Source organism: Sphingomonas horti (assembly GCF_009753715.1).
Taxonomy (GTDB): Bacteria; Pseudomonadota; Alphaproteobacteria; order Sphingomonadales; family Sphingomonadaceae; genus Sphingomonas_B; species Sphingomonas_B horti.
Genome location: NZ_WQMS01000006.1, coordinates 56,831 through 111,629 on the forward strand (window position 1 = coordinate 56,831; position 54,799 = coordinate 111,629).

Annotated in this window: 60 protein-coding genes and 1 tRNA gene (2 of these 61 cut by a window edge); 31 read left to right on the top strand and 30 right to left on the bottom strand. The window is 67.5% G+C overall.

All coding sequences use genetic code 11. The features are described 5' to 3' along the window. On the top strand, positions 1-1,412 hold the 3' portion of the coding sequence (locus GON01_RS03835; RefSeq protein WP_157026058.1) for a hypothetical protein. 73 nt of this gene lie to the left of the window's left edge; only the last 1,412 of its 1,485 coding nucleotides appear in the window; the start codon falls outside the window, past its left edge; its stop codon occupies positions 1,410-1,412. On the opposite strand, the gene GON01_RS03840 is transcribed toward GON01_RS03835, so the two are convergent. From GON01_RS03840 to GON01_RS03850, 3 genes are read right to left on the bottom strand one after another with little or no spacing between them, the layout of a single operon-like run. Continuing rightward, on the bottom strand, positions 1,394-2,380 hold the full coding sequence (locus tag GON01_RS03840; RefSeq protein WP_157026059.1) for a glycosyltransferase family 2 protein: 987 nt from the start codon (positions 2,378-2,380) through the stop codon (positions 1,394-1,396). The genes GON01_RS03835 and GON01_RS03840 overlap by 19 nt on opposite strands. After that, positions 2,365-2,781, bottom strand: a complete 417-nt coding sequence (locus GON01_RS03845) for a GtrA family protein (RefSeq protein WP_157026060.1) — start codon at positions 2,779-2,781, stop codon at positions 2,365-2,367. Before GON01_RS03845 ends, GON01_RS03840 begins: the two co-directional genes overlap by 16 nt. Positions 2,782-2,789: 8 nt before the next feature. After that, positions 2,790-3,515: a class I SAM-dependent methyltransferase gene (locus tag GON01_RS03850; RefSeq protein ID WP_181599876.1), complete on the bottom strand. Its 726-nt coding sequence runs from the start codon at positions 3,513-3,515 to the stop codon at positions 2,790-2,792. Between the two features lie 55 nt (positions 3,516-3,570). Here GON01_RS03850 and GON01_RS03855 point away from each other — a divergent pair, with 55 nt between their 5' ends. Next, positions 3,571-5,373 (top strand): AcrB/AcrD/AcrF family protein, encoded by a 1,803-nt coding sequence (locus tag GON01_RS03855; protein ID WP_157026061.1) that lies wholly within the window; start codon positions 3,571-3,573, stop codon positions 5,371-5,373. Here the strand turns inward: GON01_RS03855 and GON01_RS03860 are convergent. From GON01_RS03860 to GON01_RS03895, 8 genes are all read right to left on the bottom strand, one after another. After that, positions 5,366-5,986 carry a MarC family protein gene (locus GON01_RS03860; RefSeq protein WP_157026062.1) on the bottom strand — a complete coding sequence of 207 codons (621 nt, stop codon included), beginning with the start codon at positions 5,984-5,986 and terminating at the stop codon, positions 5,366-5,368. The genes GON01_RS03855 and GON01_RS03860 overlap by 8 nt on opposite strands. Continuing rightward, a complete protein-coding gene (gene folD / locus GON01_RS03865; RefSeq protein ID WP_157026063.1) occupies positions 5,983-6,885 on the bottom strand; it encodes a bifunctional methylenetetrahydrofolate dehydrogenase/methenyltetrahydrofolate cyclohydrolase FolD in 903 nt (300 codons plus the stop codon). The genes GON01_RS03860 and folD overlap by 4 nt, the downstream gene beginning before the upstream one ends. Continuing rightward, on the bottom strand, positions 6,873-7,169 hold the full coding sequence (locus tag GON01_RS03870; RefSeq protein ID WP_157026064.1) for a YggT family protein: 297 nt from the start codon (positions 7,167-7,169) through the stop codon (positions 6,873-6,875). The genes folD and GON01_RS03870 overlap by 13 nt, the downstream gene beginning before the upstream one ends. A gap of 57 nt (positions 7,170-7,226) precedes the next feature. Beyond that, a complete protein-coding gene (argB, locus tag GON01_RS03875) occupies positions 7,227-8,117 on the bottom strand; it encodes an acetylglutamate kinase (protein ID WP_232328649.1) in 891 nt (296 codons plus the stop codon). A 21-nt stretch (positions 8,118-8,138) separates the two neighbouring features. Next, positions 8,139-8,783: a queuosine precursor transporter gene (locus GON01_RS03880; RefSeq protein ID WP_157026066.1), complete on the bottom strand. Its 645-nt coding sequence runs from the start codon at positions 8,781-8,783 to the stop codon at positions 8,139-8,141. A gap of 137 nt (positions 8,784-8,920) precedes the next feature. After that, complete coding sequence (locus tag GON01_RS03885; RefSeq protein ID WP_157026067.1) at positions 8,921-9,334, bottom strand: holin family protein; 414 nt, start codon at positions 9,332-9,334, stop codon at positions 8,921-8,923. Between the two features lie 47 nt (positions 9,335-9,381). Continuing rightward, the gene (locus GON01_RS03890) at positions 9,382-9,921 is read right to left on the bottom strand and encodes a glycoside hydrolase family 108 protein (protein WP_157026068.1); all 540 of its coding nucleotides are present in this window, start codon (positions 9,919-9,921) and stop codon (positions 9,382-9,384) included. Positions 9,922-10,168: 247 nt separating this feature from the next. Next, positions 10,169-10,245: transfer RNA gene (locus GON01_RS03895), tRNA-Pro, on the bottom strand. Between the two features lie 106 nt (positions 10,246-10,351). Here GON01_RS03895 and GON01_RS16560 point away from each other — a divergent pair. From GON01_RS16560 to dnaE, 6 genes are all read left to right on the top strand, one after another. After that, complete coding sequence (locus tag GON01_RS16560) at positions 10,352-10,651, top strand: hypothetical protein (RefSeq protein ID WP_181599877.1); 300 nt, start codon at positions 10,352-10,354, stop codon at positions 10,649-10,651. 156 nt (positions 10,652-10,807) lie between these two features. Further along, positions 10,808-12,058: a lipoprotein-releasing ABC transporter permease subunit gene (locus GON01_RS03900; protein ID WP_157026069.1), complete on the top strand. Its 1,251-nt coding sequence runs from the start codon at positions 10,808-10,810 to the stop codon at positions 12,056-12,058. Further along, positions 12,051-12,725, top strand: a complete 675-nt coding sequence (locus tag GON01_RS03905; protein ID WP_157026070.1) for an ABC transporter ATP-binding protein — start codon at positions 12,051-12,053, stop codon at positions 12,723-12,725. Before GON01_RS03900 ends, GON01_RS03905 begins: the two co-directional genes overlap by 8 nt. 11 nt (positions 12,726-12,736) lie before the next feature. Continuing rightward, the gene (locus GON01_RS03910) at positions 12,737-13,216 is read left to right on the top strand and encodes a glutathione peroxidase (protein ID WP_157026071.1); all 480 of its coding nucleotides are present in this window, start codon (positions 12,737-12,739) and stop codon (positions 13,214-13,216) included. An 81-nt stretch (positions 13,217-13,297) separates the two neighbouring features. Further along, on the top strand, positions 13,298-15,460 hold the full coding sequence (locus GON01_RS03915) for a family 1 glycosylhydrolase (protein WP_157026072.1): 2,163 nt from the start codon (positions 13,298-13,300) through the stop codon (positions 15,458-15,460). 90 nt (positions 15,461-15,550) lie between these two features. After that, complete coding sequence (gene dnaE / locus GON01_RS03920) at positions 15,551-19,060, top strand: DNA polymerase III subunit alpha (protein WP_157026073.1); 3,510 nt, start codon at positions 15,551-15,553, stop codon at positions 19,058-19,060. Here dnaE and GON01_RS03925 read toward each other — a convergent pair. The 3 genes from GON01_RS03925 to lipB form a co-directional block, all read right to left on the bottom strand. After that, positions 19,053-19,718, bottom strand: coding sequence for a hypothetical protein (locus GON01_RS03925; protein ID WP_157026074.1), 666 nt, complete (start codon positions 19,716-19,718; stop codon positions 19,053-19,055). The two genes, dnaE and GON01_RS03925, sit on opposite strands and share 8 nt — an antisense overlap. Before the next feature lie 161 nt (positions 19,719-19,879). Further along, the gene (locus tag GON01_RS03930; RefSeq protein ID WP_181599878.1) at positions 19,880-20,170 is read right to left on the bottom strand and encodes a hypothetical protein; all 291 of its coding nucleotides are present in this window, start codon (positions 20,168-20,170) and stop codon (positions 19,880-19,882) included. Between the two features lie 90 nt (positions 20,171-20,260). Further along, positions 20,261-20,923, bottom strand: a complete 663-nt coding sequence (lipB, locus tag GON01_RS03935) for a lipoyl(octanoyl) transferase LipB (protein WP_408640895.1) — start codon at positions 20,921-20,923, stop codon at positions 20,261-20,263. A gap of 62 nt (positions 20,924-20,985) precedes the next feature. On the opposite strand from lipB, the gene GON01_RS03940 reads away from it, so the two are divergent. After that, positions 20,986-21,744 (top strand): hypothetical protein, encoded by a 759-nt coding sequence (locus GON01_RS03940; protein ID WP_157026075.1) that lies wholly within the window; start codon positions 20,986-20,988, stop codon positions 21,742-21,744. Here GON01_RS03940 and GON01_RS03945 read toward each other — a convergent pair. Then, entirely contained in the window at positions 21,703-22,287 is a 585-nt protein-coding gene (locus tag GON01_RS03945; RefSeq protein ID WP_181599879.1) for a GNAT family N-acetyltransferase, read from the bottom strand. The genes GON01_RS03940 and GON01_RS03945 overlap by 42 nt on opposite strands. 154 nt (positions 22,288-22,441) lie before the next feature. Between GON01_RS03945 and GON01_RS03950 the strand changes: the two genes are divergently transcribed. After that, complete coding sequence (locus GON01_RS03950; protein WP_157026077.1) at positions 22,442-22,606, top strand: Flp family type IVb pilin; 165 nt, start codon at positions 22,442-22,444, stop codon at positions 22,604-22,606. A gap of 67 nt (positions 22,607-22,673) precedes the next feature. Here GON01_RS03950 and GON01_RS03955 read toward each other — a convergent pair whose 3' ends face one another. The 4 genes from GON01_RS03955 to GON01_RS03970 form a co-directional block, all read right to left on the bottom strand. After that, on the bottom strand, positions 22,674-23,870 hold the full coding sequence (locus GON01_RS03955; RefSeq protein ID WP_181599880.1) for a PEPxxWA-CTERM sorting domain-containing protein: 1,197 nt from the start codon (positions 23,868-23,870) through the stop codon (positions 22,674-22,676). Between the two features lie 110 nt (positions 23,871-23,980). Then, positions 23,981-26,158: a winged helix-turn-helix domain-containing tetratricopeptide repeat protein gene (locus GON01_RS03960; RefSeq protein WP_157026079.1), complete on the bottom strand. Its 2,178-nt coding sequence runs from the start codon at positions 26,156-26,158 to the stop codon at positions 23,981-23,983. 38 nt (positions 26,159-26,196) lie between these two features. Next, positions 26,197-27,036 carry an oxygen-dependent coproporphyrinogen oxidase gene (hemF, locus tag GON01_RS03965; RefSeq protein WP_157026080.1) on the bottom strand — a complete coding sequence of 280 codons (840 nt, stop codon included), beginning with the start codon at positions 27,034-27,036 and terminating at the stop codon, positions 26,197-26,199. A 78-nt stretch (positions 27,037-27,114) separates the two neighbouring features. Then, positions 27,115-27,579, bottom strand: coding sequence for a tRNA (cytidine(34)-2'-O)-methyltransferase (locus GON01_RS03970; RefSeq protein WP_157026081.1), 465 nt, complete (start codon positions 27,577-27,579; stop codon positions 27,115-27,117). A 181-nt stretch (positions 27,580-27,760) separates the two neighbouring features. Between GON01_RS03970 and petA the strand changes: the two genes are divergently transcribed. The 5 genes from petA (at position 27,761) to GON01_RS03995 (ending at position 32,948) form a co-directional block, all read left to right on the top strand. Further along, positions 27,761-28,339, top strand: a complete 579-nt coding sequence (gene petA, locus GON01_RS03975) for a ubiquinol-cytochrome c reductase iron-sulfur subunit (protein WP_157026453.1) — start codon at positions 27,761-27,763, stop codon at positions 28,337-28,339. Continuing rightward, positions 28,336-29,652, top strand: coding sequence for a cytochrome b (locus GON01_RS03980; protein ID WP_157026082.1), 1,317 nt, complete (start codon positions 28,336-28,338; stop codon positions 29,650-29,652). Before petA ends, GON01_RS03980 begins: the two co-directional genes overlap by 4 nt. Positions 29,653-29,664: 12 nt before the next feature. Beyond that, complete coding sequence (locus tag GON01_RS03985) at positions 29,665-30,522, top strand: cytochrome c1 (RefSeq protein ID WP_157026083.1); 858 nt, start codon at positions 29,665-29,667, stop codon at positions 30,520-30,522. Positions 30,523-30,608: 86 nt separating this feature from the next. Beyond that, complete coding sequence (locus GON01_RS03990; protein ID WP_157026084.1) at positions 30,609-31,154, top strand: adenine phosphoribosyltransferase; 546 nt, start codon at positions 30,609-30,611, stop codon at positions 31,152-31,154. Positions 31,155-31,283: 129 nt separating this feature from the next. After that, positions 31,284-32,948, top strand: a complete 1,665-nt coding sequence (locus GON01_RS03995) for a GGDEF domain-containing protein (protein WP_157026085.1) — start codon at positions 31,284-31,286, stop codon at positions 32,946-32,948. Here the strand turns inward: GON01_RS03995 and GON01_RS04000 are convergent. The 4 genes from GON01_RS04000 to GON01_RS04015 form a co-directional block, all read right to left on the bottom strand. Next, a complete protein-coding gene (locus GON01_RS04000; RefSeq protein ID WP_157026086.1) occupies positions 32,945-33,157 on the bottom strand; it encodes a hypothetical protein in 213 nt (70 codons plus the stop codon). The two genes, GON01_RS03995 and GON01_RS04000, sit on opposite strands and share 4 nt — an antisense overlap. Positions 33,158-33,231: 74 nt before the next feature. Next, positions 33,232-33,639, bottom strand: a complete 408-nt coding sequence (locus GON01_RS04005; protein WP_157026087.1) for an acyl-CoA thioesterase — start codon at positions 33,637-33,639, stop codon at positions 33,232-33,234. Next, positions 33,636-35,690, bottom strand: a complete 2,055-nt coding sequence (locus tag GON01_RS04010) for a S9 family peptidase (protein WP_181599882.1) — start codon at positions 35,688-35,690, stop codon at positions 33,636-33,638. Before GON01_RS04010 ends, GON01_RS04005 begins: the two co-directional genes overlap by 4 nt. A 44-nt stretch (positions 35,691-35,734) precedes the next feature. Then, positions 35,735-36,085 (bottom strand): glycine zipper 2TM domain-containing protein, encoded by a 351-nt coding sequence (locus tag GON01_RS04015; protein ID WP_157026089.1) that lies wholly within the window; start codon positions 36,083-36,085, stop codon positions 35,735-35,737. A gap of 116 nt (positions 36,086-36,201) precedes the next feature. On the opposite strand from GON01_RS04015, the gene GON01_RS04020 reads away from it, so the two are divergent. Continuing rightward, positions 36,202-36,561 carry a hypothetical protein gene (locus tag GON01_RS04020; protein ID WP_157026090.1) on the top strand — a complete coding sequence of 120 codons (360 nt, stop codon included), beginning with the start codon at positions 36,202-36,204 and terminating at the stop codon, positions 36,559-36,561. Positions 36,562-36,737: 176 nt separating this feature from the next. On the opposite strand, the gene GON01_RS04025 is transcribed toward GON01_RS04020, so the two are convergent. Then, positions 36,738-37,595: a LytR/AlgR family response regulator transcription factor gene (locus GON01_RS04025; RefSeq protein ID WP_157026091.1), complete on the bottom strand. Its 858-nt coding sequence runs from the start codon at positions 37,593-37,595 to the stop codon at positions 36,738-36,740. Between the two features lie 37 nt (positions 37,596-37,632). Further along, the gene (locus GON01_RS04030) at positions 37,633-37,782 is read right to left on the bottom strand and encodes a hypothetical protein (RefSeq protein WP_157026092.1); all 150 of its coding nucleotides are present in this window, start codon (positions 37,780-37,782) and stop codon (positions 37,633-37,635) included. Positions 37,783-37,939: 157 nt separating this feature from the next. On the opposite strand from GON01_RS04030, the gene GON01_RS04035 reads away from it, so the two are divergent. Next, the gene (locus tag GON01_RS04035; protein ID WP_157026093.1) at positions 37,940-38,620 is read left to right on the top strand and encodes a Crp/Fnr family transcriptional regulator; all 681 of its coding nucleotides are present in this window, start codon (positions 37,940-37,942) and stop codon (positions 38,618-38,620) included. Between the two features lie 112 nt (positions 38,621-38,732). On the opposite strand, the gene GON01_RS04040 is transcribed toward GON01_RS04035, so the two are convergent. After that, positions 38,733-39,212, bottom strand: a complete 480-nt coding sequence (locus tag GON01_RS04040) for an Hsp20 family protein (protein WP_157026094.1) — start codon at positions 39,210-39,212, stop codon at positions 38,733-38,735. Positions 39,213-39,389: 177 nt separating this feature from the next. Between GON01_RS04040 and tatB the strand changes: the two genes are divergently transcribed. Beyond that, positions 39,390-39,725, top strand: a complete 336-nt coding sequence (tatB, locus tag GON01_RS04045) for a Sec-independent protein translocase protein TatB (protein WP_157026095.1) — start codon at positions 39,390-39,392, stop codon at positions 39,723-39,725. Next, positions 39,722-40,492 carry a twin-arginine translocase subunit TatC gene (tatC, locus tag GON01_RS04050; RefSeq protein WP_181599883.1) on the top strand — a complete coding sequence of 257 codons (771 nt, stop codon included), beginning with the start codon at positions 39,722-39,724 and terminating at the stop codon, positions 40,490-40,492. The genes tatB and tatC overlap by 4 nt, the downstream gene beginning before the upstream one ends. 12 nt (positions 40,493-40,504) lie before the next feature. Here tatC and GON01_RS04055 read toward each other — a convergent pair whose 3' ends face one another. From GON01_RS04055 to GON01_RS04065, 3 genes are all read right to left on the bottom strand, one after another. Beyond that, positions 40,505-40,639 carry an entericidin A/B family lipoprotein gene (locus GON01_RS04055; RefSeq protein WP_157026096.1) on the bottom strand — a complete coding sequence of 45 codons (135 nt, stop codon included), beginning with the start codon at positions 40,637-40,639 and terminating at the stop codon, positions 40,505-40,507. Positions 40,640-40,901: 262 nt separating this feature from the next. Continuing rightward, positions 40,902-42,497, bottom strand: coding sequence for a sensor histidine kinase (locus GON01_RS04060; protein ID WP_157026097.1), 1,596 nt, complete (start codon positions 42,495-42,497; stop codon positions 40,902-40,904). Between the two features lie 9 nt (positions 42,498-42,506). Further along, positions 42,507-42,671: a NepR family anti-sigma factor gene (locus GON01_RS04065; RefSeq protein ID WP_157026098.1), complete on the bottom strand. Its 165-nt coding sequence runs from the start codon at positions 42,669-42,671 to the stop codon at positions 42,507-42,509. Positions 42,672-42,901: 230 nt separating this feature from the next. Between GON01_RS04065 and GON01_RS04070 the strand changes: the two genes are divergently transcribed. From GON01_RS04070 to GON01_RS04075, 3 genes are read left to right on the top strand one after another with little or no spacing between them, the layout of a single operon-like run. Beyond that, entirely contained in the window at positions 42,902-43,705 is an 804-nt protein-coding gene (locus tag GON01_RS04070) for a response regulator (RefSeq protein WP_157026099.1), read from the top strand. A gap of 60 nt (positions 43,706-43,765) precedes the next feature. Continuing rightward, on the top strand, positions 43,766-43,903 hold the full coding sequence (locus GON01_RS16565; protein WP_181599884.1) for a hypothetical protein: 138 nt from the start codon (positions 43,766-43,768) through the stop codon (positions 43,901-43,903). Positions 43,904-43,952: 49 nt separating this feature from the next. Beyond that, entirely contained in the window at positions 43,953-44,642 is a 690-nt protein-coding gene (locus GON01_RS04075) for a sigma-70 family RNA polymerase sigma factor (RefSeq protein WP_157026100.1), read from the top strand. Positions 44,643-44,651: 9 nt separating this feature from the next. Here GON01_RS04075 and GON01_RS04080 read toward each other — a convergent pair whose 3' ends face one another. Beyond that, positions 44,652-44,798, bottom strand: coding sequence for a hypothetical protein (locus GON01_RS04080; RefSeq protein ID WP_157026101.1), 147 nt, complete (start codon positions 44,796-44,798; stop codon positions 44,652-44,654). 107 nt (positions 44,799-44,905) lie between these two features. On the opposite strand from GON01_RS04080, the gene GON01_RS04085 reads away from it, so the two are divergent. The 9 genes from GON01_RS04085 to prfB form a co-directional block, all read left to right on the top strand. Continuing rightward, positions 44,906-47,593: a bifunctional [glutamine synthetase] adenylyltransferase/[glutamine synthetase]-adenylyl-L-tyrosine phosphorylase gene (locus GON01_RS04085; RefSeq protein ID WP_157026102.1), complete on the top strand. Its 2,688-nt coding sequence runs from the start codon at positions 44,906-44,908 to the stop codon at positions 47,591-47,593. Beyond that, a complete protein-coding gene (locus tag GON01_RS04090) occupies positions 47,590-48,054 on the top strand; it encodes a peroxiredoxin (protein ID WP_157026103.1) in 465 nt (154 codons plus the stop codon). The genes GON01_RS04085 and GON01_RS04090 overlap by 4 nt, the downstream gene beginning before the upstream one ends. Before the next feature lie 120 nt (positions 48,055-48,174). After that, on the top strand, positions 48,175-48,966 hold the full coding sequence (locus GON01_RS04095) for a ferritin-like domain-containing protein (RefSeq protein WP_181599885.1): 792 nt from the start codon (positions 48,175-48,177) through the stop codon (positions 48,964-48,966). Positions 48,967-49,139: 173 nt separating this feature from the next. Continuing rightward, a complete protein-coding gene (locus GON01_RS04100; protein WP_157026456.1) occupies positions 49,140-49,784 on the top strand; it encodes a M23 family metallopeptidase in 645 nt (214 codons plus the stop codon). A gap of 73 nt (positions 49,785-49,857) precedes the next feature. Next, the gene (gene erpA, locus GON01_RS04105) at positions 49,858-50,187 is read left to right on the top strand and encodes an iron-sulfur cluster insertion protein ErpA (RefSeq protein WP_181599886.1); all 330 of its coding nucleotides are present in this window, start codon (positions 49,858-49,860) and stop codon (positions 50,185-50,187) included. Between the two features lie 23 nt (positions 50,188-50,210). Beyond that, positions 50,211-50,984 (top strand): exodeoxyribonuclease III, encoded by a 774-nt coding sequence (xth, locus tag GON01_RS04110; protein ID WP_157026105.1) that lies wholly within the window; start codon positions 50,211-50,213, stop codon positions 50,982-50,984. 55 nt (positions 50,985-51,039) lie between these two features. Continuing rightward, the gene (locus GON01_RS04115) at positions 51,040-51,909 is read left to right on the top strand and encodes an N-acetylmuramoyl-L-alanine amidase family protein (RefSeq protein ID WP_232328650.1); all 870 of its coding nucleotides are present in this window, start codon (positions 51,040-51,042) and stop codon (positions 51,907-51,909) included. 44 nt (positions 51,910-51,953) lie between these two features. Next, positions 51,954-54,467: a penicillin-binding protein 1A gene (locus tag GON01_RS04120; RefSeq protein WP_157026106.1), complete on the top strand. Its 2,514-nt coding sequence runs from the start codon at positions 51,954-51,956 to the stop codon at positions 54,465-54,467. Positions 54,468-54,576: 109 nt separating this feature from the next. Beyond that, a protein-coding gene (gene prfB, locus GON01_RS04125) for a peptide chain release factor 2 (RefSeq protein WP_157026107.1) crosses the window boundary here: on the top strand, positions 54,577-54,799 show its 5' end (the start). It continues 905 nt past the right edge of the window; only the first 223 of its 1,128 coding nucleotides appear in the window; it begins with the start codon at positions 54,577-54,579; its stop codon lies beyond the right edge, outside the window.

Consider the following 54,799-nt stretch of genomic DNA (forward strand, 5'->3'; position numbering starts at 1 on the left):
TGGTCTGGCCGCCGATCCCGCCGCTTGTCGACCTGCTCGGCCATATGGGCCGGTTCCGGGTGCAGACGGCGATCGACGACGTGCCTTCGCTCGCCGCCGCCTACAGCTTTCATTGGACGCTGCTGGGCAATCTGGGCGTCGACCTGCTGATCGTGCCGATGGCGAAGCTGTTCGGCGTGGAACTCGGCACCAAGCTGATCGTGCTGGCGATCCCGCCGCTGATGGTTGCCGGCATGTTGTGGGTTGCGCGGGAAGGCCATGGCCGCGTGCCGCCGACCGCCCTGTTCGCGCTGCCGCTCGCCTACGGCTACCCGTTCCAGTTCGGCTTCATCAATTTCGCGCTGTCGGCCGCGCTCGCCTTTCCGCTGCTCGCGCTCTGGATGCGGCTCGGGCGGCAAGGGCGTACGCGCTTGCGCGCCGCGATGTTCGTGCCGCTGTCATGCCTGTTGTGGCTGACCCACATGGTCGGCTGGGGTTTGCTGGGCCTGGCGGCGTTCGGGACCGAGTTGGTGCGCAGGCACCGCGGCGGCGAGCCGATCCTGGGCGCCGCATTTCGCGCTGCGCTCGCCTGCCTGGCGCTCGCCTTGCCTGCATTGCCGACGGTGCTGCTCCGCAGCGATGCGCCGCAGGCGATCAGCTTCGATTGGTTCCACTGGGAAGCGAAGTGGTTCTGGATCGAATCGCTGCTGCGCGACCGCTGGCGGACGTTCGATGTCTTCTCCGCTCACCTGATCCTGCTGGTCATCGCCATCGCCGCGATCCGCCGGAAGATGGATGCGCTGCTTGCGGTTCCGGCGCTGCTTTGCCTCGGTGCCTTCATCGTGATGCCGCGGGTGGCGATGGGCTCTGCCTATGCCGACATGCGGCTGCTGCCCTTCACCTGCGCGCTGGCGCTGCTCGCGATCCGCAGCGAGGCGCGGTGGATCGCGGCCGCCGGCCTGACCTTCTTCGTCGTAAGGCTGGCGGCGACCACGACGAGTTTCCTGGCCTATGACCGCAGCTATGGCGACGAGCTTCGCGCGCTCGATCATCTGCCGCGCGGCGCGTCGGTGCTGTCGATGGTGATCCGGCCCTGCGGCAATGTGTGGTCGACTGCGCGGCTCGATCATCTGCCCGCGATGGCGATCGTGCGACGGGACGCCTTTTCGAACGACCAATGGGTGATGGAAGGCGCGCAGGCGCTGAAGGTGATCAAGCCCGGCGTGGGCCGATACGGCAGCGATCCGTCGCAGTTGGTCTATCCGAAGGGCTGCAACGAAGGCTCCGATCTCAACCGGGCGATGAGAGAGTTCAACCGCGCCGCCTTCGACCATGTCTGGATCATCGACCAGCCCGCCGGTTTTGTTGCGCCGCCGGACCTGCATCCGATATGGACCAACGGCAACTCCGTGCTCTACCGCGTCGGCGGCTGATCCTCGAAGGCGCCGAGCCGGTCGCGAACGACATAGAGCGGCCGTCCCTTCACCTCGGTGAAAATGCGCCCGACATATTCGCCGAGCACGCCCAGCGACAGCAACTGCACGCCGCCCAGCAACAGCACGAACACCAGCAGCGATGCATAGCCCGGCACCTCGATGCCGAAGATCAGGGTGCGGGCGACGATGATCGCGGCGTAGATCATCGAAAGGGCGGCGATCGCCCCGCCGACATAGCTCCAGACCCGAAGCGGCACGGTCGAGGACGACGCGATACCGTCGAGTGCCAGCGTCCACAGCTTCCAGAAGCGGAACTTCGTCTCGCCCACGTCGCGCGGGCTGCGGTCATACTCGACGGCGGTCTGGCGGAAGCCGGCCCAGGAAAACAGGCCCTTCATGAAGCGGTTGCGCTCCGGCATCCGCCGGATCACGTCGACCACGACGCGGTCGAGCAGACGGAAGTCGCCGGCGTGCGGCGGGATCTTGTCCTCCGACATGAAATTGTGCGTGAGATAGTAAAGATGCGCGGTCGCGCGCTTCGAGAAGGTGTCCGTCGCCCGGCTGCGGCGGATGCCGTAGACGACCTGATAGCCCTCCCGCCACCGCGCCAGCATCTCGGGAATCGCTTCGGGCGAGTCCTGCAGGTCCACGTCGATCGGGATGATCGCGCGCCCGCGGGCATAATCGAGCCCGGCCGACAGCGCGGCCTCCTTGCCGAAATTGCGGGAGAGCGAGAGCGCCTGGATGCGGGACTCCGATGCGCGCATCGCCTGGATGGCCGCCCATGTATGGTCGGTGCTGCCGTCGTCGACGAACAGGATTTCCCAGCCTGTGCCCGCGGCCGCGCCGAAATATTCGGTCTCGAGGATCGGCACGACCCGCTTCAGGAATGGCTCGATCCCATCCTGCTCGTCCTTGACGGGAACGAGGATGGTCAGCTCCGGCGCGGTCACGAGAAGACCCATTGGCGGTTGAGCGAGAAGGTCAGAAGCGGGGTCACGAACACGATCGGGATCACCGGCCACCATTCGGGCCCGCCCAGATATTCGACCAGCAGCCAGACGAAGGCCTGGTTCGCGAGGAAGCCGATCGTGTTCACGGTCAGGAACCTGAGCGTGCGCGTCACCTGCCCGTCGCGCGAGCCATGGTCCTTGAAGCTCCAGTGGCTGTGCAGGAGATAGCCGATGCCGCTGATCACGATGAAGCTGATCGTCATCGCCAGGTTGGGCTGAATCTGTCCCCAGGTCGCGAGCGCCAGATAGCCGCCCGCGCAGCCGATCGTCAGCACAATGCCGCTGATCGCGAACCGGACCAGCTGGCCGAGCAGGCGGCGATGATGGTCCTCGACGGGAAGCCGTGAAAGCATGAAGAACCTTAGCGCCTGGCGATGGCGAGCAGCGATACCCCGGTCGGCAGCGGCAGGCGGCCGACCAGGTGGCGCTCTAGGCCGAAAATCGTTTCGAACAGCTTGTTGACCGGCGCCGGCGGCAATGCGTCGTCGCTGCTCTGCTTGCCGGTGGCTTTGCCGACCAGCCGCGCAGCCGCCGCGAGAGGAAAGAGCAGGCTGTTGAACGGGCTGAGCAGATCGACGCGCAGGCCGGCACCTTCGATCGCCTGGCGCAGGCCGCGCGCGGTATAGCGCCGCTTATGGTGATGGACCACGTCATGGGCAGTCCACATCCAGGGATGCATCGGCACGGTGACGAGGATGCGCCCGTCAGGCTTCAGCTTGTCCGCCATTCCCTTCAGCGACGCCCGGTCCTCGTCGACATGCTCGACGACGTCCAGCGCGGCGACGAGGTCGTAGGCCCCGTCTTCAATGCCGGCCAGCTCGGGCAACCGGGAATCGAGGATCGGCCGGCCGGATCGCCGCTCAGCCAATGCGCGGGCCGGGGCGTCCAGCTCGACGCCGTCCACTTGGCCGAACCGGCCGAGCATCGCGAGATTGTGGCCGGTGCCGCAACCCACTTCCAGGATGCGAGCCGGCGCCGGCAACGGGATTTCGCGGCGGATCACATCGGCCAGAATGTCGCGCCGGGCGCGGTACCACCAATGGCGCTCGTCGAGTTCAGCCATCCGGTCGAAGACCGCTCGTTCCACGCGCTTCTCGCTCTCACACCTTGTTCGCGAGCGGTCCTAATGCCAACGGGGGCAAATGGAAACAGGCGCGGGCGGGGCGGAGCGGGCGAACGCGGCGGGAGACTTGCTCGCGCGGCACTGGCGATCGGTCACGGTCGCCATCTGGCTCGCGGCCTGCGTGTGGCTGCTGTGGCAGCGCTGGGGCGGCATCCACTGGTTCTCGCTCGGCGACACCGACGACAATATGCGGATCAGCCAGGTTCGCGCCTGGCTGAACGGGCAGGGCTGGTACGATCTTCGCCAGTACAAGCTGAACCCGCCCCAGGGCTTCGACATCCACTGGTCGCGACTGGTCGACCTGCCGATCGCCGGCATCATCCTGCTGGTGCGGCCATTCTTCGGCGGCAGGATCGCCGAGCAGGCCGCGGTCGCGATCGCGCCCCTGATTCCGCTGCTGCTGGCCCTGGTGGCGGCGGCGCTCACCGCGCGGCGGCTGATCCATCCGCGCGCCTATCTGGTCGCGTGCGGCATGGTGCTGTGCTGCCAGGTCGCGCTCGACATGTTCCGGCCGCTCCGGATCGACCATCACGGCTGGCAGCTTGCTTTCCTGATGCTGACGATCGCGGGTCTGGCCGATCCCGAGCGCGTGCGTGGCGGCATCACGGTCGGCATTGCCAGCGCGCTGTCGCTGGCGATCGGGCTCGAGCTGTTGCCGTACATCGCCGTCGCCGGCAGCTCGATCGCGCTGCGCTGGATCTGGCGCCAGGAAGCGAAGCCGCGCCTGGTCTCCTATGCCGTCTCGTTCGCGGCAGCCTCCGCGCTCGCGTTCGCGGTCTTCGCTTCCTATGCGAACCGTGCGCCGGTCTGCGACGCGTTGTCCCCGGTGTGGCTGTCGACGATCCTGGTGGGCTGCGCCGGGCTGATGCTGCTGAGCCAGATCGACCCCGCGCGGTGGCCGGCGCGGCTGCTCTGGGCGCTGGGCGCGGGCGCGGTCGCCACGGGCTTCTACTGGTTCACCTGGCCGCATTGCCGCGGCCGGCTGGAGGGCGTCTCGCCGGAGCTCTACAAGCTGTGGCTGTCGAACGTGCGCGAGGCGCGCCCGATCTACATGCAGAATGCGGAGACGATCATCGCCGCGCTGACAGTGCCGACGATCGGCCTGATCGGCGCCGGCTGGGCGATCTGGCGCGCGCGCCGCGACGAGGCGGTCTATTGCTGGTCCTCGATCGTCGTGCTGTCGCTGTTCTCGGTCGGCATGCTGTTCTGGCAGGTGCGCGCGGGCCCGGCGGCACAGCTGATCGGCGTCACCGGCGCTGCGTTCCTCGGCTGGCACCTGATCGCCTGGTTCGCGGCGTCGAAGCGGATGCCGGTGCGGGTATTCGGCATCGTCGGCGCGTTCCTGCTCGTATCCGGCATCGCCAGCTATGGCGTGTTCCCGCTGCTGCCCAAGGAGCAGAAGAAGGACAAGGCGTTCTGGGACAAGGTGGAGCGCGCGAACCGCACCTGCCCGACCCTGCCTTCGCTGCACCCGATCGCGCTGCTGCCGCCGGCGACGGTGATGACGTTCGTCGACCTCGGGCCGCGGCTGATCACCGTCACCCACCACAAGGCGATCGCCGGCCCGTATCACCGCAACCAGCAGGCGATCCTGGACATCCACCACGCGTTCGACGGGCCACCGGAGCAGGCGCGGGCGATCGCCAAGCGGCACGGAGCGACCTTGCTGCTGGTCTGCCCCTATATGTCCGAATCCACGCTCTACCGCTCGCGCAGCCCCAAGGGATTCTATGCCCAGCTGGAGCGCGGCAAGCGCTTCCCATGGCTGGAGCCGGTGCCGCTGCCCAAGGGCTCGCCCTATTGGTTGTGGCGCATCAAGTGAGGCTGGCGCGAATGCCGTCGATGACGAACTGCACGGCGAGCGCCGCCAGGATCACGCCCAGCACGCGCGTGATCATCGCCTCCAGCCGGTAGCCGAGCAGCCGCATCAGCGGCCCGGCGAGCAGCAGCGCCAGCAGGGTCAGCAGCAGCACCAGCGCCAGCGCGGCGAGCACCACCAGGTCTTCGGCGATGCCATGGCCGCGCGACATCAGCAGCATCGCCGAGGCAATCGAGCCGGGCCCGGCGATCATCGGGATGCCCATCGGAAAAATCGAGATGTCCTCGTGCGAGGGCCTGGCCTTCACGTCCTCGGCCCGGTGCTCGCGCCGCTCCTGCCGCTTCTCGAACACCATCTCCAGCGCGATCAGGAACAGCATGATGCCGCCGGCGATGCGGAACGCGTCGAGGCTGATGCCCAGGGCGTGCAGGAACGCTTCGCCGAAGATCGCGAAGGCGAGCAGGATCAGGCCGGCGACGACGCTGGAGCGGATCGCCATCGCGCGGCGATGCTGCGGCGTCGCGCCCGCGGTCAGGCTGGCGAAGATCGGCGCGCAGCCGGGCGGGTCGATCACCACGAACAAGGTCGCGAACGCGGCGATGAAGAGATCGATCATAGCCCTTCGGGCACCGGCACCCGCTCCCGCCGGCAGGCGGAGACCAGGGTGTTCCTGAGCAGCACCGCGATCGTCATCGGGCCGACGCCCTTGGGCACCGGCGTAATCGCGGCGGCGACGGGGAGCGCTTCATCGAAGGCGACGTCGCCGACCAGGCGGGTCTTGCCCGGCTCGTCGGCGGGCACGCGGTTGATGCCGACGTCGATCACGGTCGCGCCCGGCTTCAACCAGTCGCCGCGGATCATGCGCGGGCGGCCGACCGCGGCGACGACGATGTCGGCGCGGCCGACGATCGCGGGCAGGTCGCGGGTGCGGCTATGGGCGATAGTGACGGTGCAATTCTCCTTGAGCAGCAGCTGCGCCATCGGCTTGCCGACGATGTTCGAACGGCCGACCACCACCGCGTCGAGGCCTGACAGGTCGCCCAGCCGGTCCTTCAGCAGCATGATGCAGCCGAGCGGCGTGCAGGGAACGAAGCCGTGCAGCCCGCTCGCCAGCCGCCCCACATTGACCGGGTTGAAGCCGTCGACGTCCTTGTCCGGGTCGATTGTCGCGATCACCGCATTCTCGTTGATCTGGGCCGGCAGCGGCAGCTGCACGAGAATGCCGTCGACCGAAGGATCGGCATTGAGCTCACGCACCAACGCCAGCAGGTCGGCCTGCGACGTCTCGGCCGGCAATTTGTGCTCGATCGAGACCATGCCGGCCTCCGCGGTCGCGCGCCCCTTGTTGCGGACATAGACCTGGCTGGCTGGGTCCTCGCCGACCAGCACCACGGCGAGCCCGGGCGCGCGGCCGGTGCGTTCGCGAAAGGCCGCGACGCCCTCCGCCACGCGGGCGCGCAATCCGGCGGCGAAGCCGGCGCCGTCGATGATCGCGGCCGTGCTCACACCAGGCATGCGCTGACCAGCAGCCGCGGCATGAAGACGCGATCGATGATGGTCAGGGCCAGCAGAACGACCAGCGGCGACAGGTCGAGCGCGCCCAGGTCGGGCATGATCCGGCGGATCGGCCGGTAGAGCGGCGCCGTCATCCGGTCGAGCGCGACCCAGACCGAGCGGACGAAGTCATTGTAGGTGTTGATGACGTTGAAGGCGATCAGCCAGGACATGATCGCCTGGATGATGATGATCCACCAGATCGCGGTCAGGAGAATTTGGATGATCTGAGCGATCGCGCACATGGGGTCCTCGAAGTGATTTGCCGCCGGGATAGCCGAAGCCGGGGTGTGTTGCCAGCATCAGACTCTGACGAGAGTGCCGACGCCGGCGCGCGTGAAGATTTCCAGCAGCACGGCATGCTGCACCCGCCCGTCGAGAATCACCGCCGCGTCGACGCCATTCTCGACTGCGTTGAGGCAGGTTTCGAGCTTCGGGATCATGCCGCCGCTGATCGTGCCGTCGGCGCGCAGCCGGGTGATGTCGGCCGGCGTGAGGTCGGTCAGCAGGTCGCCCTGCTTGTCCAGCACGCCCGCCACGTCGGTCAGCAGGAACAGGCGCGCGGCGCCCAGCGCGGCGGCGATCGCGCCGGCCATAGTGTCGGCGTTGATATTGTAGGTCTCCCCGTCGGCGCCGATGCCGATCGGGGCGATCACCGGGATCATGCCGGCGATCTCCAGATGATCGATCAGCGTGCGGTCGACCGCCACCGGCTCGCCGACGAAGCCCAGGTCGACCTCGGTTTCCTCGTCGCGCTCCGCGTCGTAAACCCGGTGCTCGAGCTTGCGGGCCTGGACCAGCCGGCCGTCCTTGCCCGAGATGCCGACCGCCTTGCCGCCCGCCTGGCCGATATGGGCCACGATTTCCTTGTTGATCGCGCCCGACAGGACCATTTCGGCCACATCGGCAGTCTGTTCGTCGGTGACGCGCAGGCCGGACACGAACTCCGACTTCACGCCCAGCTTGCTGAGCATCGATCCGATCTGCGGGCCGCCGCCGTGGACGACGACCGGATTGATGCCGACCGCCTTCAGCAGCACCACGTCCTCGGCAAAGCTGGCCGCCGCGGCCGGGTCGCTCATCGCATGCCCGCCATATTTCACGACGAAGGTCTGGCCGGCATAGCGCTGCATATAGGGCAGCGCCTCGATCAATATGTCGGCACGGGCGATCAGGTTGGTAGGATCGTACATCGGTCGAACTCGCATCCGGCCCTAACGGTCGAGCCGCCGGCCAAGGCCCACGAACAGGTAGATCAGCGCCGGCACCAGCACCGCCGAGAGCACAACCTTCGCCAGCATCTGGCCGAGCAGCAGCTCGCCGATCGGGAACACGCCGAGGAACGCGATCGTGACGAACAGCAAGGTGTCGACGATCTGGCTGAGGATCGAGGCGATACCGGCGCGGAGCCAGAGGAGGTGCGCGCCCTCGCGCCCCTTCAGCCACGAAAAGAGCGTGACGTTCAGCGTCTGCGACACGCCATAGGCGACGATGCCGCCGACCCAGATCCGCCAGGTTCCGCCCATCATCAGCTGGAACGCGTCGCGCCGCGCCGGGTCCATGTCGGGGGCGGGCGGCAGCGCGTACACGATCATCGACAGCAGCAGCGAGACGATCAGCGGAATGAAGCCGATCTGCACCAGCCGGTTGGCGCGGGTGCGTCCGTGCAGCTCCGCGACCGCGCTGGACGTGACGACCAGCAGCAGGAAGGCGAAGATGCCCGCCTCCACCGCCAGCGGCCCCAATGCGACCTGCTTGTTGCCGAGCACGCCCGCGATGCAGACCATGCCGCCGTAGAAGATCGAGAAGGCGAAGAGGGACGGCGGGATGGCGCCGGTTCGCGCGGAGGGTTCGAGCATGTGCGGCGGTTAGCGGCTTTGGGGGAAGCGCGAAAGAGTTTAGCCCCGCGCCGTCACCCCGGCGCTGAGCCGGGGCCCATCTTCTCCTCCCGAGCGCGAGAAGGAAGGTGGGGCCCGGGTCAAGCCCGGGATGACGATCAACGATCCACGCCCTTCGTCTTTCCCCATTGCCGGGCCGCGGTGTAGCCGAGATAGCCGGTGCCGAAGAGCATGTAGAGCGGCTCGGGGATGCCGTTCAGATAGGCAGTCATGCCGGCGGCGATGTGGCCGGCCGCCTCGGGCGCGGCGGCGGCGATCAGCCCCATCGGGATGGACCACAGCAGCAGCGCGTACATCACATAGAGGAAGCTCGGGCGCGCGCGGCTGGTCCAGGGATCGGCCGACTGAGCTTCGGCGACGATCGCGGACAGCTGGGTCTGCAGCGTCTGCAGGTCCTGCGTGCCCTGTAGCTTCAGCAGCTCCAGCTTGGCGGCGTCGCGTGCTTTGGGATCGGGGATGATCTTGTCGATCAGGCCGGCGATCGGGCCGACCAGCGATTCGATGAGAGGCATGGGTATCTCCAAAGGTAACAAAATTGACGGCACGTAGCGCAAAAAATCTAACCGACCCGGTTCGCAAGCCAGCCGTAGAGGAATGCCTCGTTGGCCGGGCGGCTTTCGGCGAGGCGCAGATAGCGCTCCCCCTGCAGCGCCTCGATCGCCTTCAGCAGCACCGTTTCGCCCGTGCGTCCGCGGCGACGAAGGAAGCCGTCGAGCGCGGCCAGCGTGGCGGGGCCGATCCGGCCGTCGACCGCGATGTCGGCATAGTCGCGGGCGCCGCGATTGAGCGCGTTCAGCGCGCGCTGGAGGAAAGCGGCTGCGACCTTTGGGCCCATGTTCGCGCCGGTGTCGAACAATTCGGCGGCGATGGAGGGCGCGCGTTCGCCGACGGCGTCGAAGCGCGGCCGTGTCCAGTAGAGGCGGCGATAAATGGCCGCGGCGGTGTCGCGCGGCAGGTGCCGCATGGCGCCGTCATAGCCGTTCGCGCGCGCGACCGTCTCGGTGATCCCGAATCGCGTCGGCCCGCCGCGATCGGCGGGGTGATCGGCATAGCCGCCTTCGCGCTCGATCAGCGCGTCGATGAGGGAGTCGATGTCCATTGGCTGCTGCTCCTGTGTCCTTGCGACTCGGGAACATAACCAAATAGGTTACGTGTAGGACAGCGAAAAACTCCTCCCCTGCTGCGCAGGGGAGGGGGACCACGCGAAGCGTGGTGGAGGGGCGGCGCGAGCGCCGTCAGAGCTTGGGAAGTAGGGAGGCGTTGACCGCGCCTGCGGCGCGGCCCCTCCACCACTCGGCTCCGCCGAGCGGTCCCCCTCCCCTCGCGTTGCGAGGGGAGGACCGAAATGGTCGGGGCGACTGGATTCGAACCAGCGACCCCCACACCCCCAGTGTGATGCGCTACCAGGCTGCGCTACGCCCCGACCTTGGCTTCGCTGGAGCGCTGCTCCGGCGGAAGGCGCGGACTTATGGCGGAAGGCCGCGGAAGGCAAGGCTCTCCTCCCTGATGGTTCGATGCGGAAGGATCGGATGTTCTTCTTCGTGAGCTTCGTGCTCTGGTGCGAGCCAGATTATCTTCGCACGAAGATCACAAAGGGCACGAAGGAAGAGAAAGAAGAAGCTGGTTTCCCGCTTTCGCGGGAAGGCAGCGGGGCGGCCCAGACAAGCGAATGCCCGGACCGTTTCCGACCCGGGCACCCGCGTGACGTTGCCGTCAGCCCCCTTGAAAGCCGTCTCTCAACGCCTGGGCCTGCTCCCCTTCAAGAGGCCCTGCGGAGCGACTGCTCTCCCCGAACCACGGCCATTTTCAACAGCCTGCGCTTCGAATGAGGGAAGGCTATGTCAGCTTTCCGAAAGAGTCATGCCCGTTTATCTCAGGTTCATGTAAATTGCGCGAACCTGTGGCTTCGGCGCAACACGCCTGCTTGCGGCGCTCTCGGCGGCAGCCTAGACGCAAGTCCCGTTTCCGAATTGGTTCCACGAAAAATGATCCTGTCGCGCTATGAGCGGATGATCGCCAGACGCTATCTGCTGCCGGGCAAGGGCGAGGCGTTCATCGCGCTGGTCGCCTCGATCAGCCTGGTTGCGGTGATGCTGGGCGTCGCCGCGCTGGTGATCGTGATGAGCGTGATGAACGGCTTTCGCGCCGAGCTGTTCGACAAGGTGGTGGGGCTGAACGGCCATGCCGTGATCCAGGGCTATGGCGGCCGGTTGCCCGGCTGGCGCGACGTGCTGGAGGAAGCGCGCAAGACGCCCGGCGTGGTCTCGGCAACCCCGCTGATCGAGCAGCCGCTGATGGTGACCTACCAGGGCCGCGTCGAAGGCGTGCTCGCGCGCGGCATGCGGGTCCAGGACATCCGCAACAATCCGGTGCTGGACGGCAAGGTGATCGACGGCGACCTGAAGGCGCTGACGCCGGGCAGCGGCAATGTCGCGGTCGGTGCCAGGCTGGCCGACATGCTGGGCGCGCGGGTCGGCGATTCGATCAGCCTGATCAGCCCCGACGGCCAGACCACGCCGTTCGGCACGGTGCCGCGAATCGTGGCCTACCGGGTCGCGGCGATCTTCGAGGTCGGCGTCTATGACTATGACAAGGCGTTCGTGATCATGCCGATCGAGGATGCGCAGACGCTGCTGATGCTGGGCGACGCGGTCGGCATGGTGACGGTGCAGACGACCGATCCCGACCATGTGGCCGAAATCCTTCACCCGCTGGTCAACAAGGTGGGCAGCCAGGGCATGATCACAGACTGGCGGCAGATGAATGCGTCGCTGTTCGAGGCGCTGCAGGTGGAACGGGTGGCGATGTTCGTGGTGCTGTCGATCATCGTGCTGGTCGCCGTGTTCAACATCCTGTCGTCGCTGATCATGCTGGTGCGCGCGAAGACACGCGACATCGCGATCCTGCGGACGATGGGCGCGACCCGCGCCGGCCTGATCAAGGTGTTCGTGACGATCGGCGTTACGATCGGCGCGCTCGGCATCGTCGCCGGGTTGATCCTGGGTGCGGTGTTCCTGTTCTACCGCCAGGCGGTGGTCAATTTCGTGCAGTTGGTGACGGGGCAGAATCTGTGGGACCCGTCGATCCGCTTCCTGACCGAGCTGCCGGCCAAGACCGACCCGGTCGAGGTGACCGCGATCGTGCTGATGGCGTTGTTCCTGAGCTTCCTCGCGACGCTGTATCCCGCGTTCAAGGCGGCGAGCACCGACCCGGTGCAGGTGCTGCGCTATGAATGAGCCGGTGCTGGCCACCCAAGGCCTGACGCGATCCTTCACGCAAGGGGACGCGACGATCGAGGTGCTGCGCGGCGTCGACCTGGGCGTGGCGCCGGGCGAGATCGTCGCGCTGCTGGGGCCGAGCGGCTCCGGCAAGTCGACCTTGCTGCAGGCGGTCGGCCTGCTGGAGGGCGGGTTCGGCGGCTCGATCCGGATCGGCGGCGAGGAAGTCTCCCGGCTCGACAACGACGCGCGCACCACGGTGCGCCGCGACCGGATCGGCTTCGTCTATCAATTCCACCACCTGCTGCCCGACTTCAGCGCCGCCGAGAATGTGGTGCTGCCGCAGCTGATCCGCGGCGCCGAGCCGGGCGATGCGCGGACCCGGGCGGAAGCGCTGCTCGGCGCGCTGGGCTTGGGCCACCGGCTGACGCATCGCCCGAGCCAGCTCTCTGGCGGCGAGCAGCAGCGCGTCGCCGTCGCCCGCGCGCTCGCCAACCGGCCGGCGCTGGTGCTGGCCGACGAGCCCACCGGCAATCTCGACGAGGCGACCGCGGACGTGGTGTTCGATGAGTTCCTGCGGCTGGTCCGGGGCGAAGGGTCGGCGGCATTGGTCGCGACCCATAACGAGCGGCTGGCGCTGCGGATGGACCGGGTGTTGCGGCTCCACGAAGGCCGGCTGGAATAGGAGGCGACGCAATGGCGACGGTAACCGATTTCGACGTCACGGCGCCGGATGGCGGCACCGAGTCGCTCGGCGCCTACCAGGGCAAGGTCCTGCTGATCGTGAACGTCGCCAGCAAATGCGGCTTCACGCCCCAATATGCGGGGCTGGAGGCGCTCCACCGCAAATACAAGGACCAGGGTTTCGCGGTGCTCGGCTTTCCCTGCAACCAATTCGGCCAGCAGGAACCCGGAAATGCGGAAGAGATCGCGTCCTTCTGCTCGTTGAACTACGACGTGACCTTTCCGATCTTCGCGAAGATCGACGTGAATGGACCCGAGGCTGATCCGCTCTACGAGCATTTGAAGAAGGAAGCGCCCGGGGTAATGGGCCTGACGTCGATCAAGTGGAACTTCACAAAGTTCCTTGTCGATCGCGGCGGCAACGTCGCCCATCGTTACGGGCCGACGACCAAGCCTCAGGACATCGAACGCGACATTCAACGTTTACTTTGAACGGCCCACCATAATTTCTGTTGCGTCGAATCCGAAGGTTCCGCGTTGTGTGGGCGGGATCAACGGAAAACGAGGTAACCGATGGAGCTCTGGGGCGGCCATGAATGCACGGTCAATCGGGTCGAGGACCGCTTTTGCGACCAGAGCCGGCTGACCGGACACGACGACCGCATCGAGGATCTGCAGCTCTTCGCCCAACTGGGCATCCGGCGCCTGCGCTACCCGGTGCTGTGGGAGCGGGCCGGACCCGAACGGCCGGGGGACTATGATTTCAGCTGGAGCGACGCGCGGCTGGCCGAGCTCCGGCGGCTCGGCATCAGCCCGATCGTCGGGCTGCTGCACCACGGCAGCGGCCCGCATTACACGAGCCTGGTCGATCCCGACATGCCGCGCCTGTTCGCCGACTATGCGGCCGCGGTGGCCGAACGCTACCCGTGGGTCGAGGACTGGACGCCGGTCAACGAGCCGCTGACGACCGCGCGGTTCGCAGGCCTCTACGGCCATTGGTATCCGCACGGGCAGGACGAGGCGCTATTCCTGACCGCCCTGGTCACGCAAGTCGAGGCGACGATCGCGGCGATGCGGGCGATCCGGCGGGTGAACCCTGCGGCGCGGCTGGTGCAGACCGATGATCTGGGCGACACCTATGCGACGCCGGAGCTCGCCGGCGTGGCCGAGCACTACAATCATCGCCGCTGGCTCGGCTTTGACCTGCTCACAGGCCGCGTCGATGAAGCGCATTACTTCTGGCCGGCGATCGAGACGGCGGGCCTGGCGCCGCGGGTGCGCGCGATCGTCGCCGATCCCTGCCCGCCCGACGTGATCGGCGTGAACCACTATATCACCAGCGACCGCTTTCTCGACCATCGGCTGGAACGCTATCCCGACCTGGTGAAGCCGGCGGTCGGGTTCCACGACTTCACCGCCGCGCGGGTGATGGACCCGCCGCCGCCGGGACTCGAATCGGTGCTGCGCCAGGCGTGGGAGCGCTACGAGCGTCCGCTCGCCGTCACCGAAAGCCATCTCGGCTGCACGCGCGAGGAGCAGATGCGCTGGCTGGTCGAGAGCTGGGCGACCTGCGAGCGGCTGGCCGGGGAGGGCGTGGACATTCGCGCGCTGACCGCCTGGGCGCTCTTGGGCAATTACGACTGGTGCAGCCTGCTGACGGTTCCGGCCAACCATTATGAAGGCGGCGTGTTCGACGTGCGGTCGGGCACCCCGCGGCCGACCGCGCTCGCGCGCGTGCTGAAGGCACTCGGCGGCGACGCAGAGGCCCGGGCCTGGACCGAGCGGCACCCAACGCTCGGCCGCCGCGGCTGGTGGCGGCGCGACGTGCGGCTGGAGCACGCGCCCTATGTCTGGACCGAAAGGCAGCCCGAGATGGATGATCGCGGCGGACCGCCGATCCTCGTCACCGGCGCGAGCGGCACGCTGGGGCGGGCGATCGCGCGCGCGTGCCGGCTGCGCGGGCTCGATCATGTGCTGACCGACCGCGCCGCCTGCGCGATCGACGATCCGCGCTCGATCGCGGCGGCGCTGGACGAGCACCAGCCCTGGGCGGTCATCAACGCTGCCGGCTGGGTCCGCGTCGACGATGCCGAGGACGCGCGCGAGGCCTGCTTCCGCGCCAATGCCGACGGCGCTGCGCTGATGGCGGCGGCCTGTGCGGAACGCGGCCTTCGCTACGCCGTCTTCTCGTCGGACCTGGTGTTCGATGGCGCCAAGAACGACGCCTATCTGGAAGACGACGCGCCGAAGCCGCTGAACGTCTATGGCGCGAGCAAGGCGGCCGGCGAGGAGCGGGTGCTCGCTGCTCTGCCGGAGGCGCTGGTGGTGCGCACCGCGGCCTTCTTCTCGCCGTTCGATGCTTATAATTTCGCGGTCTGGGTCGAGCGCGAGCTGCGCCAGGGGCGGCCGGTCGACGCGGCCGAAGGCTTCATCGTAACGCCGACCTTCGTTCCCGATCTCGTCCATGCCAGCCTCGATCTGCTGATCGACGAGGAGAAAGGCATCTGGCACCTGACCAACCAGGAACCGGTCAGCTGGTTCGACTTCGGCCGGCGCGTCGCCGATGCGCTCGACCTCGACGCGCGGCTGGTGCGGCCGGCCCGGCCAGCGGATCTCGGCTGGCGTGCGCGGCGACCGGCCTATGTGCCGCTCGGTTCCCGCTACGGGCAGCTGCTGCCGAAGCTGGAGGATGCGCTCGCCCGCCACCGCGCGCGCCGGACGGCGGAAGCGGCCTAGGATCGACGGGCGGCCTAGGTTTGCAGGGAAAGCGGGGATAACCCTAGGCTTTTCCTTCCCTGAATCGCTTCGCCTCCCCATACAGGGGTCATGCCTCACGCGCCGTTCGTGCCTCTCCGCATCTTTTCCGCCTACACGATGCTCGAAGGCGCGCTCGATCCGAAGGACATCGTCAAGCTCGCCAAGCGCCACGGCTTTCCTGCGGCGGCGCTAACTGATCGCAACGGGCTCTATGCGGCGATGGCCTTTTCCGAGGCCGCGATGAAGGAAGGCGTGCAGCCGATCATCGGCGCGATGCTGGGCGTGGCGCGCCCGCCGCGCGGGGACGCGCCGCCGGCGCTCGACTGGCTCGCCCTCTATGCGCAGGACGAGGCCGGGTATCGCAATCTGTGCGAGCTGGTCTCGGCCGCGCACCTGGACCGCCCGATCGAGCAGGACCCGCACGTTTCCTTCGAATCGCTCTCGGGGAAGACCGACGGGCTGATCTGCCTGACCGCGGGCGCCGAAGGGGCGCTTGCCCGGCTGTTCGCCGAGGAACAGGCGGCGGAGGCGATCGACTATGTCGACCGGCTGGAACGGCTGTTCCCCAACCGGCTCTACATCGAGCTGTCGCGGCGGATGAACGAGGTCGAGGCCCGCGCCGAGAAGCACCTGATCGACCTCGCCTATGCGCACGACCTGCCGCTGGTCGCGACCAACCCATGCTGCTTCGGCGACGAGCATTTCCACGCCGCGCACGACGCGATGCTGTGCATCGCCGACTCCGCCTATCTGGACAGCGACGATCGCCGGAAAAGCTCCGCCGATGCCTGGCTGAAGCCGCTCGGCGAAATGCAGAAGCTGTTCGAGGATCTGCCGGAGGCGATCGCGAACACGCTGGTGGTCGCGCAGCGCTGCGCGGTGGCGGCGCCGAAGCGCAAGCCGATCCTGCCCAGCCTCGCCGGCGACCGCGAAGGCGAAGCGGCCAAGCTGCGCGAGGATGCGCGGGCGGGGCTGGTCGAGAGGCTGCGGAAAATCGAAGAGTTGTCCGCCCCCGGTTTTGGAGAGACCGATCCGGAAAGGCTGAAGGCCAAATACCCCGACTATTTCGCCCGCCTCGAGTTCGAGCTCGACGTCATCATCCAGATGGGGTTCCCGGGCTATTTCCTGATCGTCGCCGACTTCATCAAATGGGCGAAGGCGAACGACATTCCGGTGGGGCCGGGGCGTGGATCGGGCGCCGGATCAGTCGTCGCCTGGGCACTGACGATCACCGATCTGGACCCGATCAAGCTGGGTCTGCTGTTCGAGCGCTTCCTGAACCCGGAACGCGTGTCGATGCCCGACTTCGACATCGATTTCTGCGAAACGCATCGCGACAAGGTGATCCGCTACGTCCAGCAGCGTTACGGCCGCGACACTGTTGCCCAGATCATCACCTTCGGGCGGCTGAAGGCGCGCGCGGTGCTGAAGGATACCGGCCGCGTGCTGCAGATGAGCTACGGCCAGGTCGACCGGCTGGCGAAGCTGGTGCCGAACCACCCGACCGACCCCTGGACGCTGGAGCGCGCGCTGAACGGCGTCTCCGAGCTTGCCGCGGAATACAAGAACGACCGCGAAGTGAAGCGGCTGTTCGACCTGGCGATGAAGCTGGAAGGCTTTCCGCGCCACAGCTCCACCCACGCGGCGGGCGTGGTGATCGGCGACCGGCCGCTCGCCGAGCTGATCCCGCTGTACCGCGATCCGCGCTCCGACATGCCAGTCACCCAGTTCGACATGAAATATGTCGAAGGCGCCGGGCTGGTGAAGTTCGACTTCCTGGGCCTGAAGACGCTGTCGGTGCTGAAAAAGGCCGTGCAGATGCTCGCGAAGCGGGGCGTCTCCATCGATCTCGACGCGCTGTCGTGGGACGACGAAGCAGTCTATCAGCTGCTCCAGCGCGGCGACACGGTCGGCGTGTTCCAGCTGGAATCGGAAGGGATGCGGCGCACGCTGGCGGCGGTGAAGCCGACCAATTTCGGCGACATCATCGCGCTCGTCTCGCTCTACCGCCCCGGCCCGATGGACAATATCCCGCTGTTCGGCGACCGCAAGAACGGCCGCGCGCGGGTCGAATATCCGCACCCGCTGCTCGAGACGATCCTGGCCGAGACCTACGGCATCTTCGTCTATCAGGAACAGGTGATGCAGGCGGCGCAGGTGCTCGCCGGCTACTCGCTCGGCGGCGCCGACCTGCTGCGGCGCGCCATGGGCAAGAAGATCAAGGCGGAGATGGACGCGCAGCGCGCGATCTTCGTCGAGGGCTGCGCCAAGGTGAACAACATCCCGGCCGACAAGGCGAACGAGCTGTTCGACTTGATCGACAAATTCGCGGGCTACGGCTTCAACAAGAGCCACGCCGCGGCCTATGCGCTGCTTGCCTATCAGACCGCCTGGCTGAAGGCGCACCACCCGCACGAATTCTACGCCGCGTCGATGTGCTACGACATGGCGCAGACCGACAAATTGGGCGTGTTCGTCGACGACATGCGCAGGCTGGACGTCGCCATGCTGCCGCCCGACGTGAACGCATCGGAGGCGGAGTTTGCGGTGGAGACGGCGGGCGAGGGGCTGGCCGTGCGCTATGCCCTCGGTGCGCTGAAGAATGTCGGCGAGCGGGCGATGGAGCTGCTGGTCGAGGAGCGGCGGACCGGCGGGGCGTTCAAGTCGCTCGACGATTTCGCCAACCGCGTCGATCCCAAGCTGCTCAACCGGCGGCAGATGGAGAGCCTGGCGGGCGCCGGCGCGTTCGATGCGATCGAGCCGATGCGCGCCGGCGTGTTCGCAGTCGCGGAGACGATGCTGGCGATCGCCGCACAGGCCGAGAACCAGCGGAGCAGCGGGCAGGGCGGACTGTTCGGCATGGACGAGGCGAGCGTCGCCGCGATCAAGCTGCCGCAGAATGCGCACTGGTCGCTTGCCGAGCGCATGACGCAGGAGAAGGAGGCCTTCGGCTTCTATTTCTCCGCGCATCCGATCGACCGCTACCGGCATCTGGCGGATGCGCATGGCGCGAAGAGCTATGGCGCGATGTGCGGCGCGAACATCGGCGAGGAGCGCGTGCCCGGCACGATGGCGGGGCTGGTCGAGGACGTGCGCTGGCGCACCTCGGCCAAGGGCCGGCGCTATCTGCTCGCCACCTGTTCCGACGCGTCGGGCCAGTTCGTCGCCAGCTGCTTCGACGAAGCCGCGGCGAAGGACCTGGAGGAAGCGGCGCGCACCGGCGGGTGCGGGCTGCTGTCGGTCGAGCTGGACAAGCGCGCGGGCGAGGAGACGCCGCGCGTCACCATCCGCGCCATCCGCCCGTTCGAGACGCTGACCGCCAACACGCGCCTGGTACTGCAGGTGGAGCTGGATGGCCCGGGCGCCATCGCCGGACTGCGGGCGCTGGCGGAACCGTCGCGGGGCGGCCGCGGCGAGCTCAGGCTGGTCGCGAAGACACAAGCGGGCGAAGTGGACCTGCGGCTGGGCCGCGACTTCCATCTCGATGCGGAGCTGGCGGCGCGGATCGAGCGGCTGCCCGGCGTGCTGGGCGTTTCCCTGAAGGCGGCCGAGTTGCCGAAGCTGGCGCTGGTCAGCTGACCGCGATCCAGTCGCAGTTCCTGCGGCTGCGCAATTTGCCGTTCTTCCAGCAGCGATCGTCGAGCGGCGGCAGCATCACCGCCGCCTGGGGCGGGATCCAGAAGCGGAATTGCTGCTCGCCGGCAAGCACGAGGCTCTTGCGCAGCTCGCGCATGCGGTTCTCGGCGACTTTGTAGAGCTGGCCCCGCGGCGCGAAGATCGCCTCGGCGCCGATCTCGCTCGCCGTCTCGCAGAAGGTGTATTGAGCCAGGACGGTCGAGAAGCTGGAGTAGGTGCGCGTGCCGTACTGGTCCAGCTTGGTCTGGCCGTTCTTCCTGTCGGTGCGTTTGAAATAGTCGCTGAGCACCTGATAGGCGTTGGCCAGCTCCGCCCGATGATTGTCGAGCATCGCGTTATACTGATTGCGCGTGAGCAGGGTCGGCTCGAACTGGCATTGCAGCGCCGCGACGTTGAGGCCGGAGCGCAGGTTCCAGACCAGCGCCGCGCGCAGCTCGGCTGGCGTCGCGCCCGGCAGCGTGCCGGTCAGGATGCCCGGCTCAGCCCCGGTCACCGGCTCGCCATGCAGATCGGGCGCCTTCCAGAAAAAGGCGGCGGGTGCGGCGGCGGGGGAAATGGCGAGGAAAGCAGCGGCAGCGAAACCAGCAAGTCGTAAAGCCATCGAAACGAAACTCCGGGAGCGGCTGCAGCCTAGCGTCATTTTCGCGCGAGACAAACCGTCAGCTCACCGCAAGTCGCCGCGCTGATGGCCCGTCCTATCGCCAAAGAAGAAGGGGCCGCCCGGTCGCCCGGGCGGCCCCTTCCGATCAGACTTTGCCGAACTTAGTTGCCGTTCGACATGTTGTTGCCCGCCATGTTGTCGGACATGTTGTTGCCCGCCATGTTGCCGGTGGCATTCATGGCGTTCATGTCGCCGGCCATATTGCCGGTGCCGTTGGCGGCGTCGACGGCAGTCATGTTGTCCGTCGTCGTGTTCATGTCGGTGGCATTCATCTCGGTGACGTTCGCCGTTTCCATGTTGTTGGCTTCTTCCTTGCTGCCGCAAGCCGAAACCATCAGCGCAGCTCCGGCGATCATCGAGCCGGTCAGAACTTTCGTGAGAAGGTCACGCATTCGAAACTCCCTTATATTAGCGATTTGGCCGGCTCGGTGGCCCTCCGTTAGCCAAATCAGCCCCGTTCTTAGACACAAAAGCTTCACCCCTCAAGAGTTCTTCTTTCCGCACGCCTTGGCGAGCGCGGCGAGGAACCCGGGGAACGTCGCCCGGAGCGCGCTGTCCAGCGCGTCAAGCGACGCATTGTTCCCGATCGAGGCCAGGCTTGCGACCGGGAATTCGCTCAAACCACAAGGCACTATGCCGGCGAAGTGATCCAGGTCCGGATCGACGTTCACCGAAAAGCCGTGCAACGTGACCCAGCGCCGCACGCGCACGCCGATCGCGCCGATCTTCGCTTCCCCGCCGGGCGTGTCAACCCAGATACCGACGCGCCCTTCCACTGCGCGCGCCGCGACTCCGAGCGCCGCGAGGGCGCCGATCACCCATTGTTCCAGCGCATGGACGTAGCAGCGGACGTCGCGGCCGCGCGCGTCCAGGTCCAGCTGGACATAGCCCACGCGCTGGCCGGGGCCGTGATAGGTATAGCGGCCGCCGCGCCCGGTCTTGTGGACCGGAAAGCGCGGGTCGATCAGCTCGGACGAGTCGGCGCTGGTGCCGGCGGTGTAGAGCGGGGCGTGCTGGAGCAGCCAGATCCGCTCGTGCGCCGTTCCAGCCCGGATCGCGTCGGCCCGCGCCTCCATGTCGGCGACCGCCGCCTCATAGCCGGTGAGGCCCGGCGACACGCGCCATTCGACATCGTCGATCATCATTGCCGCGCTATCGGGGCTGACGCCCCTCGCTTCAAGCCGATCTGCCGCTATAAGCGCGCGCGATGCAGGACAAAGTCTCTCCGTTCGACGCCGGCCGCGCCTGGAGCGATGCGATGGCATTGCTGAAAGGGCAGCGCGAAATCCTGCTGACGCTGACCGGCTTCTTCATCATGCTGCCCGCGTTGCTGCTGAACGCGCTGCGCCCGTTCGTGCCGAGCGGGCGGGGCGAGACCTGGATGGCGGAGATCGCCGCCTGGACCGAGGCGAACTTCGTCTGGATCGCGCTGGTCGCGGTGCTGGCGGCGCTGGGCCGGCTGGCGATGCTGATCCTGCTGCTCGATCCGGGCCGGCCCACGGTCGGGGAGGCGCTGGCGGCCGGCGCGAAGCTGCTGGCGATGTTCGTGATCATGGACGTACTGATCGGCCTGATGCTGCTGGGCGGCAGCTTCCTGCTGGTCGTGCCGGCCTTCTATATCTTCGGCCGGACCTTCCTCGCGGAAGCCGGGTTCGTCGCGCGCCGCGCCCGCGATCCCGTCGCGGGACTGCGGGCCGGGTTCGAGGCGAGCCGCGGCAATGGCTGGCGCATCTTCCTGATGGCCGCGATCATCTATGTCGCGGGCGTGATCCTGACGGCCGCGATCGGATCGGTGGTCGGCGTGCTCGGCGCGCTTGCTGGCGGCACCGGCCTCGACCGGTTCCTGACCGCGTTCGTGGACGCGGTGTGCGGGGCCGGCGTGTCGCTGCTGCTGGTGCTGGTCGGCGTCGCCGCGTGGCGACAGCTAGGCGAACAGGGGAATGTGCGGCGCGGCGTCGCGCGGTAGATGGCCGGTCAGGCGCGGGTCGGGGAAAGTCTCGACCGCGCGCGCGAACGGCATGAATCCCTGCGCGCGATAGAAATTGAGCGCCGACGGATGGTCGAGCGTGCAGGTGTGCACCCAGACCCGCTCCACGCCCGGTGCCCAGGCCAGCGCCAGTGCCTGCGTCATCAGCCAGCGGCCATGGCCGCGGCCCGCCAGCTCCGGCACCAGCGCGAAATAGGCGAGCTCGCACTGTCCCGCTTCGCGGAAATCGAGCTCGAGCATGCCGACCTCGATCCCGGCCCTGTCCTCGACGGCGAAGACATGGACGCGATCGTCCCCGATGATTCGCCGTACCTCGGCGTCGGGCATCACCAGGCGCGAGAACCATAGCCAGGGCGCACCGACGCGGCGGAACAGCGCGCGGTATTTGTCCAGGTCGGGGCGGCGCCATCGGATCAGGCGCAGATCCGACATCGGCATCGGCCGCCGCGTCGGGCGCGCGCGCATTTCCAGCGACGTGACGATCGTCGCGACCTGATCGGGCGGAATCGGGGCGAGGGACACGGCGGGTTGATAGCGTGCCACCATGCTGAGCGCACCGTTAAGTATAATCGCTGACCGCGTTTAAGACTCCTTCAACCGTCGCGGGCGTACGCGGGAGACGGCTGAACACCGGCCGGAGCAGGTTGAGTTAGAGCGTTTCGTAAGGAGATTCCCAATGCAGTTCGTCCGCAAGATCATTCGCAACAACAAGGGCGCGACCGCGATCGAGTACGGCCTGATCGCCGCGCTGATCGCCGTTGCCGCCATCACCGCCATGTCGAACCTGGGTTCAAAGGTCGGCAAGACGTTCAACAACGTCGCCGGCAGCATGGTCCAGTAAGCCCAAAGCTTACTGCCAACGAACGACGGGCGGCGAGGCGACTCGCCGCCCGTTTTCGTTTGGTCGCTCAGGCGGCCGCCGCGCGCCGGCGGTGGCGCGTCGCCGTGCCGAGACATGCAAAGCCCAGCACCATCATGGCCCAAGTCGCGGGCTCCGGCACCGGCCGCGCCAGGAACATGAAACGGCGCCCGGTCGCGTCGGCCGCCTCGCCATAGATTTCGCCGAGATCGTTGATGCCGTTCGCGAACAACAGGGTGTAGCCAAGGCCAGGGTCGATCAGGTCGTTCAGGTCCGTGGCACCGCCACTCAGGTCCCAGATCGCGGCGCGCCGGCAGCTGAAGTCGCCGAAGGGATCGCAGACATTTTCGTCCGCGGACCATCCCACGACCTGATTGACATTGTTGATCGCGTTCGGGCCGGAGCCGGTCGTACCCGGGACGAAGCCCAGCGTGTGGAGATTATGGGCGGCATCCCACCACAGGCCCGTGTCGGTGATATTGCCGTCCCAATCGGCGCCGATGACGATCCCGCCATCGTTGATGTCGCCGCCACTGGTCGCGATCATGCCCGCCCGTGTCGGAAGCGCGACGGGGCCCGTCCCTTCGCTCCACACCACCGCGGCGAAGCTGGTGCCTTCATCGTCCCCGATCACCGCCTGCGTGCCCGAAAAGACGTTCGAGCTGTTGGCGCCGAACCATTCGATGCGTCCGTTCGACAAATTGGGGTCGACCCAGCGGATGGTTCCGTCCGGCGACCAGACATAAGCGCGCCAGGACATATCGTCATACGCGCCCAGATACTCGATGCCGCCGATCCAGCCATTGTCGTTGATCACGTCGCCGGTCGAGAAGCGGCCGACATCCGGCAGCAGGAATTGGTAGTTGCCGGGACTGGTCCAGCGGACCGCCCGGCGCGTATCGAAATTGCCCGCTTCGCCGACGCCAATATCGCCCGAAATCACGCCGCTGTTGTTGATGCCGTCCGCCTTGCTCATCCAGGCGCCGCCCGGCGTGGCGAGCTGGGTCACGTTGCCGTTGCGGTCCCAGACCACCGCCCGCGCGCCATTCAGCGAATCCGCGTTGCGCATGCGCCCGACGCTCTGGCCCGAATCGTTGATGCCATAGCTTTCGTCGCCCACCGCGCCGCGCGCGAAGCCGGGCAGCGGCTTGAGTTCAGTCACGTTATATTTGACGGCGGCGCCCGCTGGTGCGGCAAGCGTCAGCGCGAAGGTCAGCGCCGAAGCGCGATGCAGGTGCTGGAACATTCTTTTCACCCCTCTGCCGTCCGGAGTTGGCCGGACCCGGGCGAAGATGATCGGCGTGAAGCCGACGCGGAGTCCTTGGCGAAACGCTGAAGTTTTTCTGAAGCCGTGCGTCAGATCGTGGGGAGCCGGCCCAGGCGCGCGCGTTCCGCAGCGACGTGAGCCCGGACGCGCGCGCGTAGGGCATCGAAGGAGGGCTGCCCGTGCAAGGTTGCGAGGGCGGGTTCGTCGGCCAGGTCGGCGGCGTCTCCCGGCTCCTGCGGTGCCCATCCGCGGTCGACGCCTTGTTTCAGCAAGGCAAGCGCGCGGCGGGTGTCGCCGTCCGCCGCGAAAAAGAACGCCGAGCGGACCAGAGCGTGAGTCGGCGCCGGGGCCTGGCTGAAGGTCCGTTCGACCGCTGCCTCGATGAAGGCGCGCATCGCCGCCGCCTCGCGTGGCCGGCCCGCGCGGTCCAGGCACATCATGACCAGCGTGCCCAGATTGATCCGCTGGCTCCAACCTTGGGCCGCGCGCCAGAACATGTCGGCATTCGGGAAGGCCGCCTCGTACAGGCCGGCGACCTCATCACATCGATTATGGCGCAAGGCCAGCCGTAGCAGTGCGGGAGCCTTGCCGGAATCCACCCAGAAGGCATGCGGATCGGCGCGCGCTCCGATCAGCTCCGCCGGCAGGTCGATCGCGCCGACACCCAGAAGCAGCGGCGGGTAGGCCGGACTCCAAAGACGCGCCGCTTGCTCTCGGTAGCCAAGCGCATAGAGCGCTTGAGCCAGCATCCAGTTGATGCGTTCGGTCTGCCTGGCCGGCGCGACGGCGCGCACCGACAATGCCAGCCTGGCTGCGGCTGCGAACGCGCCGCGTTGCATCAGGATCCGCCCTTCGGCGCGTGCCTGCAGCACCGGGTCGATTCCGCTTCGCCTCACTCGCGCGACGTAGGACTCGGCTTCCGACCAACGTCCCAGGCTGGCGGCGAGGTCGGTTGCGTTTGATACGGCCGGCGACCAGAATGGATCGAGCGCCGCAGCGTGCCGCCAGGCGGTCAGCGCGTCTGCGAAGCGTCCCTCGCGATTGAGCGCGACATTGCCGAGCCACAGCCAGGTTTCGGCGTTGTGCGGATCGAGCCGAATTGCCGTTCGAAGGTGCGCCGCCGCGTCGGGCACCGAGGAATCAGTCGCAAACACAAGCGCCGCGTGCGCCTCAGCCAGATCGGGCGCGATCAGGAGGGCGCGGCGGGCATCCTGCTCCGCTTCCTCGCGTACGCGCGATTCCGATCCGTCGCGGAACCCGATCGCCCGCCGCGTGATCGCCAGCTCGGCCCATGCAGGTGCAAAATCCGGGTCGACCCTGAGCGCCTGGCGGAGCAGCATCTCGGCCGCGAAATAGTCGCTGGCCGTTCGCCGGTGATTGAGCCCTTTCGCCTGAAGGTACAGCGTGTAGGCAATGCCATTATTCCAAGGTGCATGGCGTGGCTTGGCCGACGCGCTCCCTAGGATGAGCCCCAATGCGCTTTCGACCGATGTGGCAATGTCCTGCTGCACGGCCGGAATGTTCTGCCTCGCGGCATCGAAGCGCTGCGACCAGACCGTCAGACCGGTGCGGGCATCGACCAACTGCACGTCGATCCGGGTGTGCTCTCCCGAAGCAGCGACATTGCCTAGCACCAGATGCGCAACGCCCAGGGTCCGGCCGATCGCTTGCGGATCGTGCATGCGAGCCTGCACCGAAGAAGTGGACGCTCGTCCGCTGATCCTGAGGCGAGAGTCTGCCGCGAGCCTGGTCGCCAGGGCATCGCTCAAGCCGGCGCCCAGCCCCTTCGCTTCGTTCCCGGCTTCACCGAACGGCAGCACCGCGATCGCCTTCCGATCGCGACCGGATGTGCCTGCCAGCAACCCGAGGCCAACAATAGCGAGGAGCAGCAGGAAGACCGCCAGCATCGGCCCGCGTTCCCGCGCGATGGCTTGCCCAGAGTGGCCGGCAGCCGCCGTCGCTGCCGCGCGCGCCTCAAAACGATAGCCCTTGCCGCGCACCGTCACGAGCCGGTCGGCATGTTCCGCCAGCGCCTTGCGCGCGGCGGAGATATGGACCTGGATGGCGTTTTCCTCGACCACGATGCCGGGCCACACCGCGGCCATCAGCTCGTCCTTGGTGACGAGATCGCCTTTGGCTTCTGCGAGAACGGACAGGATGTCGAGCGCCTTGCCGCCGATCTGGACGGGCCGACCCGAGTCGAGCAGCTGGCGCCTCGGCTCCAGCGTGAATCGTCCGAAAATGTAGGCGCCCCGCGATGCCCGCATGTCCCGTTCCCAAAGGGCATATTAGCGCAAAAGCGGCCTTACTCCCAGATCGCGACGGGGGGCAGGCTCATCAGGATGGCGTCGATGTTCCCGCCGGTCTTGAGCCCGAACAAAGTGCCGCGGTCATAGACCAGGTTGAACTCGGCATAACGGCCGCGCCAGGCGAGCTGGGCGCGGCGGTCCTCCTCGGTCCAGGGCTCGTGCATTCGGCGGCGGACGATTCGCGGATAGATGTCCAGGAACGCCTCGCCCACGTCGCGGGTGAAGGCGAAGTTCGCGTCGAAATCGCCTTCCAGGTGATCGTAGAAAATGCCGCCGACGCCGCGGTGGACGCCGCGATGGGGGATGAAGAAATAGTCGTCCGCCCATTGCTTGAAGCGCGGGTAATAGTCGGGCGCGTGCGCATCGCAGGCGGCCTTCAGCCGGGCGTGGAAGTCCGCCGTGTCCTCGTCGCGCGGCAGCGGTGGATTGAGGTCGGCGCCGCCCCCGAACCATTGCTTCGTCGTGCGCAGGAAGCGGGTGTTCATGTGTACGGCCGGCACGTGCGGGTTCGCCATGTGCGCGACCAGGCTGATGCCGGTCGCGAAGAAGCGCGGATCGTCGCCGGCGCCGTGGATCGATTTGGCGAACTCGCCCTCGAAACGGCCGCCGACGGTCGAGACGTTGACGCCGACCTTTTCGAACACCTTGCCCTTCATCACGCCGCGCACGCCGCCGCCGCCCGGCGTGCCATCCGGGTCCATGCGGTCCCAGGGCGTGTATCCAAAACGCGCGGCCGATCCTGCGTCGCGCTCGATCGCCTCGAACGCGGCGCAGATTCGGTCGCGCAAGGCCTCGAACCAGGCGCGGGCGGCGGTTTGCTGTTGATCCAGTTGCAAAGCTGTTCCTCGTCATCCCGGGCTCGACCAGGGACCCACCTTCTTCGTGGTCGCCGTGAAAGGAAGGTGGGCCCCGGGTCAAGCCCGGTGTGACGATCCTGGAAGGCCGCCCGTCTGCCTTAGCGCCTCGAACAACGTCACCGCCGCCGCGACAGAGACGTTCAGCGATCTGAGATGCGGCGCCATCGGGATGCGGACGCGCAGCCCGGCGGCTTCGTGCACGTGCGGCGGGGCGCCGGCGCTCTCGCTGCCCATCAGGATCACGTCGCCGGGTTCGAACGCGGCCTCTGTCAGCGGCACGCTTCCTCGAGAGGTGAGGAGCACCACCCGTCCCGGCGTCGCGGCGCGGAACGCCTCCCAGTCGGCGTGGCGCGTGATCGAGACATGGTCGAAATAATCCATGCCGGCGCGCCGCACCCGCTTGTCGTCCCACGGAAAGCCCAGCGGCTCGATCAGATCCACCGGAACGTCGAAGCAGGCGCAGCTGCGCAGGATCGCGCCGACATTGCCGGGAATATCGGGCTGATAGAGGGCAAGACGCATCGCGCGAACCTCAAGCGCCCAAACAGATTATTTGCAACTGCCGCAATCGGCGCTATCAGCGCGCCAGCCGTGCCGGACATGTCCGTCGCGGTTGCGCGAGCATTGCCGGCCAAAGGGTGGGGGAACGCCCGGATCGTAGCGCTCGCGTCGGTCTTATCGGGGATTTCAGACAAGGCAGATGATGGCCACAGTCGAGCATCAGCAACGCGAGGAAGCGCTGGCCGAGGAACAGGGCCACCGCCGCCGCGACTTCATCAACATCGCGGCCGTGAGTTTCGCGGGGGTCGGCGCGGCCGCCGTCGTGGTCCCGGTGATCAGCCAGATGGCGCCGTCGGCCGACGTGCTTGCCGGGGCGACCACCGAGGTCGACCTGTCGGCGATCCAGCCCGGCCAGGCCGTCAAGACGATCTTCCGCAAGCAGCCGCTGTTCGTGCGTCAGCTGACGCCCAAGGAAATCGCCGAGGCGAACGCGGTGCCGACCTCCAGCCTGCGCGATCCGCAGTCGCTCGCTGACCGTACCAAGCCAGGCAAGCAGCAGTGGCTGATCACGATGGGTGTGTGCACCCATCTCGGCTGCGTTCCGCTGGGCGCGGGCGAAGGCGAGAACAAGGGGCCGTTCGGCGGCTATTTCTGCCCGTGCCACGGCTCGGCCTATGACACGGCGGCGCGCATCCGGCAGGGGCCGGCGCCCAAGAATCTCGAAGTGCCGGACTATGTCTTCCGGTCGGATACCAAGATCGAAGTCGGAGCGAAGGCATGAGCTTTCCCTGGGCCCAGCATTACGAACCCAAGCACCCGTTCATGCGCTACATGGACGAGCGGCTGCCGCTGCCGCGGCTCGTCTATAATGCGATCGGCGGCGGCTATCCGGTGCCGCGCAACCTGAATTACTTCTGGAATTTCGGCGTGCTCGCCGGCCTTGCGCTGGTGCTGCAGATCCTGACCGGCGTGATCCTGGCGATGCACTATGCCGCCAACCAGGCGGTCGCGTTCGGCTCGATCGAGCACATCATGCGCGACGTGAACTGGGGCTGGATGCTGCGCTACATGCACGCCAACGGCGCCAGCTTCTTCTTCATCGTCGTCTATATCCACATCTTCCGCGGCCTCTATTACGGATCGTACAAGGCGCCGCGCGAGATGGTGTGGCTGCTCGGCATCGTCATCTTCCTGCTGATGATGGCCACCGCCTTCATGGGCTATGTGCTTCCCTGGGGGCAGATGAGCTTCTGGGGCGCCAAGGTGATCACCAGCCTGTTCGGCGCGATCCCGGTGGTCGGCGAATCGATCCAGGTGTGGCTGCTCGGCGGCTATGCGCCGGACAATGCGGCGCTGAACCGCTTCTTCTCGCTCCACTATCTGCTGCCGTTCGTGATCGCGGGCGTGGTGATCCTGAAGATCTGGGCGCTGCACATCCCGGGCTCGTCGAACCCGACCGGCGTCGAGGTGAAGAGCCCGCAGGATACGGTGCCGTTCCACCCCTATTTCACCGCCAAGGACGGCTTCGGGGTCGGCATCTTCCTGCTGCTCTACGTCGTGATGGTGTTCTTCGCGCCGAATTATCTGGGCCACCCGGACAATTATATCGAGGCGAACCCGCTCTCGACGCCCGCGCTGATCGTGCCGGAATGGTATTTCTGGCCCTTCTACGCGATGCTGCGCGCGTTCACGGTGGACTTCATCCTGCCGGCCAAGCTCTGGGGCGTGCTGGCGATGTTCAGCGCGATCCTGCTGCTGTTCTTCCTGACCTGGATCGACCGCTCGCCGGTGCGCTCGACCAACTACCGCCCGCTGTACAAGCCGTTCTTCTGGGTGCTGGTGCTCGACGTGCTGGTGCTCGGCTATTGCGGCGGCAGCCACGCGGAAGAGCCGTACCTGATGATCTCGCAGATCGCGACGATGTACTATTTCGCGCACTTCCTGATCATCCTGCCGATCGTCTCCGCGATCGAACGTCCGAAGCCGCTGCCGAACTCGATTTCCGAATCCGTGCTGCACGGCGAGGAAAAGGAATCGGCGCCGCTCGGGGCAGGCGGCGTGTTGCCCGGCACCCAGCCGCAGCCCGCGGAATAAGAGGTCTAATCCATGGTTCGGATTATCGGATTTTTCGTCGGGCTCGGCTTCTGCCTCGTCCTTGCGATCGCCTTCTTCACGGGCGCCTACAATCACATCACCAACCCGCCCGCGGAGACGGCCGAGAAGGAGTTCCACCTCCATCCGAAGCCGCTGGCGCTGGAAAGCAACGGCCCGTTCGGCAAGTACGATCGCGCCCAGCTGCAGCGCGGCTTCCAGGTGTTCAAGGAAGTCTGCTCCGCCTGCCACTCGCTGAAGTACGTCGCGTTCCGCGACTTGCGTGACCTCGGCTACAGCGAGGCCGAAGTGAAGGCGATCGCCGACCAGTGGGTGATCCAGCAGCCGTCGGTGAACCCGGATACGGGCGAACCCTCGACTCGCAAGTCGCTGCCGGCCGACCGCTTCCCGGCCCCGTTCGCGAACGAGGTCGCCGCCCGCGCGGCCAACAACAACGCCGTGCCGCCCGACCTGTCGCTGATGGCGAAGGCGCGCGAGAACGGCCCAGCCTATATCCATTCGCTGCTGACCGGCTATCGCGACCAGCCGGCGGAGCTCCTGAAGAAGTTCCCGGCCACCAAGACGCCGGAGGGGCTGCACTACAACCCCTACTTCCCGAACCTGAACCTCGCGATGCCGCCGCCGCTGGTCAGCGACGGGCAGGTCACCTATGCCGACGGCACCAAGGCGACCGTCGACCAGATGTCGACCGACGTGTCGGCGTTCCTAGCCTGGACCGCCGAGCCGAAGCTGGAGCGGCGCCACGCGATCGGCGTGGCCGCGTTCGTCTTCCTGCTCGTCTTCTCGGTGCTGACCTACATGGCGTACCAGAACATCTGGGCCAGCAAGAAGCGCGAGCTGGCGAACGCTTGATCGTACCGTCATCCCGGGCTTGACCCGGGACCCACCTGCCTTTCAGGCGAGCGGGCCATAGAAGGTGGGTCCCGGCCTTCGCCGGGATGACGAGGAGCTGGCGTGTGGACCTCAAATCCCTGATCCGGACCATCCCGGACTTTCCGAAGCCGGGCATCCAGTTCCGCGACATCACGACGCTGCTGATCGATGGCCGCGGTTTTGCCGCCGCCGTCGATGCGCTGGTGGAGATGGCCCGGCCTCATGGTGCCGACCTGATCGCGGGAATCGAGGCGCGCGGCTTCATCTTCTCGGCGCCGGTCGCGCGCGCGCTGGGTGCCGGGCTGCTGCCCGTGCGCAAGCCCGGCAAGCTGCCGGGGCCGCGCATCGGCGTCGATTATGCGCTCGAATACGGCACCGACCGCCTCGAAATCCATGAAGGCGCGTGCCTGCCGGGCCACCGCGTGCTGCTGGTCGACGACCTGATCGCCACCGGCGGCACCGCGCTCGCGACCGTCTCGCTGCTCCGCCAGGCCGGCGCCGAGGTTCCCGCGGCCCTGTTCGTCATCGACCTTCCCGAGCTCGGCGGCGCGGCGCTGCTGAAGCAGGCCGGCGTCGAAGCGGCGTCGCTGATGTCCTTTGAGGGCCATTAACGCGCTACGTCCATGCATTTGCTGCGAGGATTAACTTTCCCGTAGCCATTCCGGGACTAGGCCGTGGGTGTGATTACGGGGGCACTTCGAAACGGGCGCGGAACGGTCTGGGCCGCCGCATGCACGGCGTTGCTGCTGCTCCTGTTTCTGGCCGCGCCGTCGCGCGCCGCCGAACCGCTCCGCCTTGAGGAAGGCTGCCGCATCGCCGCGGACGCCAGCGTGCAATTGCCGGCGGCGCTGCCCCGGCTGGATCGCTGCGAGGGGCGCGCGCCCAAGGACCATATCGGCACGATCTGGGTCGATTACCCGCGGATGCCCACCGACCTGACCGTCGCCAAGACCTGGCGGCTGGTGCTCGACAACCATGTGTCGAGCGCCGTCGACGTCTGGCTGATCGGTTCGAAAGGGCCGGCGCAGCACTACAGATACGACCCGAACGCGCCCGATCGCGAATGGGCGGCAGGCAATTACCTGTCGATGCTGGTGTCGCCGGAGCGCCCGATCAGCCGGATCGTGGTGCGGCTGGCCGATGCCCGCAGCCACACCTATGTACGCGCGCCGAAGATCGCGCGGGCGCGCTATTTCGTGCCGATCGAGCGCGACCAGGCCTCGCTGTACGGCATCGGCGTCGGCATGCTTGCGCTCACGATCCTGTTCCACCTGAGCCTGTTCGTGGCGATGCGCCGCCGCTTCCAGCTCTACTATTGCGCCCATGTCGGGCTGCTGCTGATCTACGGGCTCAGCTATTCGGGCATCATCCATATCCTGTGGCCGAGCCTGACCGCGGCTCAGAACTCTGCGCTGCTCGGCTTCTCCATGACGGCGGCGACGGCGACCGGTATCGGCTTCGTCATCGAATTCCTCGGCAACAGCACCCCCGTCTGGCTGCGGCGCTGGGCCGCCGGCGGCGCCTTCGCGTCGATCGCTGCCGCGGTGGTTGGCGTCATCGTTCCGGAAAGCTGGAGCTATGCGCTCTACATGGGCGCGAACGTGATCGCGCTGCATGCGATCCTGCTGACCGCCGGCATCGTATTGCGGGCATGCGCGGTGCGCGTGCCGATGGCGAGCGCGATCGCGCTGGCCTGGGCCGCGCCGATGACGGTGTCGCTGATGTATCCGGCGCGCACCTTCGGCCTGATCGGCGACGGCGCGCTGCTGGACGGGCTGATGATGTTCGCGGCAACGATCGAATGCCTGATCCTGTCGCTGCCGGTCGCCAGCCGCATCCGCAACCTACGTATCGAGCACGAGCGTGCGCACGAGCGTCACGTAATGCTGGAGCGCCAGGCGCAGACCGACGCGCTCACCGGCCTCGCCAACCGCCGCGGCTTCGGCGAGGCGCTCGCCCGTGCGGCGGCCGGTCATGGCGAGCCGATGCCGATCGCGCTGCTCGTCATCGACATCGACCATTTCAAGCGCGTCAACGACCAGCACGGGCACGCGACCGGTGATGCGATCCTTCGCCATGTCGCGGCGCATGTGGCGCGCGTGGCAGGCGCGGGCGCCATCGTCGCGCGCCATGGTGGCGAGGAATTCGTCGTCGCGCTGCGCAATCACGACCTGATGCGCGCCGGCACCATCGCCGAGCGGATCCGCGTCAGCATGGGCGTGACGTTCGACACCGAACCGGCGCTGCCCAGCGTGACCGTCAGCATCGGCGTCGCCGCCGGCTTCAGCGACGAAGTGGAGACGATCCTGGCCGACGCCGACTGCGCGCTCTACCGCGCGAAGAACGAAGGCCGGAACAAGGTGATGCTGGCGGACGGCCCGCTGATGTACGCGGCTGCGGCCTAAGGCTGAGGCCCGGCGCCGCCGTTCGAGCGGCGGCGGGTGCTGGAACGGACCGGGACATGCAGCACGTTGGCACGCGTGCGCACCGCTTCCTGCGACCGGTTCATCGCACGCGCGACCTCGGGCAGCAGCTCGCCGGCCGCAAAGCGGCGGCGCAGCTCCTCGTCGGACTCCTCGTCCCACCGGGCGCCATGACGCGTACGCTTGATCATCAGAACCATCGCCTATCCCTTTAACGCCGCGAGCCTTTACGAATCGTGCGCTGAACGGGCTTGGAATGGCGTTGTTATCTGGGAGAAATGTTCCGGACGAAGCGTGCAGCGACCTCTGCCGGTACGCGCTGCACGCGGCCCGCCGCACGGTCGATCATGGCCCAGCTTGTCTTCGCGCGAACCTTCGCCTTGCCATCGCTGCCGACAAACTCGACATGGCGGTCGAAGCGCGCGCCGCGCGGCGGGTCGGCGACCCAGGTGCGGGCGGTGACGGTCTCGCCCGCGCCGACATTGCCCAGATAGTCGATCTCGTGCCGCACCACGACCCAGATATAGGCTGCGACATGCGCCGGGTCGGCGGCAGCCAGCCAGTGCGCGGTGGCGACGTCCTGGATCCAGCGCACCCACACCGCATTGTTGACGTGGCCGAGCTCGTCGATGTCGTCCGCAGCCGGCGTGATCGACAGCTCGAACGGAGTCATCCTGCCAGCCCCACCTGCCACAGGATGAAGGCGAATTCCTCCGCGGTCTCGCGGAGGCTCTCGAACCGGCCGGACTTGCCGCCATGGCCGGCGCCCATATTGGTCTTCAGCAGCAGCAGGTTCGCGTCGGTCTTGGTCGCGCGGAGCCTGGCGACCCATTTCGCCGGCTCCCAATAGGTGACGCGAGGGTCGTTCAGCCCCGCCGTCACCAGCAGCGGCGGATAGGCCTGGGCGCGGACATTCTCGTAGGGGCTGTAGCTGTGGATCAGCTCGAACGCGGCCTTGTCCTCGATCGGATTGCCCCATTCGGGCCATTCGCCGGGCGTGAGCGGCAGCGTCGGGTCGAGCATCGTGTTCAGCACGTCGACGAACGGCACATGTGCGGCCACCGCTCCCCACAGCTCCGGCGCGTCGTTGATCGCGGCACCCATCAGCTCGCCGCCCGCCGAGCCGCCTGCGATGGCGATGCGGCCGGCTTCGGTCCAGCCGAGGTCAACCAGTCCGCGCGCGACGTCGACGAAGTCGTTGAAGGTGTTGGTGCGCTTTTCGAGCTTGCCGTCCAGATACCATTGCTGGCCGAGATCGTCGCCGCCGCGGATATGGGCGATCGCGAACGCCATGCCGCGGTCGAGCAGCGACAGCCGCGAAGTGGAGAAGCCCGGCTCGATCGCCAGACCATAGGCGCCGTAGCCGTAGAGATAGAGCGGTCCCGGCCGCGCGAACTCGCGCCGATAGACGATCGAGACCGGAACCTTCGTGCCGTCGCGGACCGCGATCTCCAGCCGCTCGGTCGCATATTGTGAGGGGTCGTAGCCGGACGGGATTTCCTGCACCTTCAGGATCGTCCGCGCCCCCGACGCCACGTCGTAGTCGAGCACAGTGCCGGGCGTGACCATCGATTCATAGGAGAGGCGGAGCGTCGTCACCTCATATTCGGGATTGTCGTCGAGCCCGGCGGAGTAGCTGGCTTCGGGAAAGTCGATCTGCTTCCCCGGCCCGCCCGCATAGTCGTGCAGGTAGATGCGATCGAGGCCGTGCTCGCGCCCCTCGACGACGAAGAAGCCGGCGAAGGTGCTGACGTCGGTCAGGTAGAAGTCGGCGGACGGCGCGATCAACTCGGTCCACTCCGATGGGCGCTCGACCGGCGCCGTCACCAGGCGGAAATTGGTGTGCGTGTCGTTGGTGCGGATGAACAGCGTGCCGTCATGCTCCTCGACGTCATATTCGCGCCCCGGCTTGCGCTCTGCGACGAGGATCGGCGCGGCGGTGGGGTCGTCGAAAGGCAGCAGCCGCACCTCGCTGGTGACATGGTCGCCGGTGCCGATCGCGATCCAGCGGCGCGACTGGGTGAGGCCCAGCCCGACCTGGAATCCCTCGTCCGCCTCGCGGTAGAGCTCGACATCCTCGGCAACCGGCGTGCCGAGCCGGTGAAGCTTGGCGACGTCGATCCGCCAATGCTCGTTGACGAGGCCATAGAGCAGCGACACGCCGTCGCCCGCGAACAGAAAGGCGCCGAGCGTCCCTTCGATCGTCTCGGGCAGATGCTCGCCGCTCTCGAGATCCTTGATCCGGATCGTGAACCGCTCCGAGCCATTGTCGTCGATCGCATAGGCGAGCAGCCGCCCGTCGGGGCTCACGTCCATGCCCCCTAGGCGGAAATATTCCTTGCCTTCCGCCAGCGCCGGCTCGTCCAGGATCAGCGACTTCTCCCCGCCCGCGACCGGCGATCGCCACCATTTGCGGTACTGCGCGCCCTCGTCGAACGAGCGCCAGTAGAGCCAGTCGCCGTCCTTCTGCGGCACCGATTCGTCGGCTTCCTTGATGCGGCCGCGCATTTCCTGGAACAGCGCATCGACCAGCGGCTGGTGCGGCGCCATCGCCGCCTCGAAATAGGCATTCTCGGCGTTCAGATAGGCAAGGACATTGGCGTCGGTGACGTCCGGGTAGCCGGCGTCGCGCAGCCAGGCATAGGGATCCTCGATCGTGATCCCGTGGTGGCTGGTGCTGTGGGGGCGGCGCGCCGCGACCGGCGGCGAAGGAATTTCCATCATCGGGCGCAGGTAGCGAGAACCTGCGCCCGATGGAAGAAAGCTGCTCAGCGGCAGCGAACGTTGCCGCGGTCGATCTCGCGCCCGGCCAGCGCGCCGGCGCCGGCGCCGAGGATCGTGCCGAGAGTCTTGGAGCCGCCCGGCGCGATGATGTTGCCGAGCACGCCGCCGGCGATGCCACCCACGATCAGGCCGGTCGTGCCGTCGTCGCGCTTGCAGTAATAGCGTCCGTCGCGCCCGACATAGATCCGGTCATTGTCGGTCAGCACCCGCTCGGTATAGCGTGGATTGTCGCGATAATAGCGGTCGGCATAGTAGCCGCGGTCGCCATAGCCTGTCGTGGCACAGCCGCCGAGCAGGGTTGCGGCCGCTGCGGCGGCCAGGATTGTCATGCGCATCCCATTTCTCCTGTTGTCCCCGTCGGGAAAGCCAACGAGCCGCAGGCGAAACGGTTTCCATTGCGGTGAACGCCGCGTTTACCAAGCCTTCACTATGGCCGCGTTACTCGTTTCGGATGGAGAATAGTCCGCAATTCGAAACGATCGCGACCGAAACGGGGGAGATCATCACGCGCGAACGGCGCTATGCCGTTTACTTGCGCGGGGTGATCGGCAGGGCGGGCTGCCGCAACCGGATGCCGCTGACGATCCGCAATATCTCCGCGCGCGGCCTGAAAGGCGAATGCGCCTATCCGCCGCGGCCCAATGACGAAGTCGAGATCGAGCTGCCCGGCATCGGCGCCATCGCCGGCCATGTCCGCTGGGGAGACGGGATCGCGATCGGCATCTCGTTCGACGGGCCGATCGATCCGACGCTGGCTTTCACGCGCAACCGCCCGGGCGTGCGCCGATCGGGCCTCTTCGCCGCTCACTGAGATCGGGGCAGTAGCCCTGCCCGGCGCCGTGGGGGTGGTTGGGGGAGCGACGCCGGACAGGACGCGAGCCCTGTGCCGCAACCGGCGAAGCTTAGAAATCGAAGGTCGATGGAGCGCTCGCCGCTGCGGTCAACGTCACATTGGCACGGCGAACGGCAGGCCTGGCGCGCCGAACGTCACGCCGATGCGCGGCTTTGCGATTCCCGCGCGGGCGCCAGCAGCGCGTCGATCGAGTCCCGGTAGCTGCGGCCGACCGGCACTTCGGCCCCCGCCTCCAGCCGCACCGCCATCGCCCCGCTCGGCTTGCGCATCATCGCGACGATCGCGCTGCGGCGGCAGATCGCGGACCGGTGGACCCGGGCGAACACCGCCGGGTCCAGCTTGGTTTCCAGGCTCGACAACGTCGCGCGGAGCAGCCCGCCGCCCGCGCTTGCGTGCAGCCGGACATAATCGCCTTCGGCCTCGATCCACTCGATCGTCTCGACCGGCACCCGCACCGTCTCGCGCCCGCGGCTGACCCAGAGCGCATCGGGCCAGGCGCTGTCGTTGGCACTCTCCGGCAGCGCCTCCCGGGTCGTGACCTCCTTTGCCGCGGACGACATAGCCAGGCCTGGCGCGAAGCTCAGAAACGCGAGCGCGCCGCCGGCGAAATAGCCGCCCCAGATCATCGTGAAGCGGACGTGCCTCTGAAGCGCCGCGACCGGTTCGCCGAAGCTCGACGCGAGCACGAAATCGATCAGCGCTCGTCCGACGATCATCGCGACGCAGCATCCGATCGCCGCACCACACAGGACGAGGGCGCGGTGCCGGAACCCGCGCGCGGCGACCCGATCCGCCAGGTGCGTGAAGCCGAAGAACAGCAAGCCGCCGAGCATCGTCGAGAGCAGGCGGCGCGCCTGCCAGATCGACGACGGAAACTCGTCCTGCAGCTGGTTCCAGGTGAGGAACAGCAGGTAGGTCGCGGCCCAGAAGCCTAACGCGCAAACGATGCGCAGCCGCTCACGGGCGGATGAGCGTTCGAGCAGGTATGGCATGCGCTATCAGATAAGGCCTTCGGCCGCCGGGCGAAAGCTATTCCAGCACATTTTGCGCATCGGCGTCGGGTGGAGGCGAGGCGGCGGAGTCGTCGGGCGCCCAGACCTGCGCCGCGAACCACAGCACGCCCGCGGCCCAGATCAGCGCCTTCCAGCGGCTTCGGAACAGTCGCGAATAGCCGAACATAGGGGAATCTTGTCGCGCAAATCGCTTACTCGGTCGTGAAGATTTGGTTCGTGGCGGCGGCCTGTGACACCTGTCACACCCGGGCCTGCCGAATCGGGCCACAAGGTGCTCAGTATTGTTGCGTAAGCGTGGTAGCATGGCTTGGCCGGAGATGGGGATGAACGCCGAGGATCTGTCACGGATGATGTCCGGCAGCGCGCTGCTCTCCTCCTGGGGAGCCGCGGAGCTGCAGGATCTGCTGGAGCGCGCGGCGCTTTGCCCGATGAAGAAGGGCGACGTGCTGCTGCACCAGGGCGATGCCGGCGACTATCTGATCATCCTGCTGGACGGGACGATCCGCGTCAGCATGGTCGCGTCCAACGGCCGCGAGATCATTCTCGACTATCTGGAGCCCGGCAGCGTGCTGGGCGAGATCGCCCTGCTCGACGGCGGCGAGCGGACCGCGAGCGCCACCGCGCTGGGCGAGGGCCAATATATGAAATTGAGCGCGCACGCGTTCCGCGAGGTGCTGGAGCGGCACCCGAGCGTCGCGTGGCGGCTGCTGCGCGAGATGGCGCGGCGGCTGCGCAACGCGAACAACACGATCGAGAGCGACCGCGCCTATGCCTCCGGCCCTCGGCTGGCGCGGTCGCTCCAGCGGCTGATGCAGAACGGCGCCGAGGGCGTCGCCCTGAAGCTCAGTCAGAGCGAGCTCGGCGCCTTTGCCGGCATCAGCCGCGAAAATATCAACCGCCAGCTTGGTGCCTGGTCCGATGCCGGCATCGTCGCGCTGGAGCAGGGACGCGTCCGCGTCCTCGACATGGAGGTTCTGGAAGAGATCGCGATGGCGGCCGAGTAGCTTAAGGCCGTTGCGCCGGCTCCGGGCATGTAGGTCCCGGCCCGGCGATTCCGTCGTCATGTCTTCCGCGAACAGGGGCGGCCGCGCCAGGGGGTCGGCCGCCCCGCCTTATTTACGCCGCAGCGTGCTCGATGGTCTTGGAGTCATTGACCGCGTCCGGCTGCTCCTTGCTGCCGATCGCGATCTTCTGCGGCTTCATCGCCTCGGGCACTTCGCGCACCAGCTCGATCCTCAGCAGGCCATCGGCCAGGTCGGCGCTGTCGACCCGCACGAAGTCGGCGAGTTCGAAGCGCCGCTCGAAGCTGCGGCTGGCGATCCCGGCGTGCAGGACGCCGGAACGGTCCTGGCCGGTTGCATCCTTCTTCCCGGCGACGACCAGCAGGTTCTGCTGCGCGGTGATGTCGATCTCGTTCTTCTTGAAACCGGCGACGGCCAGCGTGATGCGATAACGGTCTTCCGCCACCCGTTCGAGGTCGAAGGGCGGATAATTGTCGCTGCTCGCGGCGCTGCGCGCGCTGCTTTCCAGCAGGTCGAACAGCCGGTCGAAGCCGACCATCGAGCGGCGATAGGGGGTCAGGTCGAAATTACGCATATCAAAGTCTCCGTATGAGCAAGTTGACTGCCTTTGGCGCCCCGAACGGCGGCGCCCGCAAAGCGCCAGGCCCCGCTACCGGCAGCCTGACGTAACGGAATCTATGATCGCATCGAGCGAGTTCAAGAATCCGGCGGGTCTTCCGGCGCCCCGCCATTTCGCCTAGACGCGCGACCGATGTTCGATGTTGCTCCGACCGAATTGCTGCTCTGCGCCGTGGTCGCGCTGGTGGTGATCGGTCCCAAGGACTTGCCCAAGGCGATGCGCGTGCTCGGCTATTGGGTCGGGCGCGCACGCGGCGTCGCCCGCCATTTCCGCGCCGGGATCGACACGATGATCCGCGAATCCGAGCTCGCCGAAATGGAAAAGAAGTGGGCGGAGGAGAATGAGCGCATCATGCGCGAGCATCCGATGACCGAGGACGCGCCGCAGATGCTGCCGCTACCCGAGCCTGCGCCGCCCGCGCCCGCGGACCCCCCCGCCCCGGCCGCCGACGGAGACGGCGCGCGGTGAAAGACATCGACGAAACGCGCGCGCCGCTGCTCGACCATCTGATCGAGCTGAGGCGACGGCTGCTCTGGTCGCTGGCGGCGCTCGCGGGCGCGTTCGGCGTCTGCCTGTATTTCGCGAAGCCGATCTTCGCCTTCCTGGTGCAGCCGCTGCTGAAGGCGGGGCAGGGCAAGCTGATCTACACCGACATTTTCGAGGCCTTCTTCGTCAATGTGAAGGTCGCGTTCTTCGCGGCGATCATGGTCGCCTTTCCGGTCATCGCCAGCCAGATCTGGAAATTCGTCGCGCCAGGCCTCTACCGGAACGAGAAGCAGGCGCTGCTGCCCTTCCTGATCATGACGCCGGTGCTGTTCGCGATGGGCGCGGCGCTCGCTTATTATCTCGCCATGCCTATCGCGCTGCACTTTCTGCTGGGCTTCCAGGGGAACGTCGGCGGGGTGCAGCAGGAGGCGCTGCCCGGCATCGGCAATTACCTGAACTTCGTCACCAAGTTCATGTTCGGGTTCGGCGTCGCGTTCCTGACGCCGGTGCTGCTGATGCTGCTGGAGCGCGCCGGCATCGTCACCCGCGACCAGCTGGTGCGGGGCCGTCGCTATGCGATCGTGATCGTGTTCGTGGTTGCCGCGGTGCTGACGCCGCCGGATATCGTGTCGCAGCTGCTGCTGGCGACGCCGCTGGTGCTGCTCTACGAATTCGCGCTGATCGCGATCTGGTTCACCGAGAAGCGGCGAAAGAAGCAGGCCTCCGCGACGGCTGCCGAGGAGGCCTGAAGGCGGGACGGCTTACTTGCCGTTCATTGCGTCCTTGGTCTCCTTGCTGGCGGACTGAAGATCCTTGCCGGCCCCGCTGACGGTGTTGCAGCCTGCGATCAGCAACGATCCGGCGACCAGTGCCAGCGCGATCGATTTGCGAAGCATTGTCTGTCTCCTGCGCGCGCGACCCAGCGCGCGTGCGGTTGAAATGCGCGAGCCGCGATGCTGTTCCGCATCCGAAAGAGGCGGCGAACTGTCGGCAGGGAAGGAAAAATTTGGGCCCGGAGACGTCACCGGGGGGAGGCTGACGTGTCCGGGCCCATTGTCTTGGACAGCGAGAGCGGGGGGGCAAAAGGTCGCTATCCGAAGTGCAGAACGTGCCTCGCGACACCCGGTTCCCGGCCCCGCAAAATTATTTTCGCGAAATCTACTCCGCGCCGGGCGTGGGATCCGGGACAAGCGGGAAGCAGACCTTGAACGATCCTTCCGGATCCCGTTCGAGCGGGTTGCGCAACTGGCGCGCCAGGCCTTCCAGCACGCGTCCGTAGCGGCCGGCCAGCAGGCGCTGCAGCTCGTCCGAATCCTGGAGCGCCGGCGATCCGACCACCAGGCAGGCGCGGTCGGCCTCGGCCTGGCGCAGCACCGAGACACGGATCGAGGCCGCCGGGTCGACGGTCATCGCCAGCTCGATCAGCTCCGTCGTCAGGAAAGCGACCGGGATCGCGGTATCCTGCCCGACATAAACGGGTGGCACGTCGATCAGGATCGCGAGCCGGTTCGCCTCGCCGGGCGCCGTTGCCCTGAGGTTGGCGCTCAGCTCCCCGATCAGCGCTCGCAGGTTGACGCCGCGATTCTCTTCCAGCTCCGCATAATGGTTGCGGTGGACGACCGCGAGCGCATCGACGCGGCGCCCGATCGTGGCATAGGCCGCGCCGGCCTCCGCGGTCTTCGCCGCGCGCGCGTGCAGGTTGATCAGGCTGGAGACGACCTGGAGGTTGTTCTTGACCCGGTGATGCACCTCGCGCGTCAGCCGCGTCTGGCGGGACAGGCCCCTGGCGAGCTCGTCCTCGTGAGCGGCCACGGTGCGGCTGATCGTCTGGAAGGTCTCGCCAAGCTCCTCGATCTCGCGGGCCGGGATCGTCATCCGGCGGAGCGGATTGGCGATCTCGCCCGGCTGATAGGTGGCAATGTTGGCGCGCAGCTGCCCCAGCGGCCCCAGCACCAGGCGGTTCACCACCAGCCAGGCGATCGCCAGCGCGACCAGCCACATGATGATCGGAAGCGACATGGTCAGCAGCTCGGCCGGGGAGAAGGGCACGCTGCGCACGTCGAACATCAGCGACAGCGGCATGCCCGGCACCGGCGTCGTCACCGTCTCGTGCCGCTGCAGCATGCCGGGGCGATAGTCGTGGATCAGCGCCAGCGTCTGCTCGCCTTTGCGGATCGAGAGGCTGTAGGGGGCGACGAACGTCGCCGGCTGCAGGATGCCGGCGAGCTGCTCGGCCGGATAGAAAACGACGGCGATGAAGCTGCGCGTGTCGCCGGGCAGCGTCAGCGTCAGCCCGTCGCCGGACAGGTTGGCGATGACGTCTCCGCCTTGGTCCGGCGGCGCGCGGCGCGCGGCGATTGCGGGGGCGCCGCAGACGACGCGCCCGGTGCGGCTGACGATGGCGAAGCGCGTCGGCTCGTTGAACGAGGTCGCGAGCACGCTCAGTGTGCGCGAGCAGGTCGACGCCTCGTTGCCGCCGCGCTCCAGCAGGTTGGCGGCGGAGCGGAGCGCGGCCGTGTCGATCGACAGCTCCGACGCCAGCCGGCGCGCGCCTTCGGACGAAGCGATGCGGACGGTCGCTCGCCGTTCAAGGTCGGCACTGCGCGAAATCTGTAGCGAAGCGAGCACGGCCAGCAGCCCGAGCGGCAGCAAGGCGACGCTCAGCAATATGATCAGGCGGAAACCGGCGGAGAGACGGGAGAACCGGTCGAAAACCGCTGCAGTCGCCGCGCGCGCGGGGGCAGCGCTGGCCATCCGCAGATGCTATTTGAGCTTGCCGAGCAGGTCCAGCATCTCCTGGGGAATATCCTCCTCGACGGCCTTTTCATAGACCGATCGGAGCGCGTGACCGACGCTGGTGTCCGGAGCGGCGCCCTTTTGCCTCGGAGCCTTCCGTTCAACTTTGCGCTTGGCGTTCGGAACCAACACTACCCCCCAACAACCGGCTCGCGGCCGAAATGCATAGGATTTGATGCACCCACAAGAGCGACGCAGGCGCTGATAGCCGCCTGATGCCGCACGTGAAACTAAATATCGTTTCGTTTGTTCCACCACCGCGCCAGAATATTTTTCCCGTCGGGCGCTTGGGGGGAGGGGGCTTGCCAAGCCTGCGAAGCCCGATCCATGAGACGGGCCACAGAGCTTGGAGACTTGCCCACATGTCGCTTGGTCAACAACTGGCCCCGCACCTGCCCTTTCTTCGCCGTTACGCGCGCGCCCTGACCGGCAGCCAGCAGCACGGCGATTCCTATGTGAAGGCGGCGCTGGAGGCGATCGTGCAGGCGCCCGAGGAGTTCCCGCGCGACGTCGACCCGCGGCTGGGGCTCTACAAGACGTTCCAGGCGATCTGGGGATCGGTCAACGTCGCCAATGACGACGAGCCCGAAGCCGGCACAGAAGGCGGCGATAACGAGTCGATCGCGCGCGCGCGGCTCGCCCGGATCACGCCGCTGCCGCGCCAGGCGCTGCTGCTGACCGCGATGGAGGGCTTCACGCCCGAGGATGCCGGCTATCTGATCGATGCCGACGCGGACGAGGTCGACCGCCTGGTCGCCGAAGCGCTTTCCGAGATCGAGGAGCAGACCCGCGCCGAGGTGCTGATCATCGAGGATGAGCCGATCATCGCGATGGACCTGGAAACGATCGTGCGCGACCTGGGGCATGAGGTCACCGGCGTCGCCGTCACGCGCGACGAGGCGGTCTCACAGGCCAGGTCACGGCGCCCGGGACTGGTGCTCGCCGACATCCAGCTGGCCGACGACAGCTCCGGCATTGACGCGGTCAAGGACATCCTGTCCGAATTCACGGTGCCGGTCATCTTCATCACCGCCTTCCCGGAGCGGCTGCTGACCGGCGAGCGGCCGGAGCCGACCTTCCTGATCACCAAGCCGTTCCAGCGCTCGACCGTTAAGGCGGCGATCGCCCAGGCGCTTTTCTTCGACCGGGCGACCGTTCCTGCCTAAGCCCCGGAACTTGCCACGGATGGCCGCGTTATCGTGGGGTCCATCCGTGGCAGGGGCGAAATGAAAATGGCGGAAGAAGAAGTCCATCGGACGTCGACCGAGGCTCGCGCGGCTTCGAAGCCGGGCGTGGTCCGCTACATTCTCGCCATCAGCCTCGCGCTTGTGATTCTCGCCTTCATCGTCATCTATTTCGTGTGACGCGCGGCTTTCGCGCGCGCCCACGATCACCTCGTATCCAAGGTTTGGAATGGCCGAAGCCCACGCCCGTCGCGTCGAACACGATCATGAGCCGCCCGCCGCTCCCCACGCGGCGCTGTCGGACGAGGAATTCCGCGAGCAGCTCGCGCTGGTGATCCCGCATCTGCGCGCGTTCGGTCGGTCTCTGTCCGGCAACCGCGACACCGCGGACGATCTGGTGCAGGAGACGCTGCTGAAGGCGTGGGCGGCGCGCAAACGTTTCCAGGCCGGCACCAATATGCGTGCCTGGACCTTTATCATCCTGAGGAACCTCTATCTCTCCCAGATGCGCCGCGCGCGCTTCAAGGGAGAGTGGGACGATCTCGCCGCCGACCGGCTGCTCGCGGCGCCCGCCAGCCAGGACCGGCACGTCGAACTGGCGGACATGCAGCGTGCGCTGATGCACCTGCCGCAGCCGCAGCGCGAGGCGCTGATCCTGGTCGGCGCCGGCGGCTTCGCCTATGAGGAAGCGGCCGAGATTTGCGGCGTCGCCGTCGGCACGATCAAGAGCCGCGTCGCCCGCGGCCGGGTCGCGCTGGAGGCGCTGCTGACCGACGGTGCACTGCCCTCCCGCCGCGAAAGCCCGGGGCATGGCCATGGCGGCGCGCTCGAGACGATCATGGACCAGGTCGACGACCTGAGCCGCGACGTGGAGATCGTGGCCGGCCAGCACGACGACGGCGAAGAAGAAAGCCGCTAGGGAAAACCGCTAGATCGTGATGCGGTCGAGCCGGTCCAGGCAGGCGCGCATGTCTGCCGGCAGCTCGAAGCCGTCGCGGAATGCCACCTGCAGCGCGCGGCCGACGCCTTCGGCCGGCGACGGCCGGGAAACGGCGATGAACCTGTCTCCCGTCATCATGCGCTCTTTAGGCCCTCCGTTGAACATACAGGGTCCAACGCGCTAATCTGGGTGAAGTTGCCTCGGTGTTGCGGGCGGAACAAAGCCCGGTCAAAGACTGTGGCATGGATGTAACAGCTTCCGCTCCGCTCTCAGAAGCGCTCGAACGGGCCGTCCGCCATGCCCCCTTCCTGCGCGCGCAGGCGGAGCGGCATGCCGATCTGGCGGAGCTTCTCGCCGCCGGAGATCTGGCCGGGGCGCTCAAGGCACGCGGAGCCGGCAACGACGCGGAACCAGTCGCGCGGCGGCTGCGGCTGGAACGTGCGCGGACCGCGCTGGTGCTGGGAATCGGCGATCTGGCCGGGGTGCTGCCGCTCGAAGCGGTGGTCGAAGGGCTGAGCGATCTCGCCGACCGCAGCCTCGACGCCGCGATCGCCGCCGCGATCGACGAGCGCATGCCGGGCGAGCCGCCTCGTGGCTTTGCGGTCATCGCGCTGGGCAAGCATGGCGGGCGCGAGCTCAATTACTCGTCCGACATCGACCCGATCTTCCTCTATGATCCCGCAACCCTGCCGCACCGGTCGCGCGAGGAGTCGGCCGAGGCAGCGGTGCGGATCGGGCGACGCGTGATCGAGCTGCTGCAGGCGCGCGATGCCGACGGCTATGCGTTCCGCGTCGACCTGAGGCTGCGTCCGTCCCCCGAAGTGACGCCGATCGCGCTGCCGATCGACGCGCTGATCTCCTATTACGAATCGAGCGCGGTCGCGTGGGAGCGGGCTGCGTTCGTCCGGGCGCGGGCGGCGGCCGGCGACATTGCGCTGGGACAGCGTTTTCTCGACGCGATCCGCCCGTTCGTGTGGCGGCGCTCGCTCGATTTCGGCGCGGTCAAGGAAATGCGGGCGATGTCGCACCGCATCCGCGCGCAGCACGGCCGCGAAGCGTTCGGCCCCGGCTATGACCTGAAGCGCGGGCGCGGCGGCATCCGCGAAGTCGAGTTCTTCGCGCAGATCCACCAGCTGATCCATGGCGGGCGGGAGCGGAGGCTGCGCTCGCCCACGACGATCCCGGCGCTCCGGTCGCTCGCCATGGCCGGTATCATCGGCAGCGGCGAGGCGATGCAGTTGGCCGATGCCTATCGCCTGTTCCGCACCATCGAGCACCGGCTGCAGATGGTCGACGACCGCCAGACGCACGAACTGCCGCGCGAGCAATCGGCGCTTGACAATGTCGCGCGCCTCCACGGGCTGGGCGACGGCGCGGCGTTGCTCGACCTGCTCCGCCCGCAGGTGGAGGGGGTCGGCCGCATCTACGACGCGCTGGAGGACGGCGCGGCCGAGGGGCTGCCGGTCGGCGCCACCCTTGCGCCCGCGCTGGCCAAGGCCGGTTTCAATCCGCCCGACGCGGCGCGCGCGGTGATCGAGCGCTGGCGCGGCGGGGGCGTGCGCGCGGTGCAGAGCCCGGCGGCGCGCGAGGCGCTGGAAGAGGTGCTGCCGGGGTTGGTCGAGGCGCTCGGCCGCGCCCCGGATCCGCACGCCGCGCTGCACCGGATGGACGACATTGTCGGCCGGCTGCCCAGCGCGATCAACTTCTTCCGCCTGCTTTCGGCACGGCCGCCGCTGCTGCGACTGCTCGCCGACCTGCTGAGCCACGCGCCGACGCTGGCTGCGACGCTCGGGCGGCGGCCGGAGCTGCTCGATGGATTGATCGACGCAACCGCCTTCGAGCCTGCGCCGGCCGTGCCCGATCTCGCCCGCACCTTCGCGGCGGCCGAGGGCGGAGATTATGAGCGGCTGCTCGATCATGTCCGGCGATCGGTCGGCGAGCGACGCTTCGCACTCGGCGTCCAGCTGATCGAAGGGGCCAGCGACCCGCTCGAAGTCGCCGCCGGCTATGCGCGGGTGGCGGAGGCTGCGCTCGGAACGCTCGCCACGGCGACGGTCGAGGATCATGCCCGCCAGCACGGCCGCGTTCCGGGCAGCGAGCTGGTGATCCTCGCCCTCGGCCGGCTCGGCGGCGCCGCGCTGACGCACGCGTCGGACCTCGACCTGATCTATCTGTTCACCGGCACGATCGACGCGGTCTCCGATGGGCCCAAGCCGCTGGAGGCGACGCGCTACTACAACCGCCTCGCCCAGCGGGTCACCGCCGCGCTGACGGTGCCGACCGCTGCCGGCGCGTTGTACGAAGTGGACACGCGGCTGCGGCCGTCGGGATCGAAGGGGCTGCTCGCGGTCACGATCGACTCCTTCGCCGATTACCAGCGCGAGAGCGCCTGGACCTGGGAGCATATGGCGCTGACCCGCGCCCGGCCGGTGTTCGGTTCGGATGCCGCGCGCGCCCGCGTGCAGGCGGTGATCGACGAGGTGCTGAGCCGCCCACGCGACACGGCCAAGCTGCTGAAAGACGTGGTGTCGATGCGCACCGACATGGCGCGGCACAAGCCGCCCGCGGGCGCGCTCGATGCGAAGCTGGTCGAAGGCGGTCTGGTCGACCTGGAGTTCTGCGTGCACGCGGGCCAGCTGGAGCATCGCGCCGGATTCGATCCGCGCCTCGGGCCCGCGATCGCGGCGTTGATCGCCAAAGACCTGCTGCCGCCCACCTTCATCGCAGCTTACGAAGTACTGGCGCGGATGCTCGTCACGCTCCGTCTGGTCGCGCCCGATGCGCAGGAGCCGGACGGGCCGGCGCGCGCGCTGGTCGCCCGCGCCTGCGGCTTTGGCGATTGGGACGCGCTGCTTGAAGGCTATGCCGCCGCGCGGCAGAGCGTGCGCGAAGCCTGGGCGCGGATCGTTGCGCGAAGCGAGGAGGAATGACGATGGTCGGAGAGCAGGCGCCGGACACGGCGTTCGAAGGGCCGGACGGCAGCCAGACGACGCTTGCCGCATGGCGCGGCAGGCCGCTGGTGCTCTATTTCTATCCGAAGGACGATACGTCCGGCTGCACCAGGGAAGCGCAGGATTTCACGGCCCTGTCCGACCAGTTCGCGACGGCCGGCGTCGCGCTGCTGGGCGTGTCGAAGGACACGGCGAAGAAACACCGGGCCTTCACCGACAAATACGGGCTGAAGGTCCCGCTCGGCACCGATGCCGACGGCGCGCTGCTGGAGGCGTTCGGCGCCTGGGTCGAAAAGAGCATGTATGGCCGCAAATATATGGGGATCGAGCGCTCGACCTTCCTGATCGACAAGGACGGCAGGATCGCCCGCGAATGGCGCAAGGTGAAAGTGCCGGGCCATGCGGAAGAGGTGCTGAAGGCGGCGCGGGAACTCGCGTAAACGGCTTGACGCGCTAAACACCGTTCGGCCTGAGCTTGTCGACGGCCTTCCTTTCTTCATACGGCGGTTCAGAAAGACAAGGGAGGGCTTCGACAAGCTCAGCCCGAACGGTGTTTCATAGTGCCTGATATCTCAAACGCAGCGCTGACGGTCCTCACGACCGCCGAGCCTTACGCCAAGGTCCGCGCCGCCCGCGCGGCAGCGCGCGACTGGCGATTGGGCCGGCTGGCGCATGCCTTCTCCGCCGCCATGCCCGACCGGCCGGCGCGTCCCGCTGCGCCGGAGCTGCTGCCGCCCAACCGGATGCCGAAGCGGGGTCGGGCGGGCTCCGACGCGTCGCGAATCGCGATGATCCACGCGCTCGCGCATATCGAGTTCGTCGCGATCGACCTTGCATTCGACATGGCCGGGCGGTTCGGCGCCCGCTTCCCGCGCGGTTTCGCCGACGACTGGATGCGCGTCGGCGCCGACGAAGCGATGCACTTCGCGCTGCTCGACCGGCGCCTGCGCGCGCTCGGCAGCCATTACGGCGCGCTGCCGGCTCATGACGGGCTATGGCAGGCTGCGGAGGAAACCGCGCAGGACCCGCTCGCCCGGCTGGCGGTGGTGCCGATGGTGCTGGAGGCGCGGGGGCTGGACATCACCCCGGCAACGATCGCGCGCTTCGAAGGCGCCGGCGACCTTGCGACCGCGCGCATTCTCGGCCGCATCCTGACCGACGAGGAGCGCCATGTCCGTGCCGGCACGCGCTGGTTCCGTCATGGTTGTGAATCGGCGGGCCTGGACCCGATTCCGACCTGGCAGTCGCTGGTCGCGCGGCATTTTCGGGGCTCGCTGAAGCCTCCGTTCAACGACTCGGCGCGCGAGCGGGCCGGTCTGACCCGTGCGTTCTATATGGTAGGTTGTCATTAACCAGCTGATTGCAGACAAGTCCGGCAAGCCGAGCGGGGGGCTCCGCACGGCAAGGAATCACAAGGTCCGGCGCGACGGTGGTCGCGCGGGTCGAGAGGTCGCCGGAAGGACGAGTCTTGTTCTCAACCGAAGCCAACGCGGTGCGCGCAAACAAGTTCCGCCGTGTTTTCAATATGAAGGTGATCGTGCGGTCGGCGTTCGCCATCGCCGTCGCTTCCACGTCGGTGGCCGCGTCGGCCGATAGCGGCGATGCCCAGTACAAGGCGCTGTTCCAGTCGTGGAAGAGCATGGACCAGGTCGGGCAGAACGTGCCGGCGGATCAGGGCAGCATGTCGGTGCCGTCGCTCAAGCCGGTCGCGAACCTCAACTTCAGCAGCTTCTACGGCGTGCGTTCGGACCCGTTCCGCGGCACCGCGGCGATGCATGCCGGCGTCGACATTCCCGGCCCGACCGGCACCCCGATCTACGCCACCGCCGACGGCATCGTCGAGCGCGCCGGCTGGACCGGCGGCTATGGCAACCTGGTCGAGCTGGAGCATGGCCGCGGTCTTGAGACCCGCTACGGCCACCTGTCGAAGATCATGGTGCAGCCCGGCCAGCGGGTGAAGCGCGGCGAAGTGATCGCGCTGATGGGCTCGACCGGCCGCTCGACCGGCAGCCACCTCCATTACGAGGTCCGCATGGACGGCCGCGCGGTGAACCCGGTGCCGTATCTCGATTCCGCGGAGCTGGCGGTCGCGATGAAGCAGCGCGTCAACGCGATGACCGCTCCGCTTGCCCAGGGCGGCCCGGACGGCGAGGCGCTCGGCACCAACTGAGTTTTCCGTGACACGGGAGAGGGAAGCCGCCGGCGCTGTTGCCGGCGGCTTTTTTCGTTCCTACATCGAGGGCGTGAGCGATCCCATTCAGCTGACCCCTTCCGCCGCCGAGCGCGTCGCGGCGATCGCCCAGCGCCAGGGCAAGCCGGCGATCCTGCGCCTGTCGGTCGAAGGCGGCGGCTGCTCCGGCTTCCAGTATCGATTCGGCCTGGCCGACGGCGTCGAGAGCGGCGATCTGACCGTCGAGCGTGACGGCGTGACGCTGGTTGTCGACAGCGTCAGCCTCGATCTCGTCCGCGGCGCGGCCGTCGATTATGTCGAGAATCTCGGCGGCGCCGCGTTCAAGGTCGAGAACCCGAACGCCGCGTCCGGCTGCGGCTGCGGATCGAGCTTTTCGGTCTGACCGCGCGCCGCTAGGTGGGGGGCATGCGCATCACCACCTACAATGTGAACGGCATCAAGGCCCGGCTGCCTCGCCTGATCGAGTATCTGGAGGAGCAGAAGCCGGACGTGGTCTGCCTCCAGGAGCTGAAATCCTCCGACGAAACCTTTCCCGAGGCGGACGTGCGCGCGGCCGGCTATGGCGCGGTCTGGCACGGGCAGAAGGGGTTCAACGGTGTCGCGGTGCTCGCGAAAGGCGCCGACCCGGTCGAGCGGATGCGCGGCCTGCCCGGCGACCCCGACGACACCCACAGCCGCTATCTCGAGGCCGAGGTTGATGGCGTTGTGGTCGCCTCGATCTACCTGCCCAACGGCAATCCCGTGCCGGGCCCGAAGTTCGATTACAAATTGCTCTGGATGGAGCGGCTCTGCGCCCATGCGGCGGACCTGCTTGCAGAGGAACGGCCGGTGGTGCTGGCGGGCGACTATAATGTGATCCCGACCGATGCCGACACTTTCTCGGTCTCGGCGATGGCGCATGATGCGCTGATGCAGCCGGAGAGCCGCCAGGCCTTCCGCCGGCTGCTTTACCAGGGCTGGACCGACGCCCTGAAGACGCGCCACCCGGTCACGCCGCTCTGGACCTTCTGGGACTATCAGGCCGGCTGCTGGCAGCGCGACGCAGGTTTCCGCATCGACCATCTGCTGCTGAGCCCGCAGGCGGCCGACCGGCTGGCCGACGCCGGCGTCGACAAGAGCTATCGCGGCCGCGAAAAAGCGAGCGACCACGCGCCGACCTGGGCCACGCTGCGCGACTAGTCGCTTTGTTAACCAAAAGACGGTAAACGCGGCCGAAACCTTTGGGGCACGCGGATTGGACCTGAGCGCGAAGCTGCTCGCACGAAGCCTGGCCGGGGCGGCATTGCTGCTCGGATTGGCCGGGCTTGCCGTGATGACGCCGGGGTTCGCCGCGAGCGAGGGCAACACGCTCACCATCGCGCTCGATCCGCCGCCGCCGCCGCCGCCGATGCCCGGGGTCACCGGCCCCGCCGGCGCGCCGCTGGTGGTGATCGATGCCGGCCATGGCGGCTATGATCTGGGCGCGAAGGCGGCGACGGGCGAGCAGGAAAAGGACCTGACGCTCGCGGTCGCACGCTCGGTCCATGACGCGCTTGCAAGGCACGGGCGGGTCCGCGTGGCGCTGACCCGCACCGACGATCGCTTCCTCGCCCTTCGCGAGCGTTATGAAATGGCGCGGGAGCTGGGGGCCTCGCTGTTCCTGTCGATCCACGCCGATTCCGCCGGCGACGATCAAGCCGCGCATGGCGCGACGCTCTATACCCTCTCCGCGGTCGCGTCCGACGCCGAGGCCGCCGCGCTCGCCAATCGCGAGAACAAGGCCGACATCGTCCGCGGCGTCAATCTGAGCGGGCGCAGCGAAGCGGTGACCTCGATCCTGATCGATCTCGCCCAGCGCGAATCGCTGGAGGACGCGGCCAGCTTCACCAACCTCCTCTATCGCGAGGCGCGGCCGGTGCTGCGGTTCCGCCGCGACTATCACCGCGAAGCGGCTCTGGTGGTGCTGAAGGCGCCGGACGTGCCGTCGGTGCTGCTGGAGACCGGCTACATCACCAACGAGGCGGACCGCAGCCTGCTCGCGTCCGACGACAGCCGCGCCCGGGTCGGCGCGGCCGTGGCACGCGCGATCGAAATGCATTTCGCCAAGCGCCTCGCCAGCCGGTGATACCCCGTTCCAATGCGGCCGAAACTTGCTAGAGCCGGGAGCGGATGGAACAGTCTGATGCGGCGGGCTCGCGCTTTACCCTGAAGCGGGCGGGCGATTATCGGCAAAAGCTCGGCGAGCTGTCGACGCGGCGGTGGTTCCGCTGGCTGGCCTATGCTGCCGGGCTGCTGTTGCTCGGCTATGCGCTGATCTGGGTGCTGTTCGCGCGCGATCTGCCCTCGGTCGACAAGCTGCGCACCTACCAGCCGCCGCTGCCGACCAACGTGCGCGCGATCGACGGCGCGCCGATCCACTCCTATGCGCGTGAGCGGCGGGTCCAGCTCTCCTATCCGGAATTCCCGCAGAGGCTGGTCCAGGCCTATATCTCGGCCGAGGACCGGACCTTCTTCAGCCATGGCGGCGTCGACTATCCGGGCATCGTCTCGGCGATCATCACCAACCTGACGCACAGCGGCCGCCCGGTCGGCGCGTCGACGATCACTCAGCAGGTCGCCAAGAACCTGCTGCTCGGCAACGAGCTCAGCTACCGGCGCAAGATCCGCGAGGCGCTGCTCGCCTACCGGATCGAGGATGCGCTGACCAAGCCGCAGATCCTGGAGCTCTACCTCAACCAGATCTTCCTCGGCCGGAACGCCTATGGCGTGCAGGCGGCGGCGCGCGCCTATTTCGACAAGGACGTGGCGCAGCTGACGCTGCCGCAGATGGCCTATCTCGCGATCCTGCCGAAAGGCCCCTCCAATTACGATCCGGAACGCCACACCGAGCGCGCGCTCGATCGGCGCAATTGGGTGCTCGGCGAGATGCTGCGCAACGGATTCATCAGCAAGGCGGAGCATGACGCGGCCGTCGCCTCGCCGCTCGGCACCGTGCCGCGGCAGGGGACGCGCTTCGAATCCAATGCCGGCTATTTCCTCGAGGAAGTGCGGCGCGAGTTGATCCAGCGCTTTGGCGACACCGCCGAGGATGGGCCGAACAGCCTTTATGCCGGCGGCCTGTGGGTGCGCACCTCGCTCGATCCTCGCCTGCAGCAGCTCGCCGAGACGGCGCTACGCGATGGGCTGGCCCGTTACGATCGCGGCAAGGGCTGGCATGGTCCGATCAAGAAGCTCCCGACCGACGGCAATTGGGCGCAGCGCCTCGCCGCCGCCAACCTTGGCGCCGGCTATGCCGACTGGCGGATCGCGATCGTGCTGGAGAAGTCGGGCGGCGAGGTCAGGCTCGGCTTCCAGAGCGGCGAGACCGGGACGATGCCGGCATCCGCCGCGACGATGCCGGTCGCTGGCAAGGGCGGCACGACGTTCGACGCGCTGAAGCCCGGCGACGTGATCGCGGTCGAGCAGGAAGGCGGCGTCTGGGCGTTGCGGTCGATCCCGGCGATCTCCGGCGCGATGGTCGTCCAGAACCCGCATAACGGCCGCATCATGGCGATGCAGGGTGGGTGGGACAGCCGCATCCACAGCTTCAACAACGCGACCCAGGCGCTGCGCCAGCCTGGCTCGACGATCAAGCCGTTCGTCTATGCGGCCGCGCTCGACCAGGGGATGACGCCCGCGACGCTGATCGTCGACGGGCCGTTCTGCGTCTATCAGTCGGCGCTGCTCGGCCAGAAATGCTTCCGTAATTTCTCGGGCGGCTATGCCGGGCCGCAGACCTTGCGCTGGGCGATCGAGCAGTCGCGCAACCTGATGACAGTACGCACAGCGTCGCAGACCGGAATGGACAATGTCGTGCGCACGATCGCGCGGATGGGAATCGGCAACTACAAGCCGTTCCTGTCGATCGCGCTCGGTGCCGGCGAGACCACGCCGATGAAGATGACCAACGCCTTCTCGCAGCTGGTGGCGCTCGGCCGCGAGCTGAAGCCGACGCTGATCGACTATGTGCAGGACCGCAACGGCAAGGTCATCTACCGCACCGACACGCGCTGCGCGTTGATGCGGACCTGCAACGCGAAGGATTGGGACGGCAAGCCGATGCCCCGCCCACCGGTGCGGGGCCGCCAGCTGATGGACCCGATGACGGCCTATCAGATCGTCCATATCCTCGAAGGCGTGGTCCAGCGCGGCACCGCCCAGACGCTGCGCGAGCTCAACCGCCCGCTGCTCGGCAAGACCGGCACCACCAGCGGCCCGACCAACGTGTGGTTCATCGGCGGCTCGCCGGACCTGATCGCCGGCACCTATCTCGGCTATGACCAGCCGCGGCCGATGGGCGGCTATGCCCAGGGCGGCACGCTTGCCGCGCCGATCTTCAAGCAGTTCGCGCGCGAGGCGCTGAAGGACATGCCGATCGTCTCGTTCCGCGCCGCGCCTGGCATCCGCATGGTGCGAATCGATCGCCGTTCGGGTCGCAAGGTGTTCGGCACCTTCCCGTCGCTGACCGAGGCCAAGCCCGCGGTCATCTGGGAAGCGTTCAAGCCGGAAAGCGAGCCGCGCCGCACGATCCGCCGCGAAGAGATCGCCGCGCGGCCCAAGGAGAAAATGCTTCCGCCCGACGTTCCCGTCCGCCAGGGCCCGCGCGACAGCGAGTTCCTTGAGCGCGAGGGCGGGATTTACTAGCTCTGCAGCCGTTCAGGCTGCAGAGCGTGTCCCGGCGAAGGCCGGGATCCAGTTCAACGATAATGCCTGGGCCCCGGCCTTCGCCGGGGAACAGACCACGGAGTTAATGATGCGCGCCGAAGCGCAAGCCCATGTCGACCAGATCAACGACGCGCTCGCGCTGCTCAGGCGATTCCTCGACTGGGACCGGGCGCTGCGCCGCCTCGACGAACTCAATGCGAAAGTCGAGGACCAGTCGCTCTGGAACGACCCGAAGCAGGCGCAGGCGGTGATGCGCGAGCGCCGGCGGCTCGACGAGGCGATCACCGCCACGCGCGCCATCGAGCGCGAGC

Coding starts and splice junctions, on each gene's coding strand:
- GON01_RS03840 (WP_157026059.1), bottom strand. CDS start 2,380: ATGGGTCTTCTCGTGACCGCGCCGGAGCTGACCATCCTCGTTCCCGTC.
- GON01_RS03845 (WP_157026060.1), bottom strand. CDS start 2,781: ATGCTTTCACGGCTTCCCGTCGAGGACCATCATCGCCGCCTGCTCGGC.
- GON01_RS03855 (WP_157026061.1), top strand. CDS start 3,571: ATGGAAACAGGCGCGGGCGGGGCGGAGCGGGCGAACGCGGCGGGAGAC.
- GON01_RS03860 (WP_157026062.1), bottom strand. CDS start 5,986: ATGATCGATCTCTTCATCGCCGCGTTCGCGACCTTGTTCGTGGTGATC.
- folD (WP_157026063.1), bottom strand. CDS start 6,885: ATGCCTGGTGTGAGCACGGCCGCGATCATCGACGGCGCCGGCTTCGCC.
- GON01_RS03870 (WP_157026064.1), bottom strand. CDS start 7,169: ATGTGCGCGATCGCTCAGATCATCCAAATTCTCCTGACCGCGATCTGG.
- argB (WP_232328649.1), bottom strand. CDS start 8,117: ATGTACGATCCTACCAACCTGATCGCCCGTGCCGACATATTGATCGAG.
- GON01_RS03880 (WP_157026066.1), bottom strand. CDS start 8,783: ATGCTCGAACCCTCCGCGCGAACCGGCGCCATCCCGCCGTCCCTCTTC.
- GON01_RS03885 (WP_157026067.1), bottom strand. CDS start 9,334: ATGCCTCTCATCGAATCGCTGGTCGGCCCGATCGCCGGCCTGATCGAC.
- GON01_RS03890 (WP_157026068.1), bottom strand. CDS start 9,921: ATGGACATCGACTCCCTCATCGACGCGCTGATCGAGCGCGAAGGCGGC.
- GON01_RS16560 (WP_181599877.1), top strand. CDS start 10,352: ATGTTCTTCTTCGTGAGCTTCGTGCTCTGGTGCGAGCCAGATTATCTT.
- GON01_RS03900 (WP_157026069.1), top strand. CDS start 10,808: ATGATCCTGTCGCGCTATGAGCGGATGATCGCCAGACGCTATCTGCTG.
- GON01_RS03905 (WP_157026070.1), top strand. CDS start 12,051: ATGAATGAGCCGGTGCTGGCCACCCAAGGCCTGACGCGATCCTTCACG.
- GON01_RS03910 (WP_157026071.1), top strand. CDS start 12,737: ATGGCGACGGTAACCGATTTCGACGTCACGGCGCCGGATGGCGGCACC.
- GON01_RS03915 (WP_157026072.1), top strand. CDS start 13,298: ATGGAGCTCTGGGGCGGCCATGAATGCACGGTCAATCGGGTCGAGGAC.
- dnaE (WP_157026073.1), top strand. CDS start 15,551: ATGCCTCACGCGCCGTTCGTGCCTCTCCGCATCTTTTCCGCCTACACG.
- GON01_RS03925 (WP_157026074.1), bottom strand. CDS start 19,718: ATGGCTTTACGACTTGCTGGTTTCGCTGCCGCTGCTTTCCTCGCCATT.
- GON01_RS03930 (WP_181599878.1), bottom strand. CDS start 20,170: ATGCGTGACCTTCTCACGAAAGTTCTGACCGGCTCGATGATCGCCGGA.
- lipB (WP_408640895.1), bottom strand. CDS start 20,923: ATGATGATCGACGATGTCGAATGGCGCGTGTCGCCGGGCCTCACCGGC.
- GON01_RS03940 (WP_157026075.1), top strand. CDS start 20,986: ATGCAGGACAAAGTCTCTCCGTTCGACGCCGGCCGCGCCTGGAGCGAT.
- GON01_RS03950 (WP_157026077.1), top strand. CDS start 22,442: ATGCAGTTCGTCCGCAAGATCATTCGCAACAACAAGGGCGCGACCGCG.
- GON01_RS03955 (WP_181599880.1), bottom strand. CDS start 23,870: ATGTTCCAGCACCTGCATCGCGCTTCGGCGCTGACCTTCGCGCTGACG.
- GON01_RS03960 (WP_157026079.1), bottom strand. CDS start 26,158: ATGCGGGCATCGCGGGGCGCCTACATTTTCGGACGATTCACGCTGGAG.
- GON01_RS03970 (WP_157026081.1), bottom strand. CDS start 27,579: ATGCGTCTTGCCCTCTATCAGCCCGATATTCCCGGCAATGTCGGCGCG.
- petA (WP_157026453.1), top strand. CDS start 27,761: ATGGCCACAGTCGAGCATCAGCAACGCGAGGAAGCGCTGGCCGAGGAA.
- GON01_RS03980 (WP_157026082.1), top strand. CDS start 28,336: ATGAGCTTTCCCTGGGCCCAGCATTACGAACCCAAGCACCCGTTCATG.
- GON01_RS03985 (WP_157026083.1), top strand. CDS start 29,665: ATGGTTCGGATTATCGGATTTTTCGTCGGGCTCGGCTTCTGCCTCGTC.
- GON01_RS03990 (WP_157026084.1), top strand. CDS start 30,609: ATGACGAGGAGCTGGCGTGTGGACCTCAAATCCCTGATCCGGACCATC.
- GON01_RS04000 (WP_157026086.1), bottom strand. CDS start 33,157: ATGATCAAGCGTACGCGTCATGGCGCCCGGTGGGACGAGGAGTCCGAC.
- GON01_RS04005 (WP_157026087.1), bottom strand. CDS start 33,639: ATGACTCCGTTCGAGCTGTCGATCACGCCGGCTGCGGACGACATCGAC.
- GON01_RS04010 (WP_181599882.1), bottom strand. CDS start 35,690: ATGATGGAAATTCCTTCGCCGCCGGTCGCGGCGCGCCGCCCCCACAGC.
- GON01_RS04015 (WP_157026089.1), bottom strand. CDS start 36,085: ATGCGCATGACAATCCTGGCCGCCGCAGCGGCCGCAACCCTGCTCGGC.
- GON01_RS04020 (WP_157026090.1), top strand. CDS start 36,202: ATGGAGAATAGTCCGCAATTCGAAACGATCGCGACCGAAACGGGGGAG.
- GON01_RS04025 (WP_157026091.1), bottom strand. CDS start 37,595: ATGCCATACCTGCTCGAACGCTCATCCGCCCGTGAGCGGCTGCGCATC.
- GON01_RS04030 (WP_157026092.1), bottom strand. CDS start 37,782: ATGTTCGGCTATTCGCGACTGTTCCGAAGCCGCTGGAAGGCGCTGATC.
- GON01_RS04035 (WP_157026093.1), top strand. CDS start 37,940: ATGAACGCCGAGGATCTGTCACGGATGATGTCCGGCAGCGCGCTGCTC.
- GON01_RS04040 (WP_157026094.1), bottom strand. CDS start 39,212: ATGCGTAATTTCGACCTGACCCCCTATCGCCGCTCGATGGTCGGCTTC.
- tatB (WP_157026095.1), top strand. CDS start 39,390: ATGTTCGATGTTGCTCCGACCGAATTGCTGCTCTGCGCCGTGGTCGCG.
- GON01_RS04055 (WP_157026096.1), bottom strand. CDS start 40,639: ATGCTTCGCAAATCGATCGCGCTGGCACTGGTCGCCGGATCGTTGCTG.
- GON01_RS04060 (WP_157026097.1), bottom strand. CDS start 42,497: ATGGCCAGCGCTGCCCCCGCGCGCGCGGCGACTGCAGCGGTTTTCGAC.
- GON01_RS04070 (WP_157026099.1), top strand. CDS start 42,902: ATGTCGCTTGGTCAACAACTGGCCCCGCACCTGCCCTTTCTTCGCCGT.
- GON01_RS16565 (WP_181599884.1), top strand. CDS start 43,766: ATGAAAATGGCGGAAGAAGAAGTCCATCGGACGTCGACCGAGGCTCGC.
- GON01_RS04075 (WP_157026100.1), top strand. CDS start 43,953: ATGGCCGAAGCCCACGCCCGTCGCGTCGAACACGATCATGAGCCGCCC.
- GON01_RS04080 (WP_157026101.1), bottom strand. CDS start 44,798: ATGACGGGAGACAGGTTCATCGCCGTTTCCCGGCCGTCGCCGGCCGAA.
- GON01_RS04085 (WP_157026102.1), top strand. CDS start 44,906: ATGGATGTAACAGCTTCCGCTCCGCTCTCAGAAGCGCTCGAACGGGCC.
- GON01_RS04090 (WP_157026103.1), top strand. CDS start 47,590: ATGACGATGGTCGGAGAGCAGGCGCCGGACACGGCGTTCGAAGGGCCG.
- GON01_RS04100 (WP_157026456.1), top strand. CDS start 49,140: ATGAAGGTGATCGTGCGGTCGGCGTTCGCCATCGCCGTCGCTTCCACG.
- xth (WP_157026105.1), top strand. CDS start 50,211: ATGCGCATCACCACCTACAATGTGAACGGCATCAAGGCCCGGCTGCCT.
- GON01_RS04120 (WP_157026106.1), top strand. CDS start 51,954: ATGGAACAGTCTGATGCGGCGGGCTCGCGCTTTACCCTGAAGCGGGCG.